The following is a 57671-nucleotide window of genomic DNA, read 5'->3' on the forward strand; positions in this document are numbered from 1 at the left end:
TCTGCCTCAGCGCCTCCAGCTTGAATTCGAGCGTGTATCTCGCCCTCGGCTTCTTTGCCATTCCAGTTCTCTCCTTGCCAAATTACACCTCAGCAAGGAATCCGTTTTTCGGGGGCAAGGTCAGTATGCACCGCATACAGCTTGCCGTTGCGGTACAGCCCGATGGGTATGGCGCCGCCACCGGCGACGGGCAACCAGATGATCTCCGTCGTACCCTTCCCCGCTGAAGAACCGTTGTCATACTCGCCCAGGAGCGCCCAGCGCGGAATCTCTCCGTCGCCATAGATGAACGCCTGCCCAAGGCTCGCCTTGCCGGCCCCCGGGTTGCTCAACATCCAACCGAAGTTCTTGCGCAGCCAGTTCACAAACGCGTTGCCCAGCTCGCTTTCCTTGGGCAGGGTCTGCAGCGCCTGCGGCTCGCTCTTGAACACCCGCTGCCCCCACCCGTTGTGCAGGTAGCGCACGGCCGCGGCTTCGCCGTCCTTCACGATCTCGACCCGCGCGAGGCGGTTGTCGTCACCATAGACGAAGTGGCGCAGGCCGTCGCTCGTCATGGCACCGTTCGCATCGACCTCGTAAGCGACGTTCGTCACGCTGGTGCGCACCGCCTGGCCCGCTTGCATGCGCGTGAGCGTCTGCGAGAAGCCCAGCAGCCGGTTGCTGCCCGCGTCCACCTTCAGCGCGACCTGCACACCCTGCGCCATGCCGGGCTGCTCGAAGCTGCCCTCGAGGTCCACGTCGCTGCCTTGCATCTCCAGCGCCTGCAGCCGGTTGGAGTTGGCGTCGTAGCTGTAGACACTTTTCGCGCCTTCGCGCTCCAAGCGAATGAGCCGGTTGCGGTTGTCGTAAGCGGCTGTCCATGACACCGGCACGCGATAGACCTCGCTGACCGTCGCCGTGCCGGACACGACCGTGCGCGACGCCCACAGGTCTTGGGTGATGCCGACGATCCTCGACGCCGCGTCGTAGGTGTACCGCGCGAACTCGGTAGACGTCATCCTGCCACTTGTGTCGAAGCTGCGCGATGCCGCATCGCCATTGCTCCACGTCCACGCCTTCGGCTGCCCCAGCGGCGTGTGAGCAACGCTGCTCACGAACGGCGCCCATGGCTTGTTCCTGCCCGGCTCCAGGACGTCGACGCCGGTGACGCGCCCAGCGACGCGCCGGTAAGTTACCTTCAGGCCGCTTGGATAGATGATGCCGGTGAGGTCCCCCAGCGTGTAGCCGTAGTTCACGGCGAATGCGCTGGGGTTCGCCGGGTTGTCGTTGATGCGCCAGGTGGCGCTGAGCACGCGGCCGTGCAGGTCGCGTGTGTACGAGATGCTGCCGGAGCTGTCTTCCAGCCGGTCGACCTGGCCGCCCGGGTCGTAACTGAAGTTCGTCGTGCTGCCCGCATCGTGACGAATGCGCGTTGGGCGGCCCAGCGCATCGCGCTCGATGCGCGTGACCTGCGCCTTTGCATCGCGTGCCTCGATCACGCGGCCATTCGCGTCGCGCTTGAACGTGACGGTGCCGGTGTCCGGGCTGCTCTGGCTGGTGACCTCGCCGAAGGCGTTGCGCGTGTAGCGCGTTGCGACGCCTTTGGGGTCCGTCACCTGCACCAACTGGTCGAGCGGGCTCCATGACTGCGCGGCTGTGCTGTTGTCGGCGAACGTGATGGCGGTGGGGCGGCCCAGCGCATCGAGCGTCATACGCGTGCCTTGGTTCAGCGGGTCGGTCTGGCCGATGAGCCGGCCGTTGGCGTCGTACAAGAACTGCGTGGCCGGCCCGGATGGCACGCCCTGCGCGAGCGTTGCCGTAGTCGTGATCGAGGCCAGCACCGCGCAGCAGACGGCGCGCACCGGCATTCCTTGTGGTCGCATGAAGTTTCGCTCCCTCGTTGAGTGGAGCGAAATCTAGGGCGGGGCGCGACGAAAGTGTCCTAGCCTTTAGTCTGGGTGTTGGCCGTATCCAACTGCTGCGACGCCGTCTCCTCCCACTCGTCGATGTGCCGCACGAGGTCGTCGATCGCAATCACTTCGCACCGGTTGTCCTCGCGCCGGAACACCACCGCGGACCAGCCGCTCATGCCAACGGGCCGCAGGTGATGCCGCCCGCGCCGCAAGCGCTGGCCCGACATCGCGCGGATCACTACACGCTCGTACAGTGACCGGCCGACGCGCGCCTGCGGCAGGTCCTCGTCCCAAGCACAGAGGTGGCCGACGTCCTCGTACTCCGGCGGGCGTTCGTCGAGATCGAGGAACGACGCGCTGCGGCCGCCCATCACCGCACCGATGAGGCGGAAGGTGAACGGATCGCTGATGCGGCGGATCGGCCGCAGGAACTGCCGCACGATGCGCCCCGCGATCCCGCGCAGGCTGCTGGCCCCATGCTGCTGCGTGTGCCACATCGGCTCATCGATGTCGCACGTGAACGGGCTTTCCGGGTAGCAGCTGAAGCGCGCGAGCCAGCCCTTGCGCGACGTGTGCGGCATCGGCTGGAACGCGCTGATCACCGGGATGTCGTGCTTCGCCAGCTCCGCGAGGTCGTAACTCGGCCACTTCATCACGTCGCGCACGATGCCGACGATCAACGCGGCGGTCGCGACCATCAGCGAGGGGCTCGGCGTGAAATCGGAAGTGATTTCGATGCGGTCGATGCGCGGGCGCACGCCCACACCCGTGGATTCACGGTTCGTCGCCAGCAGCATCACCGGCGCGGGCAGGATGTACGTGAGCAGCAACGCCAGCTGCTCGATCGTGCGGCCGTTGGCGGGCTCACCGGGCGGCAGCTCGAACGACACGTTGTAGTGCGTGCTGAATCCCACGAGGCGCGTCTCGTGGTTGTTGGCCCCATCCCACGCATCGAGGTTGTCGCGGATGACCTGGACCGCTTCCCACAGCGACCGGCCAGCGCGCGCCGCGCAGCCTCGCTCGATCTCGACTACCGGCGTGGCGACCTCGATCACGCCGGTGTCGAAGTAGACGGCGCATCCGGTGGGCAGCTGGTACGAGCGGCCCTCGCGGTGCACGAGCTCGTCGCGGATGAAGTCGCGCGGGCTGTGGAAGTGGTCCTCCGGCCGCGTCGGCTGGCCGTCGAGCACGAGTGAGAACTCCGCTTCCAAACCCATCGCCGCGAGGCGCAGCTTGCCGGGCGCGGAGGGTCGGTCGAGCTTCTTGCCGTCCGCCATGTCAGCCACCCCTCACCGGGTCGAACACCGTGTAGCCGATGTCCAGGTGCAAGTGGTCGTCGGCCTGGCCGTCTTCCACGCCATAGGGACGCACCCACACGCCGGGGATGACCTTGCGCGCGATGACCGCGTACTTCTCGACCGCATCGCGGTTGTCGAGGTAGGTGTCGCCGATGCGGAAGATGTTGGCCGCCGTCCCCCAGCAGTGACGCGACGCGTGGCGGCTGAGCGCATGCCCCGGCGAGCGGTAGCCACCGTTGGCCGCGACATGCACGTACGTGCCCACCTCCAGCCGGAACAACTCGAGCGCCGCGGCGAGCAGCACCACCGCGCAAGGAACGAACTTCGGAAACGATTGCATGGCCGCCGCTTCGCGCACGTCCACCTCGATCAGTTCGCACAGCCGGAAGTGCGGCGTGAGCTGCGTCTCCTGAGCCTGGCGCCACGAGTCCACACGCAGGAAAGACGCCGGCAAGACGTGCGCAGCGCCCGTGCGGTCCTGCAGCGCCTGCCCCGGCCGCAGCACCTGCCGCACCTCCGGCGGCAGTTCACCCGCGAGCACCACGGGCAGCGGCATCGTGCTCATGCGGTGCCCCCCGTCATGTACTCGTACATCGCCCGCGAGATGCGCGCGATGGTCTCCTGGCGATGGCCCGTCACGTCCGGCGCCCACTCGGTCAGGATGACCACAACGTAGGCATCGCGCCCATCGAGGTACACGATGCCCGCGTCGTGGGCGATGGTGGAGATCTCGCCCGTCTTGTTCGCAACACGTGCGTCCTCCGGCAGGCCCGCGGGGATGCCGCTGCGGAAGCGCTGCTTGTGCAGGATGTCGAGCATCGCGGCGGACGCCTCGGGCGAGATCGCCTTGCCCTCTTCGATGAGGCGCATCGCCGCGCAGAGCCCCGAAGCCGTTACGCGGTTGTTGAGCCCGGCCTCCCACGCTGCCTCGTCCTCGACGCCGCGCAGCAGTTCGATGCCGCTGACGTTCAATCTCGCGAGGCACGCGCGTGCGTTGTCGACGCCGACGAGGTCGAGCAGCAGGTTGGTGGCCAGGTTGCTGCTGGTCACGATCATGTGCTCGGCCAGCTCGTGCAGCGTGAGCGTGCGCCCGGTCGCGGCGTGCACGGCCGCGTTCGCGTCACGGTCCTCGCCCACGCGGAACGGCACCCCGCCCACCACGCTGTGGAAACGGTTGCGCACGTGCACGCGCGACGTGGGCTGGAAGCGCCCCTGCTCGATGGCGTCGTACACGCCCAGCAGCACGGGCACCTTGATCGTGCTCGCGGCGTGGAACCAGCGGTCGGCGTTGAGCGACCACGTGGTGTGGTGCTCGAAGTCGTAGGCGGCCACCGCGACTGCGGCCGCGCCCGCGTCTTCGCCGATGGAGAGGACGGTATCGCGGAGCGTTGCCTCCGCCGGGGGGTGGGTCACCACTCGAGTGTGGTGGGCTGGATGCGGGAAGGCTGTAGGACTTGCCGGATTCAGCCGGTCGGAGCGGTCAGTTCATCCGTCGCGCGCAACTGGCTCATCCGCAGCGAGGTACAACTCGACTCGGCTGGTGGTCCAGGTCGCGACGCCTGTGCCGAAGAAGTCCGCATCTTCGGTCCACACCGGGCAATCGAGGGCCAAGGCACAGGCCAGTACCGGCCAATCTTCGGGGTCACGATCGGCGATGCGCGCGAGTGCGGCCTGTTCCATCGTCCCGTAGACCTCGATGTCGATGGGCGCAACCACAGCCTCGAGTGCCTCCAACACGGCGAGGACGTGCTCCCCGTTGACGCCGCGCCTTTCGAGCAGTGGGGGCAAGTGTTCACGAGCCTCTTCGAAAGCGGTGGCCGGGGCAAAGAAGCTCACCTCACCGGCATATTCCAGGAGCAATGCGCGCACGCGTTGACCGAGCACCGCGCGGACCAGGATATTGGCGTCGAGGACGAGTGCCCGGCGGTGCATTCAGGTTGTCGATCCTCGTCCTCACCGGCCCTTTGGCCGGGCAGGCGCCTTGCGCCTGCGCGCGCTCTTGAACTCGGCGGCGACCTCCTCCACGTCCACTTTCCTTTCCGCAAGCAACTGGTCGAGCCCGGCCGATACCTTCCTCAACGCAGCCAGGTCCGCCTCGGCCTGGCCGTGCGCGGGGATGAAGAAGCCGACGGTCTGCCCATGGCGAGTGATGGCGACCGGCGTTTCCGCGGCAATGAACTCCGCCAGCCCGGCCCTGAACTCGCGAATGCCCACCTTGGTGGTTTCCATGGCTTACTCCTCATGGACCTGTTCGACACCCGGCCATTGTGCATCATTGTGTACACAATTTCAAGGTCAACAGTCGTGGCCGCCCCGGCTCGTCGCAACCGACGATGCGCCCCTTGCCCCCGCCCGGGAAGATGGGCACCGTACCCCACGAGCCGGAAACGTTTACCCATGGACTTCGACATCCCCCGCGAGCTGCAGGACACGATCGCCACGATGGACGCCTTCATCGCGGCCGAGATCAAGCCGCTGGAAGACGCCAACCCGCAGTTCTTCGACCACCGGCGCGAACGCGCCCGCACCAACTGGGCCGAAGGCGGCATCCCCACGCGGGAGTGGGAAGCGCTGCTGCACGAGATGCGCCGGCGCGCCGACCGCGCGGGCTTCTACCGCATCGGCCTGCCGAAGCGGCTGGGCGGCAAGGACGCAAGCAACCTCGCCCAGGCCGTGCTGCGCGAACACCTCGCGGCCAAGGGCGTGGGCCTGCACGCCGACCTGCAAAGCGAAACTTCCGTCGTAGGCAGCATCTCGATGGCCGAGGTGTTCGACCGCTACGCGAACGAGGCGCAGAAGGCCGAGTACCTCGAAGGCATCATCACCGGGGAAAAACGCGTGGCCTTCGGTTTGACCGAGCCCGACCACGGCAGCGACGCCACGTGGATGGAAACCACCGCCGTGCGCCAGGGCGACGTCTGGGTGATCAACGGCGCCAAGCGCTTCAACAGCGGCGTGCACACCGCGCACTCCGACCTCGTCATCGCGCGCACCTCCGGCAAGGCCGGCGACGCGACCGGCCTCACCGGCTTCATCGTGCCGATGGACACACCGGGCGTGAAGATCGAGTACTACCACTGGACCTTCAACATGCCCAGCGACCACGCGGAGGTCACGTTCAAGGACGTGCGCGTGCCGCACTCGGCCATCCTCGCCGAAGAGGGCAAGGGCCTGATGCTGGCGCAGCACGTCGTGCACAAGAACCGCATCCGGCAAGCCGCGCAAAGCGCGGGCGCCGCGCGCTACTGCGTGCAGGAGTCGGTGCAGTACGCCCGCGAGCGCAAGACCTTCGGCAAGCCCATCGCGCAGCACCAGGCCATCCAGTTCCCGCTGGCCGAGATGCACGCGGAAGTCGAGATCGTGCGCAACTACGTGTTCAAGACCGCGTGGGAGATGGACCGCACGCCGCACGAGAAGATGAGCGACCAGGTCGGCATCGCCAACTTCCGCGCGAACCGCCTCGCCTGCAAGGCCGCGGACCTGGCGATGCAGGTGCACGGCGGCATCGGCTACACGCGCGGCAAGGCCTTCGAGCACATCTACCGCCACCATCGCCGCTATCGCATCACCGAAGGCTCGGACGAAGTGCAGATCCGCAAGGTGGCGGGTTTCCTCTTCGGTTTTGCCGGGCCGAACAAGATCAAGAAAACGAAGGAGACTGCATGATCACTCGCCGCCATCTCACCGCCGCTGTGCTCGCGGCTGCCACCGCCTTCGGTGCCCACGCCGCCGATGCCTTCCCCATCCCGGGCAAGACCATCACGCTCGTACTGCCCTCGGCCAGCGGCTCCGCCGGCGACCAGGTGCTGCGCATGCTCGCCGACAAGCTGAAGGACGAGTGGAAGGTGCCGATCATCGTGGACTCCAAGCCGGGCGCAGGTGGCGCGATCGGTTCCGCGCACGTCGCCAAGTCGGCGCCGGACGGGCACACGATGCTGCTGGGTTTCAGCGCGCTGGTGCAGGCGCCGGCCTTCGGCGTGAAAACGCCTTACGACCCGCTCACGGACTTCATCCCGATCGCTCGCTTGAACGACGTGCCGCTGGTGCTGCTCACGGGTGACATGAGCATCACGAGCCTTTCGGACTTCGTGACGAAGGCCAAGGCCAACCCAGCGCAGTTCAACTTCGGCAGCTATGGCGCGGCCACCACCGGCCACGTGTACTCCAGCCTGATCAACATGAAGCATGGGCTGGACCTCGCGCACGTGCCGTTCCGCGGCACGCCGCCGCTGACCAACGCGCTGCTTGGCGGCCACGTGAAAAGTGGCGTGAGCAACCTCGACAGCCTGCCGCACGTCAAGGCGGGCAAGCTGCGCGTGCTGGCGATCACGGGCACGAAGCGTTCGGCCCTGCTGCCCGATGTGCCGACGTTCAGCGAGCTGGGGTACGACATCACCGCGGGTGGGCGCTACTGGCTGCTGCTGCCTGCGGGGGTGGCGCCGCAGACCGTGGACAAGGTCCGTGACGCGGTGCTGCGCGTGATCAGGATGCCGGATGTGCGGCAGAAGATGCAGGAGATCGGGTTGGAGCCCGCTTCTGGGGAGCGGGAGGATGTCGCGGGGGACATGCGCAAGGAGATTGACTACTGGAAGCGGGTGGTGCAGGTTACTGGCATCAAGGCTGCGGAGTAGCTCTTTCCTTTGTAGGGCGTCGTCGGGTCGATTGGCGGCCGAAGACATATGCGTGGGCAGGTACTCGACGTGAAGGAACGATCCTCACGTTCGCCCGCCACCCGACGTCTCCCGATTCGGCCCTGTCCGTCCAGACGAGCCCAAATCGGCTGTCCGATTTAGCTCCCTCTCTTTCCCGGAGGGGAAGGGAGGGCGGGGGGAGGGATGGGGAGAGCAACGCACATATGAATGGCGAAACCGAGACTACGCTTACGGACGCCCCAAACCAAACCACGCGACCCCATCGCGCACCTCGCGCACAGCTTCACCCCGAGCAATCAGGTAATTGAGACACGCCACCGTCTCCCCGGTGGCCATCCCCAACAAACTCGCGTTGTCCGGCGCAATCGGACGCCGAAACAGCGCCCCAAACACATCCACCACCCGCTTCGGCTCAACGAGCACCACGCGCAGCTTGTCCAGCGCTTCGTGCTGGCTCTCTTCCAACTGCGCCAGCCGCGCATGCAACCCGCGAAAGCACTCGTTGTGCGACGGCAGCACCAGCACGTCGTCACCGATGCGCGAACGCAGCTTCGCGATCGACGCGAGCCAGTCAGCCATCGGGTTCGCATCCGGCTCCATCGGCTGCACGGACACGTTCGACGAAATCCGCGGCAGCACCTGGTCACCCGAGATCAGCAGCCCGCGGTCGGCGCAATACAGGCACGCATGCTCCGGTGAATGCCCGGTGCCGGTAACCACTTCCCAATCGCTCGCGCCGATGCGGATGCGCTCGCCATCGACGATGCGGTGATAACTGTCGGGCATCGGCTGGATGTTGCGGCCGAACTTGCCGAAGCGCTCCTTGTAAGCCGCCATCGCCGCGTCGTCCCAGCCCGCGGCGCGGTAGAAGCGCAACGCATCGCGCGGCGGCTCGCGGCCAGTGTCCGACGCGGCGACGCGGCACTGCAGGTACTCCAGCCGCGTCATCCACAGCGGCACATCGAAGCGCCGCGTGAACCAGCCGGCCATGCCGACGTGGTCCGGGTGCATGTGCGTGACGATCACGCGCTTGAGCGGTCGGTTGAAGGGCGGCTCGCGCAGCAATTGCTCCCACGCGTCGATGCTCGCCTGCGAGCCGACACCGGTGTCGACGAGCGTCCAGCCGTCCCCGTCTTCGAGCGCCCACACGTTGATGAGCGCGAGCGGGCCCGGCAACGCGAGCCGCACCCACCACACGCCCGGTGCGACGGGCGTGAACCCACCGTTGGCCGGCGCGGGGATCGGGAACGAGAGTGCTTCAGCCACGCGCCGAGAGCGCGTCGCGCTTGATCTTGCGGGCCAGCGACCACTTGTGCACTTCGCTCGGGCCGTCGTAGATGCGGAAGGCCCGCGTCTCGCGGAACACCTGTTCGACGATGGAGTCGCGCGCGACGCCGGAGCCGCCCATTACCTGCACGCAGCGGTCGGCGATGCGGAACAGCGCTTCGGACACAGCCACCTTCGCCATCGAGCTTTCGGTGCCGCCGGCCGAGCCGCTGTCGAGCACGCTCGCGCACCAATCGATCATCAGCGTGCACTGCTGCAGCTCGATGGCGTTCTCGGCGAGCATGAAGCCGACGCCCTCGTGGTCGATGAGCAGCTTGCCGAAGGACTTGCGCGTGGTGGCGTAGGCCGTGGCGATCTCCTGCGCGCGCGTGGCGGAGCCGAGCCAGCGCATGCAGTGCGACAGGCGCGCGGGCGCAAGGCGCACTTGCGCGTAGCGGAAACCCTCGTCCGCCTCGCCGAGCACGTGCTCGTCCGAGAGCACCAGGTCCTCGATCAGCACCTGCGCGTGCCCACCGGGCATGGAGCTGTCGATGGTGTCGACGATGCGCTCGATGCGCACGGCCGGGTTCGGCAGGTCCACGAGGAACATCGTGGCCTTGCCCTCGCCGGCACCACCGGTGCGTGCCATCACGATGCCCGCCTTCGCGCCCTGGGCGCCGGTGATGAACATCTTGCGGCCGTTGACGCGCCACTGCGAGCCTTCGCGCACGGCGGTGGTCTGCAGCATGGAGGGATCGGAGCCCGCGCCCTGCTCGCTCGCAGGCTCGGTCATGAAGAACGCGGAGCGCGCCTCGCCGCGGACCAGCGGCGCGAGAAAGCGGTCCTTCTGCCAGGGCGTGCCGATCTTGCCGAGCAGGAACATGTTGCCTTCGTCGGGCGCCATGGTGTTCACTGCAACCGGACCCAAGGGAGACAGGCCGCTCGCGCGCAACACCACCGCGGTCTCGCGCTGCGTCAGGTGGCTGCCGTCGGGCAGGATGTGCGGCGTGAGCACGCCGGCCGCACGCGCTTTCGCGCGCATCTCGTGCATCAGCTCGTCGGATGGGCCGTGCGCGCCGCAGCGCGGGTCGCGCTCGTAAGCGATGACGACGTCGCGCACGAAGGCTTCGACGCGCTGCGTCAGCTCGCGGCTGCGCTCGGAGGGGTAGAAGGGTGTCATGGCGTTTCCGTTTCGGTGACGGGCAACCCGGCCAGCCGGCACGCCATGCGCGCGCGCCGCGCCACATGCGGCTTGCGCGAGAGCGCGGCCGACGAGCCGATACCGTCCAGCGCCCTTTTGTACGCGCCCTGCGCGTTGGCGGCAAGCTTGAACAGGTTGACGGCCATGTAGAAGTCCCAGTGGGGAACGTTGTCGATGCCGCGCGCCGCGCAGTAGCGGCGCACCTGCTCCTGTTCGCTGGGGATGCCCAGGGCGCGCCAATCGGCGCCTTCGAGCCCGATCGGCCCTTCGCGCAGGTGGTACACGAGGCACGCGTACGCCACATCGCAGAAAGGATCGCCCAGCGTGCTCAACTCCCAGTCGAGCACGGCGACGACGCGCGGCTCGGTGGGGTGCACGATGAGGTTGCCGAGGCGGAAGTCACCGTGCATCACGCACGCGGGCTGCGCGGGCGGCAGGTTGGCGAGCAGCCACTCGGCGAGCTGCTCCATCTCCGGCACGTCGTCGGTCTGCGAGGCCCGGTACTGGCGCAGCCAGCGGTCGACGAAGCGCGGCAGGAAGTCGTTGGGCTTGCCGTAGTCGGCCAGGCCCACCGCCGCCGGGTCCACGCCGTGCAGGCGCGCGAGCGTGTCCATCAACTGGCCATAGACGGTGCGGCGTTCGGACGGTGAGCAGCCGGGCATCGACGGGTCGCCGAAGATGCGGCCGGGCACGTGGTCCATCACGAAGAAGGACTGGCCCAGCACCTCGGGGTCCTCGCAGAGGAAGTGCGTGCGCGGCACCGGCACGCCCGTGCCCTGCAGCGCGGTGATGACGCGGAACTCGCGATCCACCTGGTGCGCGGACGGCAGCAGCTTGCCCGCGGGGCGTTTGCGCATCACGAAGTCGCGTCGCGTTCCGTCGGCCATGCGCGCGTCGAGTGCGTAGGTCGGGTTGGAGAAGCCGCCCGGGAACTGGCGCACCTTCAGCTCGCCGGCATAACCGGGCAAGTGAGCGGCGAGGTAGCGGTCCAGCGAAGCTTCGTCGATGCGGTTGTGGGCCAGGACTTCGATGGTTTCGTTGAGCATGGTTTTACTTGCGCCAGAAGACGACGCGGTGCTGCAGCAGCCGCACGAGCAGGCCCGCGCCGGTGCCCATCGCGCACAGCACGACGATGGCGGCGAACATCATCGAGACGTCGAGCTCCTGCGAGCGCGCCTTGATGACGTAGCCCAGGCCCTCGGTGGCGGCGATGAACTCCGACACCACGACGCCGATCAGGCTGAACACGACGGCGACCTGCAGCGCACCGAAGAGGTACGGCGCCGCGGCCGGGACACGCACGTTGAACAGCGTGTGCATCCGCGACGCGGAGCAGGCACGGAACAGGTCGAGGTGCGCGCGGTCGGGCGAGCGCAGGCCCGCGACGGCCGCGAGGAAAGCGGGGAAGAAGGCGAGCATGCCGGCCGTGAACACCTTCGGCGCCATGCCGAAGCCGAGGTAGGCCACCACCAGCGGCGCGAGCGCCACCTTCGGGATGGACTGCATGGCAGTGACGACGGGCAGCAGGAACATCTCCAGCACCGGCACGAGCACCACCAGCGCACCCGCCGCCACGCCAAGCAGGACACCCACCGTCAGTCCCACGAGTGCCGCGCGGCCCGTGGCGACGATGTGCGGGTGCAGCGTGCCCTGGACGACGCCCGCATCGAGCGCGCCGAGCACGTCGCTCGGCGACGGCAGCACGGACTTGTCGAAGCCGCCCGGCCGCGTGACCCACCACCACACGAACGTGAGCATGGCGATGGTGACGAGTGAAGCGAGCAATGTCTTGAGCGCGTCCTTCATGCCGTCGCCTCCACCATCGATTCGTCGCGCTGCCAGAACACCAACCGCCGGCGCAGGGCGCGAAGCCCCGCGCTCGCTGCGAGGCCGATGACAGCCAGCGTGATGACCGCACCGAACACGGTTGCCATGTCCAGCGTCGTCGACGCCGTCTGGATGCGCACGCCGAGGCCGCGTTCGCCTGCGACCAGCTCCATGACGACGGATGCGAGCAGCGCGAACACCACCGAGACTTCGAGCCCCACGAAGACCTGTGGAGCAGCCGAGGGCAGCCGCACCGAGGCCAGGATGCGCAACGGCCCGGCGCCGCTCGCGCGGTAGAGGTCCACCAGGCCTGGGTCGACCGAGCGGAAGCCGATGAAGCTGTTCACGAAGACCGGGTAGATGCACGCGAGCGCGACGAGCGCCACGCTGCTGCGCATGCCGAAGCCGATCCAGATGTAGATGAGAGGCGCGAGCGCCACTTTCGGGATGGACTGGAAGGCCATCACCGGCACGACCAGCAGCCGCTCGACGGGGCGCCACAGCGCCATCGCCGCGGCGAGGATGAATGCGATGCTCGCGCCGATGGCGTAGCCGATGGCCGCGGCGGATACCGTCGCCCAGGCGTCGAGCAGGATGTCGCCGGATCGCACGCCAGCCCAGAGCCCCTGCAGCGTCACGACGGGGTCGGGCAGCAGCATGGCGGGCGCGCCGAAGACACGCGTCGCCAGCAGCCACACGGCCAGCACGATTCCCACGGTGATGAAGGGCGCGACGCTGCGCAGCGACTTCATCCCAGGTCCATCCGCGCGAACACTTCGCGCAACTCGTTCGACAACTCGGCGAAACGCGGGCTCGCCATCGTCTGGATCGAGCGCGGCCGCGGCAGGTCGATCTCCAGCGTCTGCACCACACGGCCGGGCCGCGGCGACAGCACCACGACGCGATCCGACAGGAAAACCGCCTCGGGAATCGAGTGCGTGATGAACAGCACCGACTTGCCCGTGGTGGACCAGATGCGCTGCAGCTCCACCATCATCGACTCGCGCGTCATGGCGTCCAGCGCAGCGAAGGGCTCGTCCATCAGCAGCAGCGAGGGGTCGTGCACGAGGGCGCGCACGATGCCCACGCGCTGCTGCATGCCGCCGGAGAGTTCGTGGGGGTAGTGGCCGGCAAACTGGTCCAGCTTCACCATCTTCAGCAGGTCCAGGGCGCGTTCACGCGCGGCGCGCACGTCGCCGCCCATCGCGCGCACCGGCACGAGCACGTTGTCCAGCACCGTCTTCCAGGGCAGCAGCGTCGGCTGCTGGAACACGATGCCCACTTCGCGCCGCGGCCCATCGATCGGCTGGCCCGCCAGCGCGATGTTGCCGCTCGTGGGCTTCAGCAGCCCCGACGCCAGCTTGAGCAGCGTGGACTTGCCGCAGCCCGATGGGCCGAGCACCGACACGAACGCGCCCGGCGCGACATCGAACGAAAGCTGCTGCAGCGCCTGCACCGGGCCGCGGCTGGACGCGTAGACGACGTCCAGGCCCCCGATCGAGAGCGCCGCTTCCGCGCGCTTCATCTCACTTCGCCTGCCGCTGCACGACCAGCCGGTCGAACTTGTTGAACTCCGGCACGAACTGGTTGGTGACGATGTCGGTTGCCGGCACGGCGGCGCCCGCGGGCACCGTGCCGCCTTCCTCCAGCACCTTCACATACGTGTCCACCACCTTCGGGTCGAACGCGCCCCAGTTCGGGTCGCGCTTGAGCGCGTAGTCGATGGCGCTGTAGTTGGCCTCCAGCACGGCGACCGCGCCCTTCACCCACTCGGCTTCCTTCTCGGCCGTCGGCTTGCTCGTGGGGTCGAACGCCCAATAGGCTCGCACGCACTTCTCGCGCGCCGCGGCGCAAGCCACCGACGACTTCGCCATCGCGCGGCCCATGCCGGCCACGAGCTGCGGCTTGTCCTTGATGGTGTCGACGTGCGCCATCATCCCGGACGAGAAGATCGGACGCAGGTTGTCGGTGTGGGAGATGCGGCGGATCGGCACGCCGCCCAGCACCATGCGCGCGTCCTCGCTGAACCAGAGGTTGAGCGCGTCGACCTTGCCTTCGGTGAGCTGCTTCCACGCGGCGGGGCCGCTGCCCACCGGCACCAGCGTCACGTCGCCGGGGATGCTCAGGCCCAGCTGCTTGAACTGCGCGCGCGTCATCGAGATGTTGCCCGCCGCCATGCTCACGACACCGACCTTCTTGCCCTTGAGGTCGGCCAGCGTCTTGACGGGGCTGTCCGGCTTGACCACGTAGTCGTACGTGGTGGACGCGAGGTAGTTGTAGACGTAGCGCACCGGCAGCGGCGACTTCTTGGCGACGTTGGCGATCAGCAGCGACGACTCGCCGAGGCCGAAGGGCACGGACTTGTTCGCCACCTGCGGCACGACCACCGCGGTGCCGCCGGTGAAGCCGGTGAGCTGCAGGTCGATGCCTTCGGCGGCGAAGTAGCCCAGCTCCTTGCCGTAGAGCAGGTCCGCGTATTGCGAGCCGACGGTGGTGGGGATCGCCAGCACGACCTTCTCGAGGGCGTGGGCGGGTACTTGAACTTGCAGGCCGAGCAGCAGCAGCGCTGCCGCGAGGAATCGATTCATGTCTGTCTCCTTAGCGAGTGGAAAGCTGCGCGGCTGCGAGGTGCGCCGACAGCTCGTTCTTGGCGATGGCGTTGCGGTGCACTTCGTCCGGGCCGTCCGCGATGCGCAGCGTGCGCGCGCTCGCGAGGAAGCGGGCGAACGGGAAGTCCTGCGACAGCCCGCCACCGCCATGCGCCTGGATGGCCCAGTCGATGACCTGCTGGGCCATGCCGGGCGCCACCACCTTGATCATGGCGATGTCGTTCTTCGCGACTTTGTTGCCATGGTTGTCCATCATCCACGCGGCGCGCAGCGTGAGCAGGCGCGCCATGTCGATGCGGCAGCGCGCTTCGGCGATGCGCTCCTGCGTCACCGTCTGCGCCGACAGCGGCTTGCCGAAGGCGACGCGGTTGACCACGCGCTTGCACATCAGGTCGAGGCAGCGCTCCGCAAGGCCGATCAGGCGCATGCAGTGGTGGATGCGGCCCGGGCCGAGGCGCCCTTGCGCGATCTCGAAGCCGCGGCCCTCGCCGAGCAGGATGTTCGACACGGGCACGCGCACGTTCTCGAAGATGATCTCCATGTGGCCGTGCGGCGCGTCGGAAAAGCCAAGCACCTTCAGGTGGCGCTTGACCGTGACGCCGGGGGTGTCGGCGGGCACCATCACCATACTCTGCTGCGAGTGCTTCGGGCCATTGAAGTCTGTCTTGCCCATCACGATGTAGACGGCGCAGCGCGGGTCGCCCGCGCCGGAGATCCACCACTTGCGGCCGTTGATGACGTATTCGTCGCCCACGCGCTCGATGCGCGTGGTGATGTTGGTCGCGTCGCTGGAGGCCACTTCCGGCTCTGTCATCGCGAAGGCGGAGCGGATCGTGCCGTCCAGCAGCGGCTCCAGCCAGCGCTTCTTCTGTTCGGCGGTGCCGTAAAGGGCCAGCGTCTCCATGTTGCCCGTGTCGGGCGCGGAGCAGTTGAACACCTCGCTGCAGCCGGAGACCTTGCCCATCTCCTCGGCCAGCGGCGCGTATTCCAGGTTGGTGAGGCCCGCGCCCTTCACGCCGGACTTCTCGCTCGTGTGCAGCGGCAGGAACAGGTTCCACAGCCCCGCTTCGCGCGCCTTGGGCTTGAGCTCCAGCACGATCTTCGGCGGCGTCCAGTCGTCGTCGTGGAAGAAGTGCGGCTCGTTCGGGTAGATGTGGCGGTCCATGAACGTGCGCACTCGCTCGCGCAGTTCCAGCGTCTTGGGGGAATGGTTGAAATCCATCGGGCCAGTCTAGGAAGCTCGGGCCCGCCGCGAATCGTCGCAACCGACGATGATGCGCACCGCCCGGCGGGCGAGCATGCGGGCATGAAGATGAGCGAACCTGCGCAACGCGAGCCCCTGGTGGTCGCAAGCTTTTCCGGTTACTTCGGCGACCGCGCCACGGCGCTGGACGAGGCCATGGCCGGCGACCCCATCCATGTGCTGATTGGCGACTACCTCGCCGAGATCACGCTGGCCGGTATTTCCGCACGCTTCCGCAAGGACCCGACGCAGGGCTACGCCGACTACTTCGTCAAGCAGGTGCAGCCGCACCTGGGCGGCATCGCGGCTCGCGGGATCAAGCTCGTCACCAATGCGGGCGGCCTCAATCCACGCGGGCTGGCGAACGTGCTGCGCGGGCTGATCGCGGACGCGGGCCTCTCGCTGAAGGTGGCCTGCGTCGAAGGCGACAACGTGCTCGACCGGCTCGACCTGCTGCAGGCGGCCGGCCACCCGCTCACCCATCTCGACACCGGCGAGCCGCTCTCCGCATGGGGCCGCACGCCGATCGGCGCCAATGCCTATCTCGGCGCGTGGGGCATCGCCGCCGCCCTGCGCGAAGGCGCGGACATCGTGCTGTGCGGGCGTGTCACCGACTCGTCGCTCATCCTTGGGCCGTCGGCGTGGTGGCACGGTTGGCAGCTGGACGATTGGGATCGCCTTGCGGGCGGCGTGGTCGCGGGCCACATCCTCGAATGCGGGCCGCATGCGACGGGCGGCAACTTCAGCGGGTTCGCCTCGCTGCCCGGCATCACGTTCCCGGGCTTCGTCGTCGGCGAGATCGCGGCGGACGGCAGCAGCGTCATCACCAAGCATGCGCGCGACGGCGGGGCGGTGACCACCGACACCGTCACCGCGCAGCTCGTGTACGAGATCCAGGGCCCGAAGTATCTCAACCCCGACGTGACGGTGGACCTCTCTGCCATCCGCTGCGAACAGGTTGCGCCCAACCGCGTGCGCGTGAGCGGCGCGCGCGGCGAGCCGCCGCCGGACACTTCGAAAGTGGCGATGTTCGCGCCCGAAGGCTGGCAGATCGTGTCGTGGGCCTTCGTCACCGGCATCGACATCGAGCGCAAGCTGGCGCTGCTGCGCGCGCAGCTGCACCTGCTGCTGGCCGGCACGGTGGACCAGCTCGAAATCACCGCCTACGGCACGCCGGCGGCGCAGCCCGAATCGCAAGCCGAAGCGACCGTGCCGGTACGCATCGCCGCATTCGCAAGCGAGCGCGACCAGCTGACCGAGGAGCAGTTCTTCCTCAAGCTCAATAGCCTGTACCTGTGGAGCGTGCCGGGCTTCTACACGGACTCGGGCGCCGAGCGCGCGCTCAAGCCGCAGCGGCGCATCGAGTACTGGCCCGCGGTGCTGCACGTCTCGCAGCTTGCGCACACCGTCACGCTGGAGGATGGGCGCACGCTGGAGATTCCGCCGAATCCGCACGCCGTACCCGGCGGTGTTCAGCCGACGCACCCCGAGCCGCAGCCTGTCGCACGTACGACGTCACGCGCCACGCAGCGCGCCCCGCTCGGCCGTGTCGCCTACGCCCGCTCGGGCGACAAGGGCGGCAACAGCAACATCGGCCTCTGGGCGCAGCACGAGAAGGCGTGGCCGTGGCTGCGGCAGGCGCTTTCGACGGACATGCTGCGCCGCCTGCTGCCGCAGGCCGAGGGCCTGGAGATCGTGCGGCACGAGTTCCCGCACATCCGCGCCGTGCACTTCATCGTGCGCGGGTTGCTGGGGCGCGGCGGCAGCACCAACCTGCAGGCCGACCAGGTGGGCAAGGCGGTGGGAGAGTTCGTGCTCGCGCGGCAGGTGGAGATTCCGGTGGAACTGCTGGTGGACGAGTACCGGGGCTCGCCGGCTAGCCCGGCCGCCCGAACAGCTTCTCCCGCAACGTCCCCTCCGAATACCGCGTCTTGTACGCGCCCCGCGACTGCAGTTCCGGCACCACGTGTGCAATGAAGTCGTCGACGCACTCGGGCACCACGGTGCGCGACAGGTTGTAGCCGTCGACGCCGCACTGCTCGCTCCAGTCGACCAGCATCTGCGCGATGGTGGCGCCTGAGCCGATCCACGGTTTCTGGCGGCTGCCCAGCACGAACTGGTCCAGCAGCTTGCGGCGCGTCCACTGCGGGCCGGCCGCGCGCGTCATGGCTTCCACGTTGGAGACGATCGCCTGGCTGGCCGTGACGATCGGCTCGTCGATGTCGTACTTCGAAAAATCGATGCCCAGCGACGCGGCCGCGTGCACCAGCGCGCCGTCGCTGCTGGCGTGCCGCTTGTAGTCTTCGAACTTGTCGCGGGCCTCCGCATCGGTGCGGCCCGTGACGATGGTGGCGCCGAGGAACACGCGGATGGCGTCGCGCGAGCGCCCCTGGGCCTCGGCCTCGCTGCGCAGGCTGTCCACCTGCTGCTTCACCGCGGGCTGCGCCTGCCCGTTGAGGAACACGCATTCGGCGTGCGTCGCGGCAAAGCGGGTCCCGCGAGCGGAAGCACCGGCCTGGTAGAGCACCGGCGTGCGTTGCGACGAAGGCTCGCACAGGTGCATCGCGTCCACGGTGTACTGCTTGCCCTTGTGGTGGACCACGTGCACCTTCGCCGGGTCGGCGTAGGTGCCGGTGCGCCTGTCCGCGACGACCGCGCCGTCCTCCCAGCTGCCCTCCCACAGCGCCCGCACGAGCGCCATGTATTCGTCCGCCATGTCGTAGCGGTCGTCGTGCGCCATCTGGCCCGCGAACCCCGCCGCCCGCGCCGCGCTGTCGAGGTAACCCGTCACGATGTTCCAGCCGATGCGCCCGCCGGTGAGGTGGTCCAGCGTGGACATGCGCCGCGCGAAGGTGAAGGGCTGCTCGTACGTGAGGTTGGCCGTGACGCCGAAACCGAGGTGACGCGTGACGGTGGCCATCGCCGGGATCAGCAGCGTGGGGTCGTTCACGGGGACCTGCACGGCGTGCCGCACCGCGGGGTCGGGGCTGCCGCCCAGGACGTCGTATACCCCCAGCACGTCGGCCAGGAAAATGCCGTCGAACAGGCCCGCTTCCAGGCGGCGCGCGTAGTCCGTCCAGTAGTCCAGCTGCGTGTAGCGCGTGGACTGGTCGCGCGGATGCGTCCACAGGCCCTGCTGGATGTGGCCCACGCAGTTCATGTCGAACGCGTTGATGCGGATTTCTTTCATCAGGGGTCCGATCTTAGTCGCGGACCCGTCCGGCCTTGGCCCCGGCGGGCGGCACAATCGCGGCACCGAAAAACGACGAGGGGAACCCGTGGCAAGACCCTGGCGGTATGGCCTGCTCGCACTGGCGGCAGGCGGCCTGGCGCACGCGCAGCAGCCACCCGAAGCCGGCGGCGATAGCCTGCAACTCGAGCCGGTGGACGTCACCGCGCGCCGCGCGCTGCAGGACCGCTTCTTCGCGCCCGGCTCGATGGTGGTGCTGGACCGGCGCGACATCGAGAACCTGGGCGCGTTCTCCGTGGCGGACGTGCTCAAGCAGTTGCCCGGCGTGGTGGTCAACACCGGGGCCGACGGCAGCGTGGAGATCCGCATGCGCGGCATGGAGCGCAGCGCCACGCAGCTGCTGGTGGACGGCCAGCGGCAGGCCACCGGCCGCAGCCAGCTGGCGCTGGACCAGTTGCCGCCGGAGATGGTGGAGCGCATCGAGGTCGTGCGCTCGCCGTCGGCAGAGTTCTCGGGCGCCACCGGCGGCACGATCAATATCGTGCTGCGGCAGGCCACGGTGCGGCGCGAAACCTCGATTCGCCTGACCGACAACACGGTGTGGGGCCGGCACCGCGGGCAACTCTTCTTCTCCCGCACCGGGCCCGTCACCGAGCCCAAACCGGCCACGGCCGGCCAGCCGGCGGACGACCCGTGGGCCTACTTCCTCGCCGCCAACGCCACCGGCGTGCTCCTGGGCTCCAACGGCCACAGCCGCGTGGACGCGCCCCTCTACGCCACCGACAGCGAAAGCATCGCCCGCTACCACCGCCACGAGTACTCCATCACCCCGCGCCTGACGGGCAAGCTGGCGCGCGACGACACGCTCACGCTGCGCGGCTTCCTCAGCCGCGCGAGCTTCGGCGGCGCCGTCGACACCGGCACCACGTCATTCGTTGGCGGCGTGGCTACGCCGTCGGCCAGCCGCGACACGCAGCAGCAGCTGCGCCACTTCGGCACGCTCGCGGCGGACTGGACCCACCGCTTCGAGGGCAGCAAGCTGGAAACCACCCTGGCGGCGAACCGGCTGCGCGAGACCGTCGACCGCGCGGGCAGCGTCGTGGCCGGGCCGGGCATCGGGGGCAGTTCTTTCTTCGTCGATCGCCGGCACGAGAACGTCGCCGACCTCAAGACCAAGCTCTCCACCACCGGCTCGCCGCTGCTGCGCATGGGCGGCGCGGAGATCGAGCGTCGCAGCCTGGGCATCGACACCGACAGCAGCGCCACCGGCCCGTTCGCGGCCGAAGCGACCCTGCAGCGGCGCATCCTGTGGGTGCAGGACGAGTGGGCGTGGGGCGAGCGCGGCACGGTCACCGCCGGCCTGCGCGGCGAATCCATCGACATCACCACGCGCGGGCCCACGCTGGGCACGGTGCATCGCCACATCCCCGTCGTGCAGCCGTCGGTGCACCTGCGCCAGCCGTGGGGCACGCAATGGCAGTGGCGCGCGAACCTCGCACGCACCACGCGCAACCCGCGCGTGTGGGACCTCGTCGACCGCACGACACCGAGCAACGGCCTGAACTCGCTGGTGAACCCGGACACCGCGGGCAACCCGGGGCTGCGCCCCGAAAAATCCTGGGCGCTGGACACCGGCGTCGAGCGGCGCCTGGGCACCGACGGGCAGGCCGGCGGCAACCTCTTCGTGCGGCGCGTGCAGGACGCCATCGGGCCGCTTGTCACGCAGACGGGCGGCCGCTGGCTCGAACAGCGCAGCAACGTGGGCGACGCCACCGTGTGGGGCCTCGAGTTCGACGCGCGCACGAACCTGGGCGTGCTCGGCCTGCCGCGCGAATGGACGCTCAACGCCAACTTCAGCCTGCTGCAGTCGCGCATGACCAGCGGGCCCAACACCGGTCAGCGCATTCCCGGCCAGCCGCGGTACACGGCCAGCCTCAATGTCGCCAGGCCGATCCGCCGCACGGGTGGCCTGTTCGGTGGCTTCACGCTGAACGTGAACGGCACGGCCGACCTCATGACGGCACCGGGGCGCACCGGCCGCAACGCGGCCCGCACGGCGCTGGACCTGCACGTGGGTGGCGTGGTGCGCGGGCTCGGCTACTGGCGCATCGGCCTGCAGAACATCACCGATGCACCCTACCGCCGCGTGCGCCGCTATGACGACCCGACGGCGGGGACAACCACCAGCCAGGGGGAGCTGTACCTCACACCGCGGGCGTACCTGACGGTGGGGACGCAGTTCTAGCCTCTGCGGCCTGCACGCTAAGCGTCGAACCCGACGAACACGGTCGCTTCTTCAAGACTCTTGCGTTCGGAAACCACCGCATTGGCGGGAAAGGTCTCGTCGGGCCATCCGAGCGCGATGCTCTTCATGATGACCTGGTTGTCGGCGATGCCGGCGTGTTCGCGCACCACCGGGGACTGCATGATGCCCTGGCTGTTGATCACGCAGCCCAGGCCGCGTGACCATGCCGCATTGACGAGCGCCGTGGCCACGGCGCCGCAGTCGAAAGGCGTGTCGTCGCTGCCATCGAGCACCCGGTCGTAGGTGATGATGATGCAGACCGGCGCATCGAACTGGCGAAAGCCGCGCATGACCCAGTCCTGGCGCATCGGCTGGTCGTCCCGTGCGATGCCCATGGCCGCGAACAGCTGCTTGGCGACGCCGATCTGGCGCTCGCGATGCTGGCCCGCGAAGGGCTGGCCCGTCCGGAATTCCCGCGACTGCGGGACCCCGGCGGCCATTCGCTCCGTGTTGCCCCTGCGAATGCGGTCGAGCGGCTCCCCCGTGACGACGTAGAAGTTCCAGGGCTGCGTGTTCATCGACGACGGCGCCCGCATCGCGAGCCCGATGACTTCCTCGATCAGCGCGCGGGGAACCGGATCCGCCTTGTAGCCGCGAATGCTGCGGCGTCCAAGGATGACGTCGTCGAACTCCATGCTGTTTCCTGGGGATGCGTTTTTGCGGAAGCCGGATCATAGGGGCAGGGTCCGCGTCTTCGCTGTCGCCTGCGCTCGCGCCCGGGTGAGGGCTACATTTCGAAGGCTCGCGCCTCGGGCCTGTGAGGGTCCAACCTCGGTGCACTGAAAAGGCATATGCTTTGTGCTCGCTATTTCGAAAGCAGCAAGTGAACGACAGATCCATACTTGAGCACATTTCGCAGCTTGTCGAAGAAGAGCACCATCTGCGTGCTGACGCCGGCAAGGCAGACCACGACGCGGAAAGGCTGCGGCGACTTGAGGTGGAACTCGACCAATGCTGGGACCTGCTGCGCCAGCGGCGCGCGAAACGCGAGTTTGGCGGCGACCCCAACGAAGCCGCGCCACGGGACCCCGGGACGGTCGAAGGCTATAGCGGTTAGGTCTGCTCCTGGCCGGAAGCGGACCTCACAAGGATGTGCGCACCTGCAGCCAATCCCAGCGCTGTTTGTACGATGCGGCTTTCCGTGCGAAGAGCGACATGTGCGGAGTCAGGGGGTTCGGCGCCAACTGCCCTGCGTACATGATCTCCAACCCGTTGGGGGCGTAAACCTCGTAGCCGGGCCCGCTTGGACGGATGCCCACGCAAGTCGCCGGAACGAGGAAACGATCGATGCCGTCCGCGGCACTTGCCAGCGCGTCGTATGGAAATCCGAAATGTTCCTCGTACCAAAGGTGCACGCGCGCCTGGTTTTTCACTTCGACCGTCGCGTCCAAGCCGCCCATGACCGCATTGACCCGCTGCTGGACGCGCGCTTCGCTTTCCGCTGACAGATCCCGATCATCGAAGTAGAAGATGTCGTAGTCCTTGATGCCTGCCTCGGGCGCTCGACCACAGCGCAGGTTCCACGCCGTCTGAAACAGGCATCCAGCCACCAACCAGCCGTCGGTCAGTTCGAAAGATGACCAGTTCGCCAGGATGGCGCGATTGATCCTGTTCGAAAGAACGTCACGAATGAACTGTTCTCGGGTTGCGGCAGACATGCTTCAAGCATATGCGACGACCGCTTTCGACCCAGACCAGCCCTCCCCTGCTCGCGCAACGCCAACACAGACGCCACCGCCTCCGAAAACGACCGCACCACAAATTCCACCGACCCGCGCACCATCATTTCATCCACAAGCCCTTCCCGATAAGGCGGCTTCACCGTCAATACCATCGTGTACGGATACGCATCGCGCATCTTGGGCGACGCGGATTGCCAAGCCTCGTGGTTCTCTTGCAGCGGATACGCAACCACCACCGTGGACATAAGCGCGGTCCGCCCACCGCGGCAAGCCCGTGCAGAATCGAACCGCTTCGCGACAAGCCCCCTAAAGGAAGAACGCCTCGATTTCCGCAGCCACGCGCGACGGCCTCGTGATCGTGGGCACGTGGCCCACGCCATCGAGCTTCACCAGGCGCGAGCCCGCGATGCGGGAATGCATGAATTCGGAGTCCGGCACAGGCCGGATGACATCCTCCGCCCCATGAATGAGAAGGGTCGGCAAACGGACCTTGTCCAGTTCGCCGCTCAGGTCGACGCCGGCCAGCCCTTCGAGCAGTTCCACCGCGTGCCGCGCGCCGGACCGCATCACGATCTTGTGGGCCCAGGCTCGTTCCGCGGCGCAGTCCGCTTCAGGAATGCAGGCGTTCACGAACATCTGCATCGTTCCCGCAAAGTCCGCCTTGCACCCCTCCGCGAGCTTCCTCGCGCCTGTCGACAGCGCCCCTTCGTAGCGCGCCCCGACGAGCACCAGGCCACTGAAGCGCTCCGGCGCGCGCCGTGCGGCCTGCAGCACCGTCAGGCCCCCGGCCGACTCGCCGGCAAGCACACAGCGCTCCACTTCGAGGGCATCGAGAACCCTGAACAGGTCGTCCACCAGCATCTCGGGGCCGATCGGGCCGCCTCGGTGCTGCGTCGCGCCGGTTCCGCGATGGTCATAGGTGATGCACCGCCACCGCTTGCTCAGCTTCTCGAAGGGTTGCACCCACAGCTCGCCACTGCCGACCCAGCCGCCGTGCGCGACGATCGTGTAGCCGCCGGTGGGGCCGCACTCGGAGACGAACAGGTCCGCATCGGCCGTCTTGAGGAACATGGCGTTCTCCCGCGCCGCTAGCTGCGCTCGACAACCGCGTCGCTGATCCAGATCACGGGCTGCGCATCCGTGTAGTTGGGAATGTCGCCCATGATTTCCTGCACGTGCGGGTTCAACGCGGCTTGCAGGCTCTCGACCGAATCCGAATAGATGCTGCAGGCCGCCGCGAAGGGCAGCGGCGCCCCCGGCGCACCCGCGGCCAGCCCCTTGTCGACCGTGTAGTAGCGGCATGCCGACCCCAGCCGCTTTGCCACCAGCGGCATGTGCTTGTCGCGATAGTAGTCGTGGTCGAAACGCATGCCGGGCTGGAACGGGTACATCACGTTGAACTTGATCATGGGAAAGCTCCTTCTGGGGATACGCCATTGAAGCGCAGTGGCCGGCGGCCGTCGCAGGGACTGCAGTCCCGTTTCGCCTGCGGTGCGGCCTGCAGCGCCGGGACAAGTGTCCCGGGGCGCGCGGCGTCACCTGCCGAGGCCGGCGTTTCTCGCCATCACGATGGCCTGCGAACGGTTCTCGACGCCCAGCTTGTCGAACAACGCGGACACCGTGTTGCGCACCGTCTTCTCCGCAAGGCCGAGATGGGCAGCGATCTGGGCGTTGTCCAAGCCACTGGCCAGCAGGTCGAGCATCTCCCGCTGACGGGCGGATAGCTGCGGGAACCCTTGTGCCGGTTGAGGTGCCGCCACGAACTGCTCGATCAGCTCCACGGCCCGGTCGAAGGCCGGCTCGCCCTCCATCGGATAGTGGTTGTCGGTTTCGAGCGGCTCGAACACCGCGCCTTCGATCTCGCGGGCGAGGTACAAGCCCTCGTCGAACGGAACGCGCGCGTCCCCGCGGCAGTGCATGACCAGCGTGGGGCAGCGTATCGCGGCCAGCGCGGACGACGCGTCCACTCGCGACAGCGACAGCATCATGCGGGCCGCGTGGTCGGGCGCGCACGAGACCTTCTGCAAGTCATTGAATGCGCAAACCTGTTCCGCCGTTCCACTGGGAATGAACTGCATCGTCATCATCTGCCGGAATGCGGCGTTCTGCTGCCCCCACCCGGTACGCATGAGTTCGGCGGTTGCCTCCACGACGGACTGCTTCTCGGGGCTGCGGACCAGCGTTCCACGGGCATAGGCACTCATCAGGACCAGGTGCGTGACGCGCTCCGGGTGGCGCGCCGCATACGTGATCGCCGCAGCCCCGCCCTGCGATGCACCGAACAGCGCGAACTGCTGCAGCCCGCAGGCGTCGACGACCGCTTCGAGATCGGACACCAGTTCGTCGAGCCCGAAGGAGGTGATCTCCCGTTGCGAGAGGCCACTGCCGCGCGAGTCGTAGCGAACCAGCCGATGCCGCTGCGACAGCCGCTCGAGCCAGGGGAGGAGCACCGGCGTGCGCCAGTCCCAGTCGACATGCGTCATCCAGTGGGCGGCGCGCACGAGCGGCGGGCCGGCGCCGCTTTCGGCATAGGCGATCTTCACGCCGTCACCGGTCGTGGCGAACCGGATCTGTTGACGAAAGCGGGTCATGCGTAGTGCCCTGACGTAAGGCGAGACGTCGCGCTGGCTGCGTCCGGCATGGGTGTGTTATCGCCTCACGCCACGGTGGCGCGAGCGCGGGTATTCCCTAGCGGTCGCAGTCATGCCTTGCGCCGCGCCCCCGTGACCCGCGGCCACCCCACGCGGATCACCTCCGTCAGCCAATCCAGTCCGGCGTCCCTGCTCGACCGGCCGTGCCGCACGAGCAGCATCGTCGACAGGTCCATCTCGAAGGGCAGCGGCATGTGCCGCAAGCCGAAGGTCGCCGCGTACCTTTCGGCCAAAGGCCGCGGCACCGTCGCGATCAAGTCGCCCTGCCCCACGATCGACAACGCCGACAGGAACATCGGCACGCTGCCCATGATCGTGCGGCGGTGTCCCAGCCGCGCCAGCGCCTGGTCCACCGGCCCATACGGCTCGCCGTGGAAGGACACCAGCAGATGCGGCAGCGCGAGGTACTTGTCCATCGTCAGATCGCCGCGCTTGAGCTGCGGGTGATGGCGCCGCACCACCGCGTGGTACACGTCGCGTGAGAGCACGGTGGCATCGACACCTGGCCGCACCGCATCGAAGCGCCCGACCACCAGGTCCGCGCCGTCCGCATCGAGCATGTCCAGCGCTTCCGTCCCCGTGGCAAAACGAACCGAGAAGTTCGCGTGCGGCGCTTCGCGCTGGAAGGCCGACTGCAGCAGCGGGCCCAGGATGGCCGCCACGTAGTCGTTGGTTGCAATCCGGAAAAGCCGCTGCGACCGGCCCGGCTCGAAGCGCCCGCCCGCATCGACCGTCTCGGCCGCCAGCGCCAGCAGCGAGTCGATGCGGGGCCCGAGCAGCAGCGCCGCCTGCGTGGGCCGCAGGCCGTCGCTGCGCCGCAGGAACAGCGGCTCGCCGAAGACCTCGCGCAGGCGCGCAAGGGCGTGGCTCACCGCCGACTGCGACAGCCCCAGCCGCTCGGCCACCACCGTGGTGCGGCGGTGCACCAGCAGCTGCTGGAACACCAGCAGCAGGTTGAAGTCCAGCCGCCTGATCTTAGAAATATCGATATCGGTCATGCGCTGAATTCAGTTGCGCTGCACGCGGGGGCGCGCCGATCATGGGCCCACGGCATTTCAACACTGGAAGGTCCCCGATGCGGCGCACTGCTCCCCTCCCCGATGTTCAACGGCACTTCAAGCGGCGCGACGTGCTGCGCCTCGGCGGCGCGGCCGGTGTGGCGGCCGCCCTCGGCCCTGCCGCATGGGCCCAGGACGCCTACCCCACGCGCCCCATCCGCATTGTCGTCACCTTTCCGGCAGGGGGCGGCCCGGACATCGCGGCGCGCGTGATCGGCGCAAAGATGGCGGCGAACATCGGCCAGGGCGTCATCATCGAGAACCGGGCGGGCGCCACCGGCATCATCGGCGCCGAACACGTGGCGAGGTCGGCGCCCGACGGCTATACGGTCGTAGTCGCGACGCCGGCGCCCCTCACCATTGCGACAGGGTCGGGGCGCAAGCTCAATTACACGCTGGCCGACTTCGCCGCCGTGACGCAGGGCGTGTTGCAGACGCCGCTGCTGGTGGTGGCGCCGGACGGCCCGTACAAGACCGTCGCCGACATCATCGCAGCCGCCAAGGCCCGGCCGGGCGCATTGACTTTCGGCTCGGCCGGCATCGGCAACTCGCAGCACCTCGCGGGCGAGCTGTTCAACCAGATGGCGGGCATCCAGACGCTGCACGTCCCTTTTCCGGGCACGGCGCAGGGGCTGCTGGCCGTGATGAACAGGCAGATCGACTTCTACTTCTCGGACCCGTCGGCCATGCCGCACGTGAAGGGCGGCAAGCTGCGCGCGGCGGCGGTCAGCACGCTGAAGCGCTCACCCAACCTGCCCGACGTGCCCACCGTCGCCGAAGCGGGTGTGCCGGGCTACGAATACAGCAACTGGTACGGCTTCTGCGTGCCCGCGAAGACCCCGCCCGCCGTGATCGCCTACCTGAACCGGGAGATCGCGAAGGCGATGGCCGACCCGAGCGTGAAGGAAACGCTGACCGGCGCCGGCATGGACCCCTCGCCCTCGACGCCCGACGAACTGGCCGCGTACATGAAGCGCGACCAGGAGAAGTGGGCCAAGGTCATTCGCACGGCCAACATCAAGTTCGAGTAAGGACCGGCGATGACCTTCACCATCCTGGGCCGGTGCGCGCGCACCGGCAAGGCGGGGTTCTGCCAGGCGACCAGCACGCCCGCGGTGGGCTGGCGTTGCACGGACATCGTCCCGGGCCGCGGCCTCGTGACCGTGCAGGCGCACGGCGACTACCGGCAGCTTCAGCGTGCGATCGCTTTGGTCGAGCGCGGGCTGTCGCCGCCGGACGTGCTGGCCGAACTCGCGAAGGAAGACCCGTACTTCGACTACCGGCAGCTCGCCGTGCTCGACATGCAGGGCCGCATCGCCGTGAAGACCGGCCCGAAGGCGCGGCCCTGGGCGGGCGAGATCGTCGGCACGGACCACGTCGTCACGGGCAACGTGCTCGTCGGCGAGCAGGTGCTGCGCGCGATGACCCATGCGTTCATGGGCAGCAGTGGCGAGGAACTCGAAGAGCGCCTCATGCGCGCCGTGGAGGCCGGCCGCGACGCCGGCGGCCAGGAGGAAGGCCAGACCTCGTGCGCGCTGGTCGTGTACGCGAGCGAAAGCTTCCCGATCGTGAACCTGCGTGTGGACGTGGCGGCCGAGCCGATCGGCGAGATGCGCACGATCTTCGACTGGTTCAAGCCCCTGATCCCGTACTACGTGGCGCGCACGCTCGACCCGACTTCCGTCGTGCCGAAGAAGGCCTTCCTGGAAAAGCAGGGCCTGCCGGTCAACCCCTACCGCTGAATTTTTCGGAGACAAGAGACCATGACCTTCTGCATCATCGCCCGCGACAAGGCTACCGGCCTGCTCGGGCTCGCGCAAGCGACCAACCCGCTCTCCGTGGGCGGCCGTTGCCCCTTCATCCGCGCCAACGTCGGCGCGGTCAGCACGCAGGCCTACACCGACCCCGGGCTCGGCCCGCTCGCCATCGAGCTGCTGACGCTGGGGCATTCGCCGCAGAAGGTGATCAAGGAACTGGGCGAGAGCGACCCGCATTTCGAATGGCGGCAGATCGGAATCGTGGACCGCCACGGCCGCGCCGCGGTGCACACCGGCAAGCAATGCAAGGTGCACAGCGGGGCCATCGTGGGCGACGGCTACCTGGTGATGGGCAACTACCTGCTCACCGACCAGGTGGTGCCGAAGATGGACGAGGCCTGGCGCAACAGCGAAGGCAAGCTGTTCGAGGAGCGCCTGCTCGCGGCTGCAGTGGCGGCGCGCGACGCGGGCGGCGACCTGGGCGGCCATCGGTCGTCGTGCATGTTGGTCTACGACACCGAGGCCTATGCGCGCACCGACCTGCGCATCGACTTCGTGCCCAAGCGCGAGGGCGAGCGCGACGCGGTCGATGCGCTGGGCGAGATCCTGGACCGGTGGAAGCCGATGATCGGCTACTACAAGGTGCGGCCGCACAACCCGAGCATGCCCGGGTGGTCGGACTGGCTGGCGGAACAGGGGACGCCGTTCAGGGATTGAGGTGGCCGAAGGTCGATCGGCCCGGCGCGCTCCCGCTAGCGCGGGCTGCAAAGGTACATCGACCGCACGATCATGCTCTGCACCGTCTCGTCGCGCTGGTTCAGCACCGTGCGGCGGAAGGTGACGATGCCGCGCGTGCCGCTGCTGGTGAGCTTGAGTTCGTCCACCGTCGCCACCGCGCGGATCGTGTCGCCGTGCTTCACCGGCGCATGCGCGCGCCACTCGTCCACGCCCATCATCGCCACGATGGTGCCGTCGTTCAGCCCCAGCTGGCACAGCAGCCCGGCCGCTATGGAGAACACCAGCGGCCCGTGCGCGATGATCTCGCCATAGGGCTGCGTCTTGCAGAACTCGAAGTCCACGTGCGGCGCGTTGAAGTCGCCCGAGAGGCACGCGAAGTTGATGATGTCGGTCTGCGTGATCGTGCGGCGCGGCGACTCGAAACGTTCCCCGAGCTTGAACTCGTCGAAGTAACGGCCGCGCGGGCGGGCCTGGGTGGTGGTCGTCATCTCGTTCTCCTTGTTCGTCATCCGACGGGCTCCGGCCGCACCCGGATGCCGGCGCGCTCGCGGTCCCACGTATCGGGCGTGACGCCTTCCTTGCGCAGCGGGTACTTCTGCACCTTGTGCGTCTCGGTGCGCGGCAGCGCATCCACCACACGCACGTAACGCGGCACCATGAAGTGCGCCATGCGCGGCGCGACGAAGGCGATGAGGTCCTGCGGCTGCAGGCTGCTGCCGGGCCGCAACGCAACGACCGCCATGACGTCGTCCTCGCCGAACTCGCTGGGCACGCCGACGACGGCGGCCTCCAGCACGGCGGGGTGCGCCAGGATCTCGCGCTCGACTTCGGCCGACGACACGTTCTCGCCGCGGCGGCGCAGCGCGTCCTTCTTGCGGTCGATGAAGAAGTAGTCGCCCTGCGCGTCGCGGCGGAACAGCTCGCCGGTGTGGAACCAGCCGTTGCGCCACGTGGCGGCAGTGGCTTCGGGGTCGCGGTGGTAGCCGTGCGACATGGCCCACGGCGAGTCGGTGCGCAATACCAGTTCGCCGACACTGCCTTCGGGCACGTCGAAGTCGTGGTCGTCCACCAGGCGCGCCTGCACGCCGGGGCGCGGCTTGCCGCACACGCCCGCGGCCTTGGGGTCGCGCGCGGAAACGAGCGGGTTGCTGGTCTCGCTGGAGTTGTAGCTCGTGTAGACGGCCACGCCGAAGCGCTTCGCGAAAGCCTCGCCGTCGGCCGGGTACGGCACCAGCGACACGCTGCGCAGCGAGTGGTCGCGTTCGCCGGGCTCCACGGGCGCCTTCATCAGGAAGCCCGTCATCGCACCCAGCAGCGTGAGCGTGGTGGCGCGCGTCTCGCGCACCGTCTGCCAGAACGTCGCCGTCTTGAAGGAGGCCACGAGCGAGAGCGAGCCACCTTTGAGCAGCATGCCCAGCACGTTGAGCAGGCCGCCGGCATGGAAAAGCGGCAGCGTGACGAGGCGGTGGTCGTCGCCGGTGACCATGTCGCGGCCGGCCGTCGCCATCGTCGCCAAGTGCATGTTCGACGTCAGCACGCCCTTGGAATTGCCGGTCGTGCCAGAGGTGTAGACGATGCAGTGCAGGTCCCAGGGGCGCACGCGGGGCAGTTCGCCGGGTGGCACCGGCTCGCCGCGCATGGCGTCTTCACCGCGCCACTGCAAGTTGTCGCCTGCGGCTGCGCCGATGACGACGACGTCCCGCAGGGAAGCTGGCGCGGCTTCGGCGACCAGCCCCGCGAGGTCCGCGTGCACGACAGCCAGCCGCGGCTCGGCATTGCGAAAGGCGTGCGCCAGGACGGCGCCGCGCCAACCGGTGTTGAACGGCACCAGCACGGCCCCCAGCAGTGCGAGGCCGAACCAGGCCCGCACCATCGCAGGCCCGTTGGGCAGCCACACCGCGACGAGCTCGCCCTGGCGAACGCCGAGCGCGCGCAGGCCGCCCGCACAAACAAGGCCTTCCTCGAGCGCCTGCGCGTAGGTCCAGGCCGTGCCGTCGTCGAACCGGATGAACACCTTGTCCGGCTGCAGCCCCGCCTGCTTGCGCAGCGCGGCGCCCAGCACGAAGTCCTCGTCGGCCGGGCACGCCGTCGAGCAGCGCTCGCGGGGTCCAGTCGGGGCAGCAGCTGTCATCCCCGCAAAGCTAAGCGAGGCCGGGCCGCGGCGAATCGTCGGTTGCGACGATGCCGCCCCCCGCCCCGGCCCGCACCATGCGGACCAGACCGGAAAGAACCAGGAGACCGCGCCGCATGCCTGCCCCCCGCGCCCAGCCGCCCCGGCGGGAAGACTTCGTCAACCGCGACCTGCTGGAGAAGTGGGCCGCGCAGACGCCCGGGCGCACCTTCGCGGTGTTCGAGGACCTGACCGAGTGGTCGTACGCCCGCACCCTGCAGGAGGTGCGCGGCACCGCCGCCGCACTGCAGGACCTGGGCGTGAAGCAGGGCGACCACGTGCTGGTGTGGCTGCCCAACGGCGCCGACTTCCTGCGCTGCTGGCTGGCCATCAACTACATCGGCGCGGTCTGCGTGTGCGTCAACACCGCCTACCGCGCCGCCACGCTCGAACATGTGCTGCGCAACGCGGGCGGCAGCCTGATGGTCACGCTCGACGTGCTGGCCGACCGCCTGGCCGAAGTGGACCGCGCGACCCTGAAGCAGGTGGTGCTGGCCGACGCGTCCGCGCGCGAGCTGCCCGGCCTGCGGTGCCACGGCGCCGCCGCGCTGCACTCGACGCGGCAGCCCGACCCGCCGCCCCGGCCGATCGAGCCGTGGGACCCGCAGCTCATCATCTACACCTCCGGCACCACGGGCCCGGCCAAGGCGGTGGTGTCGACGTACATCCACCTGCACACCATGGGCCTGCTCACGGTGAGCGACCGGGACGGCAACCTGTACGCCGGCCCCAACGACCGCATCGTCACCAGCCTGCCGATGTTCCACGCCGGGGGCCTGATCCCGGCGCTGTCGATGCTCAAGCTCGGCGGTTCGACGGCGATCTTCACTGGCTTCGACACCAAGACGTTCTGGCAGAAGATCAAGGCCACGGGCTGCACCATCTCCAGCATCCTGGGCGTGATGGTGTCGTTCCTGCTCAAGCAGCCGGTCGAGCCCGGCGAGCGCGACACGCCGCTCAGGCGCGTGAAAGTCGTGCCGCTCACGGCCGAGGCCGAGCAGTTCGCCGAGCGCTTCGGCGTCACCATCCACAGCCACTTCAACATGAGCGAAGTGCCAGTGCCGCTGGTGTGCGAGACCAACTGCCGCGTCGTCGGCAGCTGCGGCAAGCCGCGCAAGGGCATGGACGTGCGCCTCGTCGACGAGAACGACATCGAGGTCGCCGACGGCGAAGTGGGCGAGCTCATCGTGCGCGCCGATGACCCGTGGGTGATCTGCCACGCGTACCACGGCGACCCCGCGGCCACCGCCCGCGCGTGGCGCAACGGCTGGTTCCACACCGGCGACGGTTTCCGCCGCGACGCCGAGGGCAACTGGTTCTTCGTCGACCGCCTGAAGGACGCGATCCGCCGGCGCGGCGAGAACATCTCGTCGTTCGAGGTCGAGAGCGCCGTGATCCTCTACCCCGGCGTGCGCGAAGCCGCGGCGGTGGCGGTGGCGAGCGAGCACTCCGAGAACGAAGTGCTCGTCGCCGTCGGCCGCAAGCCGGGCCACGACATCGAGCCCGCGCAGCTCATCGAGTTCCTGCGGCCGCGCCTGCCCTACTACGCCGTCCCGCGCTACGTGCGCGTGCTGGACGACCTGCCCAAGGCCCCCACGCAGAAGGTGCAGAAGTTCCAGCTGCGCGCCGACGGCGTCACGCCCGACACCTGGGACCGCGAAGCCGCGGGCATCCAGGTGCGGCGCGACACGCTGACCCGCCCCGACCCCGCCCCAAGAATGGAGACACCATGACCCTCTCTCGCAGAACCCTGCTGCGCTCCCTCGCCTCCACCGGCGCGCTCGGCGCGGCCGGCGCCGCGCCCCGCGCCTGGGCGCAGGACGCCTTCCCCGCGCGCCCGATCAAGGTGGTGATCCCCTTCCCCGCCGGCAGCGTGGGCGACGTGCTGATGCGCGCGGTGCAGGTACGCACGGCCGACACGCCGTACAACTTCGTCATCGACAACAAGCCCGGCGGCAACACCTTCATCGCGATGGGCATCGTCGCCAACTCGCCGCCCGACGGCTACACGATGGTCGGCAGCACGATCTCCACGGACGTGATCAACCCGATGATCTACAACAAGCTGCCGTACGACCCCAGCGGGCTCGTGCCGCTGTCGCTGCTGGGCTATTCGCCGTACGTGGTCGTGGTGCCCGCCGAATTCCAGGCGAACACGCTCGCCGAGCTGGTCGCGATGGCCAAGGCCAAGCCGGGCTCGCTGAACTTCGGCTCCGCCGGCATCGGCAACTCCACGCACCTCGTCACCGAGAAGCTGATGCGCGACGCCGGCATCAAGCTGACGCACGTGCCCTTCAACGGCGCGCAGCCGGTGCACCAGGCGCTGATGCGCGGCGACGTGCAGGTGTACTCGGACGTGCTGACCAGCGCGCTGCCGCACGTGCGCTCGGGCAAGTTCAAGCTGCTGGCCATCACCAGCGACAAGCGCCACCCGACGGTGCCCAACGTGCCAACCATGATCGAAAGCGGCTTCCCCGACTTCGTGCTGACCGCCTGGTACGGCCTGCAGGTGCCGCGCCGCACGCCGCAGGACGTGATCGACAAGCTCAGCAAGGTGCTCGACAAGGCGATGACCGACCCCTCCATGCTCGCCGAGTTCGACAAGCGCGGCATGGTGATCTTTCCGCAAAGCGGCCCGAAGGCGCACGCCCAGATGATCGCGCTGGACCGCGAGCGCTGGGGCAGCGTGATCAAGTCGCTGAACCTGAAGCTCGAGTCGTCCTGAAAGCGCGGGCCCGATGAAGTGTTCCGAGGCGATCGCCGAGATCCTCAAGCGCGAAGGCATCTCCACGCTCTTCTGCTACCCGACCACACCAGTGATCGAAGCCGCCGCGCAGGCGGGCATCCGCCCCGTGGTGTGCCGGCAGGAGCGCGTGGGGGTCGACATGGCCAGCGGCTATGCGCGCGTGCAGGACGGGCGGCCGCCCGCGGCCTTCGCCATGCAGTACGGCCCCGGCGTGGAGAACGCCTTCGCCGGCATCGCCAGCGCGTGGTCGGACGCCACGCCCATTCTCTTCTTGCCGCTCGCGCATCCGCGAGCGCATTCGCAGGTCTTCCCGCTCTTCAAGTCGACGCGCACGCTGCCCAGCGTGGCGAAATCGGTCGAGGAGATCATGCTGCCGCAGCACACGCCGGCGGCGATGCGGCGGGCGTTCAGCAACCTCAAGAACGGGCGCGCGGGCCCGGCGGTCGTTGAAATCCCGCTGGACGTGCTGAACAAGGACATCGAGCAGGACACGCTCGACTATGCGCCGGTGCACACCGCGCGCAGCGCCGCCGATTGGGACGACGTGGAGCGCGCGGCGGACCTGCTGCTCGCCGCGCGTTGCCCCGTGATCCAGGCCGGGCAAGGCGTGCTCTATGCCCGCGCGACGCCGGAGCTGGTGGAGCTCGCCGAGCTGCTGCAGGCGCCCGTGTACACCACGGTCGACGGCAAGAGCGCCTTTCCGGAGCATCACCCGCTCGCGCTCGGCACGGCAGGCCTCGTCTTCACGGGCGAGGGACAGCACTTCTTCCAGAACGCCGACCTCGTGTTCGGCGTCGCCACCAGCCTCACGCACCATCCCATCGTGCAACCGCCGCTGCCCGAGGGCCGGCGCATCATCCACCTGACCAACGAACCGCGCGACCTGAACAAGAGCTACTTCGCGGAGCTGGGCCTGCTCGGTGACGCGAAGCTCGTGCTGCGCCAGCTGGTGACGGCCGTGTCCGACCGGCTGAAAGGCGAGCCGCGTCGCAACGATGTCGCCGCGCAGGTCGAACGCCTGCGCACGCAATGGCTCGCCCAATGGCGCGCCGCGCTGACCAGCGACGAGACGCCGATCTCGCCATATCGCGTCATTCACGAGTTCTCGCGCGCCATCGCCGCCGACGACGCCATCGTCACGCACGACTCCGGCAGCCCGCGCGACCAGATGCTGCCCTTCTACCGCGCGGGCGGGCCGCGCAGCTACCTGGGCTGGGGCAAGTCGCACCAGCTGGGCACGGGCCTGGGCCTCACCATCGGCGCCAAGCTCGCCGCGCCGGACAAGTTCTGCGTCAACTTCATGGGCGACGCCGCCTTCGGCATGACCGGCCTCGACTTCGAGACCGCCGTGCGCAACGAGATCCCCATCTGCACCGTGGTGCTGAACAACGCCACCATGGCGATCGAGACGCGCACGATGGCGCGCTCGCACGAGCTTTACGGCACGCGCGCCATCGGCGGCAACTACGCCGCCATCGCGCGGGAGCTGGGCGGCTGGAGCCTGCGCATCGACCACCCGGCGCAAGTCGGGGATGCCTTCCGCCAGGCGCGCCGCATGACGCAGGAAGGCCAAGCCTGCCTGCTCGAATTCATCACCTCCGCCGAAACGGCGTTCTCGCATCGCTTCGGCGCGGCCGAACATGGCGCACCCGTCGCCGCCTGAAAGACAACATGACCTCTCCCCGCACGATCAAGATCGGTGGCGCCTGCGGCTTCACCGGCGACTCGCCCCATGCCACGCCGCAACTGCTGCAGGTGCCGGGGCTGGACTACCTGATCTACGACTACCTCGCCGAGATGAGCATGGGCATCTTCGCGCGCTCGCGCTCGAAGGGCGTGGGTCGCGAAGGCTGGTCCACCGATTTCATCGAGCAGATGATGAAGCCCAACCTGCGCACGCTCGCCGAGAAGGGCGTGAAGGTGGTGGCCAATGCCGGCGGCGTCGACCCCGTGGGCTGCGCCAATTCGCTGCGCGCCCTCATCGCCGAACAAGGCTTGTCGCTGAAAGTGGCCGCCGTGCACGGCGACGACCTCGTCGGCCGCATCGACGAATTCCGCGCGCCGGAGATGTTCAGCGGCCGCGCGATGCCGCAGCGCATCACGGGCGCGAACGCCTACCTCGGCGCCGCGCCGATTGTGCGCGCACTGGCGATGGGTGCCGACATCGTCGTCACCGGGCGCGTGGCCGACAGCGCGCTGGCGCTCGGCCCGCTGGTCCACGAGTTCGGCTGGGCCATGGACGACTTCGAGCGCATGGCGCAGGGCACGGTGGCCGGCCACCTGATCGAGTGCGGCGCGCAAGTGACGGGCGGCACGTACACCGACTGGTTCGAGAGCGGCGACTGGTCTCGCATCGGCTACCCCGTGGCCGAGGTGGACGCGGACGGCCGCATCGTCATCACCAAGCCTGCCGGCACCGGCGGCGTGGTGAACACCGGCACCGTCTCCGAACAGCTGATGTACGAGGTGGACGACCCGGCCAACTACCACGTGGCCGACGTCATCGTCGACTTCACCGGCGTCACGGTTCACCAGCTCGGCCCCGACCGCGTCGAAGTGCGCGGCGTGCAGGGCCGCCGGCCCACCGACACCTACAAGGTGTGCGCCACCTACCAGGGTGCCTACCGCTGCATGGTGCTCGCGCCGGTGATCGGCGTGGACGCGCCCGCGAAAGCCGAGCGGCAGGCGCGCGCACTCATCGACCGCAACGAGCGCGCCATCGTCGAAGCCGGCCACGCGCCGTTCTCGCTGCGCAGCGTCGAGCTGCTCGGCACCGAGGCCTCGTACGGCGCCAACGCACGCGCGCTACCCACGCGCGAAGTCGTCGCGAAGATCGTCGTCGACCACAAGGACCGCAAGGCGCTCGAAGTGTTCCGTGCCGACGCGCTGTCGCCCATCACGTCGATGTCGCCCGGCTCCACGGGCTGGCACTTCGGCCGGCCCTCGATCTACGCCGTGATGCACGTGTTCTCGCTGCTCGCGCCCAAGTCGCGCATTCCGGCGCTGGTGGAGCTCGACGGCCACACCGAAACGATCACCGGGTGGATCGGCGGCGGCACGGGCGAGCCCGCGCGCGCCCGCATCGAAGGCACCGTGCCCGCGCCCGACGCGAGCGGGCCGATGCGCCGCGTGCGCCTCATCGACATCGCGATCGCCCGCAGCGGCGACAAGGGCGACCGCTTCATGGCGGCGATCATCGCGCGCAAGCCGGCCTACCTGCCGTGGATCCGCGCGGCCCTCACGCCCGAGCGGCTGGGGCAGCACATGGGCCACGTCTTCGACGGCGCCGAAGGCACGGTGACGCGCTACGACGTGCCTGGCCTGAACGCGATCAACCTGCTGTTCGACGGCGCACTGGCGGGCGGGCAACTGGCTTCGCCTCGCCTCGACGCACTCGCCAAGGGCATGGGCCAGCAGTTGCTGGAGCTGGAGCTCGACGTGCCCGAGAGCCTGGACGTGGTGCCCTACGAGCAGCGCGCGGCGGGGCGCCCATGATGCGCATGAGCGATACCGAGCGGCGCGCCCTGCAGTCGCCCTTCCGCAAAGTGCTGGTCGCCAACCGCGGCGAGATCGCAGTGCGCATCGCGCGCGCCGCGGCCGAGCTGGGCATCGCGAGCGTCGGCATCCACTCGACCAACGACGCCGGTTCGGTGCACTGGCGCCGCTGCGACGAGGCGGTTGCTTTGCCCGGCACGGGCGCGGCGGCCTACCTCGACATGGATGCGGTGATCGGCGCCGCGCGCGCAAGCGGCTGCGACGCGGTGCATCCCGGCTACGGCTTCCTCAGCGAGAACGCAGCGTTCGCGCGGCGTTGCGCCGAGGCGGGCCTCGCCTTCATCGGACCGCGACCCGAGGTGCTGGACCTGCTGGGCGACAAGGCGCAGGCCCGGCGGCTTGCGGCCGAGTGCAACATTCCCGTGGCCCGCGGTATCTCGCGGGCCGTGACGCTTGACGAGGCTCGCGAGTTCCTCGCGTCGCTGGGCAGCGGCGCGATCATGCTCAAGGCCCTCGCCGGCGGCGGTGGCCGCGGCATGCGCGTCGTCGAGTCGCCCGACGCACTACCCGAGGCTTTCGCTTCGGCGCAGGCCGAGGCCCGTGCGGCTTTCGGCAACGACGCGCTCTATGTCGAAGAACTGGTCACCCAAGCGCGGCACGTGGAAGTGCAGGTGCTCGGTGACACCGCGGGCGAAGTCGCCCACCTGCACGAGCGCGAATGCACGCTGCAGCGCCGCCAGCAGAAGCTGGTGGAGTTCGCGCCTTCGCCTTTCCTCGACGCAACCATGCGCGCCGCGCTGGCGGATGCGGCGTGCGTGCTGGCGCGCGCGGCCGGCGTGCACACGCTGTGCACCATGGAGTTCCTGGTCGCCCCGGACGGCCGCTTCGTCTTCATGGAAGCGAATCCGCGCCTGCAGGTGGAGCACACCGTCACCGAAGCGGTGACCGGCATCGACCTCGTGCAGGCCCAGTTCCTGCTCGCCGCGGGCCGCACGCTGGAGGTGCTGGGCTTGCAGCAACAAGACATCCCCGCGCCGCGCGGGCTGGCCGTGCAGTTGCGCGTCAACATGGAGCGCATCGATGCGCAGGGCCATGCGCTGCCCGCCAGTGGCACGCTGCGCGCCTTCGACGCACCCGGCGGCGCCGGCGTGCGCATCGACACCTTCGCGCGCGCGGGCTGGACGCCCTCGACCCGCTTCGATTCGCTGCTTGCGAAACTCGTCGTTCATGTGCCCGGCACGCGCGTCGAAGACCTGCTGCTGCGCGCCGGCCGTGCGCTCGCCGAATTCGAAATCGAAGGCGTGTCGACGAACATCGGTTTCCTGCAGGCCCTGCTCGCCGACGCGGACGTGGTCGCGGGGCGCGTGGACACGCGCTTCGTCGAGCGCCACGGCGCGCGCCTCGCCGCGGCCGCGCAGGGCCAGCCTCGCCTGCACGGCGCCGCCCGCGAAGAGCCGGCCACGTCCGGCAACGCCGATGCGCTCGCAGCCGACGATGCCGCCGATGCGGCGGCCGGCGAAGCCGACGCGTTCGCACCGGAGGGCGTGCAGGTCGTCGCCGCGCCGCTGGGCGGCGTCGTCGCGCGCCTCGCGGTGGCCGCGGGCGACACGGTGCGCGCCGGCCAGACCCTCGCGGTGGTCGAGGCCATGAAGATGGAACACGCAGTGACCGCGCCCTGCGCCGGGCAGGTGCTGTCGCTCCACGCCGCCCTGGGCGAGGCCGTGGTCGAGGGCCGCCCGCTGGTGTGGCTCGAGCCCGGCGACGCCGGCGATGCAGCGCACGAAGACGCCGGCATCCAGCACGACCCGGTTGCCGCCCAACGCCTGCAGGAGCTGCGCGACCGCAAGGCCGCCCTGCTCGACGCCGCGCGTCCCGACGCCGTCGCCCGCCAGCGCGGGCGCGGCGCGCTCACCGCGCGCGAGCGCATCGCGCGCCTGTGCGACGCGGGCAGCTTCGTGGAGATGGGCGCGCTGCTGGCACCGGAGAGCGGCGCTGCGGCACCCGCCGACGGCGTCGTGGTCGGCTCGGCGCGGATCGCGGGCCGCCCGGTCATGGTGGCGGCGCAGGACTTCAGCGTCTTCGGCGGCAGCTCCGGGCTCATGGGCCGCAACAAGATCGCTCGTGCGCTGCAGCGCGCGCGCATCAACGGCATGCCGATGGTGATGCTGTTCGACGGCGGCGGCCACCGCATCCAGGACGGGCAGAACTCGCGCCACTTCGCCTCGTCCACCAACATGTTCCAGGAGTTCTCGTACCTGTCCGGCTGGGTGCCGGTGGTCAGCGCCGTGCTCGGCGCCGGCTTCGCGGCCAACACCAACTACTGCGCCATGTCCGACTTCGTCGTGATGGTGCGCGGGCAGGCCGAGATGGGCCTGGCCGGCCCGGCCCTCGTGAAGGCCGGCACCGGGGAGACCATCTCCGGCCAGGACCTCGGCGGCGCGGCGGAACAGGTGGACCGCAACGGCCTGGCCGACCTCGCCGTGGACACCGAGGACGAGGCGTTCGCCGCGGTGCGCGGCTTCCTGTCGTACCTGCCCTCCAATGCGCGGGCCGCACGCGCGGACGTGCAGGCCGTGCAGGAACCCGCAGGCGACGAGCTGTCGCAACTCGTGCCCGCGAACACGCGCGTGGCCTACGACATGCGGCAGGTCGTCGCGCGCATCGCCGACGTCGGCTCGGTCTTCGAGATCAAGCCCACCTACGGCGCCAACATGGTCACCGCGTTCGCGCGGCTGGACGGGCGGGCCGTTGGCTTCATCGGCAACCAGCCGCTGGTGATGGGCGGCATGATCGACAGCGCCGCGGCCGAGAAGACGGCCCGCTTCATTGCCTTGTGCGACGCGTACGGGCTGCCGCTGGTCTACCTGGTGGACGTGCCGGGCATGTCCATCGGCTCGCGCGCGGAGCGCACCACGCTCGGCCGGCGCAGCGCCAAGATGCTCTTCGAACTCGGCCACGCCACCGTGCCGCGGGCCTCGGTGGTGCTGCGCAAGGGCTATGGCCTCGGCTACGTCGCCATGTGCGGCGGCCGCGGGTTCGAGCCCGACACCTGCCTGGCCTGGCCGACCGCCGAAATCTGCGCGATGTCGATCGAAGGCTCGGTGGACGTCGCCTACCGCAAGCAGTTCGCGACCGCGCCGGACCCTGCCGCGAAGCGGCGCGAGATCATCGACGGCATTCGAGCTCGCGTGAGCGCCGTGCAGGCCGCCGAGGGCTTCGGCATCGACGACGTCATCGAGCCCGGCGAAACCCGTGCGCGGCTGATCGACGTGTTCGCGCAGGCGCCTGCGAGGCGGCAGCCGGCCATGCCGCCGAAATTCCGCTCGATCCCGCCGATCTGAAGACCACCATGAAGAACGATGCACTTCCCGCGCTCAAGGCGCTCGATGCGCCCGATGCGCTCGACCCTTCCGGCTTCGAGCGCCTGCTCGCAACTCGCGCGAGCTGCCGCGGCTTCCTGCCCACACCGCTGCCGCGCCCGCTGATCGAGCGCATCCTGGCCGCGACGCAGCGCACTGCGTCGTGGAACAACACGCAGCCGTGGCAGGTGATCGTCACCGACGCGCCGGCCACCGAGTCGCTGCGGCAGGCGCTGCAGTCGCAGCAGCCGGAACCCGCGGGGTTCGAGATTCCCCCGCCCGCGGAGTACCGCGGTGTCTACCTCGAGCGCCGGCGCGCCTGCGGCTGGGGCCTTTATGCGGCAGTGGGCGTCGCCAAGGGCGACCGCGAAGCCTCGCAGCGGCAGGCGAACGAGAATTTCCGCATGTTCGGCGCCCCGCACCTGGCGCTGCTCACGAGCGACAAGGCGTTGGGCACCTACGGCGTGCTCGACTGCGGCGGCTGGGTCAACAACTTCCTGCTCGCGGCGGCGTCGCACGGCGTCGCCACGATCGCGCAGGCCGCGCTCGCGCAGCGCTCGGCGTTCCTGCGGCGCTGGTTCGGCATCCCCGAGGACCGGACGATCGTCTGCGGCATTTCGTTCGGCTACGCCGACACCGCGCATCCCGCGAATTCTTTCCGCACACCGCGAGCGCCGCTCGCCGAAGTCGTGCGCTGGGTCGATCAATGAGCGACAAGGAAACGCCGCTGCGCGGGCTGCGCATCGCCGACTTCTCGCACTTCATCGCGGGCCCGTTCGCCACGATGATCCTGGCCGACATGGGCGCGGAGGTGATCAAGATCGAAAGCGCGGGCACGGGCGACAACTTCCGCCACTACCCGCCCCACATCGGCGGCGAGAGCGTTCCGTACCTCTGGGTCAACCGCAACAAGAAGAGCGTGGCGCTGGACCTGAAGACGCCCGAGGGGCGCGCCGTGGCGCTGGACATCGTGGCGAAGTCCGACGTGGTGGTGGAGAACTTCTCCACCGGCGTGATGGAGCGGCTGGGGCTGGACTGGGCCACGCTCTCGCACGACAACCCGCGCCTGATCTACGCGTCGGTGTCGTCCTATGGGCGGCGCGGCCCGTATGCCAATCGCATCGGCTTCGACCCCGTGGTGCAGGCGGAGAGCGGGTTCATCTCGATGAATGGCGACCCGGCGCAGGAGCCCGGGTATCGTGCGGGCCCTTCGGTCATGGACATCGCGACGGCGATGATGACCGCGAATGCCATCCAGGGCGCGTGGATCGCGCGCCTGCGCACCGGGCGCGGGCAGCTCGTCGAGACGACGATGATCGAGACGGCCATCAACATGCTGGGCAATTTCTCGCTGTCGTACCTGGCCACCGGGGTGAGCCCCACGCGCTTCGGCAACACGCAGGCCACGGCTTCGCCGGTGGGTGCGTTCGAAACCGCGACCGGCCCGATCTATCTTGCTTGCGCCAACGACCGCACGTTCCAGCGCCTTGCGCGAGACGTGCTGCTGGATCCCGCGCTTGCCGACGATCCCGCGTACGCGACAAGCGCCGGCCGCCGCGAGAACCAGCAGCGGCTTCTCTCCGACATCCGCGCGCGGCTGAAGCAGCAGGACCGTGACACCTCGCTTGCGCGAATGCACGAGGCCGGTGTTCCGTGCGGCGCGATCCGCACAGTGGGCGAGGCGATGGACGCGCCGGAGATCAAGGAACTGGGGTTGGTGAGCAGCATTGCGCATCCGACGCTGGGGACGATTCCGAACGTGGGGTTGCCGATGCACTTTTCCGAGACGCCGCTGGCCGAGCCGGTGGCGGCGCCGCTGCTGGGGGCCGACACGGATGCCGTCCTGCGGGACGTGCTGGGTTACGCGCCCGAGCGCATCTCGGGGCTGCGGGAAGAAGGCGTGTTCGGCTGAATCGCCGCGAACGCGCGAGTCTGCGCCTCGACATGCGCGGCCATGCAGTCCGCAAGGTCGTCGCCGAGACCGAGGGCCAACCCGAGCTTGGCAACGGAAAGCCCCGAAGGGGCGAGCGCGGCCAGTTCCTCGGCCACCGCCTGCGCGCGCTGCTCCAGCGCATCCCGCTCGCACGGTTCGGCAATGAGACCGAGCGCATAAGCCCGCGACGCATCGATGTTGCGGCCGAACAGCGACATCTCGGCGGCCAGGTGCTTGCCGATCAGACGCGGCATGAGGTACGCGCCACCCGCAAGCCCCCGATGCACCTCCGGAAACCCGAACTTCGCACCGTGCACCGCAATCACGTGGTCGCTGCACAGGGCCAGCGCCGCGCCACCGCCCAACGCATCGCCCTGCACGAGCGCCACGATGGGTTTCGGGTGGCGAACCATCTCGACATAAAGCGCGAGGATGTTCTGCATGGCCGCGCGGAAGTCCTCGACGCCGAAGCGGCGGAACTCCTTGACGTCGGCACCCGCGCTGAACGCGCGGCCTTGCGCGCGCACGAACACACCATGGCGAGCGTCATCGGCCGCCGCCTCGCGCAACGCCGCGCGCAACTGCGCCACCGTCTCGCCGGACAACGGGTTCAGCCCGTTCTCCGAGACGAGGCACAGCTCGGCGAACACGCGCCCACCGGCGCGGCGCTCGCTGCGTTCGACCTGCGTGCCCAAGCTCAGCCCCGGCCCTTGCGCAGCAAGCGCCCCGGCATCGCGTCACCGGCAACCAGCGCGTCGCGTCCTTGCTCGCGCACAACCACACCATTGACGATCACCGCATCCACGCCGATCGCATCGGACACCAGCCGCGGCTCTCCCGCGGGAAGGTCGTTCACGCGGCGCAGCGGGCCGGCCGCGACGGTATCCGGGTCGAACACCACCACGTCCGCCGAGCGGCCCACCGCCAGCAGGCCGCGGTCGGTGATGCCGAAAACCTCGGCCGGCCGCGTCGTCAGCATGCGCACGGCCTGCTCCAGCGACAGCACCTTCTTCTCGCGCACCCAGCGGCCCAGCAGGTGCGTCGCCTGGCAGGCATCGCACAGCTGGCTCGCGTGCGCGCCGGCGTCGGACAGGCCCAGCACCATGGCGGGGTTGGTGAGCAGCTCCTGCACCTGGTCTTCGTCGTGGTTGGCCAGCGGAATGCGAAAGCGCGCCTGCAGCTCGGTCGCCAGCGCCATGTCGAGCACCAGGTCGACGGGATGGACGTTGCGCTCGCGCGCCACGTCCACCACCATGCGCTCTTCCAGCGCCGGTTCGGCCGCGAACTCGACGATGGCCATCTGCTCGAACGAATGGCGCAGGCCCGGCCACGCGGTGTCCCAGCGGTCGCGGAACTGCTGGCGGAACATGGGGTCGCGATAGATCGCGAGCTTGCCCCGGAAGTCGGCCGCGGCCACGGGCTTGAAGAAGGACATGCCCTCCAGCACGCCGGGCTCGCGGAACTGGAACTCGAAGTTGAGCGGGCGCGGCGTCACCTGCGGCGCGACGCGCAGCCCGCGCCCGGCCATCTCCACCGTCTTCGCGAGCTGGTCGTGATGCGTCGACTTGCCGAAGGCCGAGCCCGCGAGCAGGGCCGACCAGCTGATGGGAACACCCGACTCCACGGCCAGCTGCTCGATCTGCTCGAGCATGAGGCCGGATCCCAGCGTCGTCTGCAGCATGCCGTGGCCGGCGTCGCGCATCGTCGACACGAGTTCGCGCACTTCGTCGAAGGCCGCGGCGCGGCTGGCGACCTGGCGGCCCTGGAAGCCGAGGTGGCCCTGGAACTTGGAGGTGGCGAGCCCCAGCGCACCCGCGTCGAGCGCCTCCTGCAGGATGCGGCGCATCGCGGCGCGTTCCTCGTCGGTGGCTTCGCGCTCGGTCGCCTCCTCGCCCATCACGTACAGGCGCAGCGGCGTGTGGCCCAGCAACGCCGCCACGTTGATCGCCGTGCCGCGCTTTTCCACCACGTCGAGGTATTCGGGGAAGGTCTCGAAGCCCCAGTCGCCCAGGCCTTCGCGCAGCGCGGCGCCGCTCATGCCCTCGACCTTTTCCAGGGTCTGCACGATCAGCGGGCGATGGTCGCGGCGGACCGGCGCGATGCCGAAGCCGCAATTGCCCATCACCACCGTGGTCACGCCGTGCCACGGGGAGATCGACAGCAGCTTGTCCCACAGGACCTGCGCGTCGTAGTGCGTGTGCACGTCGACGAAGCCGGGGCACACCACGCGGCCGGTCGCGTCGATCTCGCGCGCGGCGCTGCCGGGTGCGTCGCCCAGGGCGACGATGCGCCCGTCCTTGATCGCAACGTCGGCGCGGCGGCCGGGCGTGCCGGTGCCGTCCACGAGCAGCCCGCCCGTGATCTTCAGGTCATAGTCGAATGGCACGCGTAGCTCCTTGTTGACGAGGAGCATGATCCGGGGCCGCTGCGGCGCCTGAATCGTCCGAACGGACGAATTTACCGGCGCCAGGCGCGCAGGAAGTCCTCGTCCGCTTCGCGGCTGGCCTGCGGCTGCCCCGCCGGCGTGCGGGAGAAACGCGGTGCCGGGGCGGGCTGGACCACGCCGTCCACGGTGACGAAACCACCGCGAGCCCGATGCTGCGGATGCGCAGGCGCCTCGTCCCAGTCGAGCACGGGCGTGAGGCAGGCGTCGCGCCCCTCGGCGAGGGCGCACCACTCGTCCCGGCTGCGCTGCAGGAAGACCTGCGCCAACTGCGCCTTGAAGGCGGGCCAGCGCGCGCGGTCCCATTGCGCCGTGCGCATCTCGCCCTCAATGGCGCACAAGTCCATCAATTGCGCGTAGAACTGCGGCTCGTTCGCGGCCACGGCGACGTACCGGCCGTCCGCGCAGCGATAGGCGTTGTAGAAGTGCGCGCCACCGTCGAGGTGGTTCTCTCCGCGCCCGCCGCTCCAGCGGCCGCTCGCCCGCATGCCGTAGAAGAGCGACGCGAGCAGCGTCGAGCCTTCGCTCATCGCGGCGTCGACCACCTGCCCGCGGCCGGACACGTTGCGTTCCTGCAGCGCGGCAAGCAGGCCCACGGCGAGCAGCATCGCCCCGCCGCCGTAGTCGCCCACCAGGTTCAGCGGGGGCACCGGCGGCTCGCCCGGGCGCCCGATGGCGTGCAGCGCGCCGCTCAGGCCGAGATAGTTGATGTCATGGCCCGCCACCTGGGCCAGCGGCCCGTCCTGCCCCCATCCCGTCATGCGGCCGTACACGAGGCGCGGGTTGCGCTGCATGCACTCGCTCGGGCCCAGCCCGAGGCGCTCCATCACGCCGGGGCGGAAACCCTCGATCAGGATGTCGGCGCTGCCGGCGAGTTCCAGCGCGGTGGCCCGGCCCTCGTCCGAACGAAGGTCGAGCGCGATGCGGTGCCGCCCGCGCCCGGGCACGTCGAAGCGGCTCGCTTCGGCGCCGATGCGCGTGACCTGCAGCACCTGCGCGCCCAGGTCGGCCAGCAGCATCGCGCAAAAAGGCGCGGGGCCGATGCCACCGGCCTCCAGCACGCGGATTCCCGCCAACGGTCCATTCATCCGCGCCACTATAGGGGGCGCGCTGAGTGTCTCAACCGTCCGAATCGACGATATCCCTAGAATGGGTTCGCGCAGAGCCAGCGCATTGCATGACTTCTACCGCAGTCCCTCCCACCCGCACGCCGCTGCTGCGCAGCCGCGTGATGGCGCAGTCGAGCAAGTTCAACCTGCCCGGCACCAACGCCGCATTGGTGCGCCGCGCGGCGATCGCCGAACGCGTCGAGCGCGCCGCCGCCGCCAAGCTCATCCTCGTGCGCGCCCCGGCCGGCTTCGGCAAGACGACCGCGCTGCGCCAGATCCACGAGCAGCTGAGCGCGGCCGGCGTCGCCACGGCGTGGATCACCGTCGACGCCGCCGACAACGACGTGCCGCGTTTCCTCAGCTGCCTGGCCGAGGCGGTGGCCCGCTTGCAGATCGAGGACGCGGCCGCCACCAGCGCCGACGCCGAAGCCGTGGCCCTGCTCGAGCGTGAAGGCCCGCCCTTCGCCCTCTTCCTCGACGAATTCGAAACCCTGCAGTCGGCCGCCGTGATCGGCCTCGTGCGCGAAGTGATCGAGCGGCTGCCGCGCAACGGGCGCGTGGTGATCGGTTCGCGCAGCCTGCCCGACGTGGGCCTGGGCCGCCTGCGCGTGCGTGGGCAGCTCGTGGAGATCGGCGCCGACGTGCTGCGCTTCAGCGCCGCGGAGACCGCCGAATTCCTGCGCCTGCGCGGCCTGCCCGCGTTGCCGCCCGACACGCTGGAGCTGCTGCACGCGCGCACCGAAGGCTGGATCGCGGCGCTGCTGCTCGTGTCGATGGCATTGGGCAGCCATGAAGCGGCCGCGGACTTCATCCAGCGCCTGTCGGGTTCCGGCGGGGCCATCGCGGAGTACCTGGCCGAGGACGTGCTGGGCCGCCAGCCGCCCGAAGTGCGCGAGTTCCTGCAGCGCACGAGCATCCTGCGGCAGCTCAATGCGCCGCTGTGCCAGGCGCTCGTGCCGCGCACCGACTGCGCCGCGATGCTCGAGCGGCTGCATGCGTCGAGCCTGTTCCTGCTGCCGCTCGAGACCGAAAGCGCCGAGCCCAACTATCGCTACCACGCCCTCTTCGCCAATTTCCTGCGCACGCAGCTCGCGCGCGAGCACCCGGAAGACCTGCTGCGGCTGCACTTGTCGGCCTGCGCGTGGTACGAGTCGGTCGGCCGCCCCGTGCCGGCCATCGACCATGCGATCGAAGGCGGCGACTACCCCCATGCGCTGTCGCTGCTGGAGCAGCATGGCCAGCGCTTCGTCGAGCAGGGGCGCATGCGCCTGCTTGCACGCTGGTTCGCGGCGATCCCGCCCGAGCAGTTGAAGCAGCATCCGCGCATGCAGGCGCTGTACGTGTGGGCCGTGCTCTTCACCCAGGGCGCGTCCGAGGGCATGGCGCTGCTGGCCGCGAGCGGCATCGAATCGAGCGAGGACCCGACGATCCGCGCCCACGTCAACGCGCTGCAGCCGCTGCTGCTGGCGATGCTGGACCGCTACGACGAAGCCAACCCCATCGGCCGCGCGGGCCTTGCGCGCCTTCCCACCGCCGTGCCCTTTGCCGACACGGTGCTGATCAACTGCATGGCGCACGTCACTTCCGTGCTCGGCGAGAAGCGCGAAGCGCAGCGCCTGCTCGACGCCGCGCGGCAGACGCAGAGCAGCAGCGTGTTCAACCGCATGTACACCGAGTCGACCGAGGGCTTGCTGGACATCGAGCGAGGCCGCTTCCGGCAGGCGACCGCGCGCTTTCGCATCGCGGTCGATGCCACGACGCGCGAGGCCGACTACAGCCACACCGGTGGCAACGCGTGGGCCGGCGTGCTCTATGCAGCCGCGATGTACGAGGCCAACGAACTGGAAGCATGCGACCGCTTGCTCAACGTCTACCTGCCGCTCGCGCGCGAGGTGGGCCTGCCCGACCACATGATCAGCAGCTATGCGATGCGCTCGCGGCTGCTGTTCTGGCGCGGTGACGTCGACGGCGCGCTGCGCACGCTCACCGAGCTGGAGACGCTGGGCAACCTTCGCAAGCTGCCGCGCGTCGTGGCGACGGCGAAACTCGAACGCGCCCGCATGCTGATGCGCCAGGGCAATGCCTATGGCGCGAAGGAAGAGCTCGACCGCGCGGACGACAAGGCCGTCTGGGAGCGCGTGGCGCGCCAGCGCCTGCCCGCGCACGACGTGCTGGACATCGGCATCGCGCGCCTGCGCTGGGAGATCCTGTTCGGCGACGCCGCCGAGGCGTTGCGCCGCATCGACGCGGACCTGCCCGCCATCGACGCCGAAGCCCGCGTGCGCCGCAGCCGCAAGCTGCGCGTGCTCAAGTCGATGGCTTTGTGGAAGCTCAAGCAGGTCGACGCGTCAGCCGACGTGATGCGCGACATCCTGCTCGAAGGCAGCCGCGAGGGTTTCCTGCGCCTCATCGCCGACGACGGCGTGCACGTCGCCGGGCCGATCCAGGCGGTGCTGGCGCCGCTGAAGGCCGCGCCCGAGAAGTCCGACCCGATCCTGCTCGAATACGTCCAGCGCGTGCTGGAGGCGCTCGGCCCCGATGCGCTCGCCGCCGAACCCGCGCAAGCGGCCGCGGCCACCGACGTGCCGTGGCAGGTGGAGCCGCTCACGCAGAAGGAGATGCAGGTGCTGAAGCTGCTGGCGGAGGGTTACTCCAACAGTGCGATGTCCGAGAAGCTTTTCGTTTCCGACAGCACGGTGCGCACGCACCTGCGCAACATCAACATGAAGCTGGGCGCGCAGAACCGGACGCAGGCGGTGTCGCTGGCGAGGCGCTACGGGTTGATCCGTTAGTGCCTGTCACCCCGGACTCGATCCGGGGTCCATTGCCGCGAGGTACTGGTCCCATATCTGCTGCACGACCTGGGCCTGAAGCCGGTCCTTCGGCGCCTTCTGCGGATCACGTCCACGCTTCGCGGCCAGCTCGCGCTTGAGACGAATGAAATCGAGCGGATGCACGGTGCGCATCGTCGCCATCTCGCCGTTCGCGCTGACGACGAGATGCTCGAACTTCCGCGCGCTCGCAATCTTCTCGCCTTGGTCCACCTGCACGGCCCAGAAGTCGTCTTCGTCGTCGGACATGGGCATCGGATGCGGGTCACCGTCGACGGCGGTGCGGCGTATCACGTCGACCTCGAACCCGTCGTCGTTGACGGCGGTCTGCAATTGATCTCGCATCACGCGGAATGACGGATCTGCTTTCTGGAGCACGCCAATCAGCGAAGCGGTGTCGCCCTTCTTCAGCGTACTGGCGAACGCGAGGCGTTGCCGGGCGTCGAACAGGAGGTCGAGGTCCCGTGTCGCGAGCGCGCCGGGGTCCGCGAGAACGCCAGCAGCCGTTTCGTAGGCGTAGATCGCGTGCGTGCCGACCACCATGAACTTGTCCGCAAGCCCTGCCGCCTCGAGCGCGGCGAGAATCCGCACCACGATGTTCGGCGTGCGGCCGACGCGATACAACCGGTTGAGCTTGCGCTGCTCCTCCAGCCTGCGCTTGATGGCCTTGAGGCGTTCCTGAGCGCGCAGCTTGCGTTGCTGGAAACTCGCGTGCATCGCCTCCGTCTCGGCGCTGCGCGGCCCGAGCGACTTCTGCGTACCGGTTGCAGATTTGCGAAGCAGATAGGTCCGCCCCCCCGCCGACTTCCAGACCATCGACCCCTTGACCTGTTTCGCCTCGCGCGCAGCTTCCGTGAACGCGCGCCACGTGGCCCGCGCGTTCACCAGTTCGCGCAGCTGGTTCTCGTCGAGTTGCAGCAGGTATCGCAGGGCTTTTTCCCAGTAAATCGGCAAAACCGCAATTTACTGGGAAATTCCTTGAAAATCAATGCCTTACAACCGCTACAACCGCTCAACGATCGTCACATTGGCCATCCCGCCACCTTCGCACATCGTCTGCAGCCCGTAGCGGCCGCCACGCTGTTGCAGCGCATACAGCAGCGTCGTCATCAGCTTCGTGCCGGACGCACCGAGCGGATGGCCCAGGGCAATCGCACCGCCATTCACGTTCAGGCGCTCGGCGTCCGCACCCAGCGCCTGCAGCCACGCCAGCGGCACCGGCGCGAAGGCTTCGTTCACTTCGTACAGGTCGATGTCGGCGATGTTCATGCCGGCCTTCTCCAGCGCGCGCTGCGTCGCGGGGATCGGTGCTTCGAGCATGATCACCGGGTCGTGCCCGATCACGCTCATGTGATGGATGCGCGCGAGCGGCTTCACGCCCAGGCGCTTGAGGCCGCGCTCGCTGACCACCATCACGCCGCTCGCGCCGTCGCAGATCTGGCTGGCGCTGGCGGCGCTGATGCGGCCGCCTTCCTGCAGCAGCTTGACGCCGGCGATGCCTTCGAAGCTCGCATCGGCGCGGATGCCTTCGTCGCGCTTGTGCACTTCACCGGTCTCGGCACCGTTCGAATCGCGCACACGCAGCGGCACGATCTCCGCGTCGAAGCGGCCTTCGCTCGCGGCGCGGGCAGCGAGCTGGTGGCTGCGCAGCGCGTAGCGGTCCAGCGTTTCCTTTTTCAGGCCGTACTTCGTCGCGATCATCTCCGCGCCGACGAACTGGCTGAAGTCGCGGTCGCCATACCGCTTGCGGATCTCCGGGCTCATGTAGAAGCCCATGCCGTTCTTCTGCGGCAGCGCCGACGGCGTGAACATCGGCACGCGCGTCATGCTCTCCACGCCGGCCGCGATGACGACGTCCTGCGTGCCCGACATCACGGCCTGCGCCGCGAAGTGCAGCGCCTGCTGCGACGAGCCGCACTGGCGGTCCAGCGAAGTGCCGGGCACCGACTCGGGCAGGCGCGAGGCCAGCACCGCGTTGCGCGCGACGTTGGTGGACTGCTCGCCCACCTGGCTGACGCAGCCCATGATCACGTCCTCGACCAGCGCGGGGTCGCAATCGGCGCGCTCGACCAGTGCGTTGAGCACTTGCGCTGCGAGTTCCACCGGGTGCCAGCCGGAAAGCTTGCCGCCGCGGCGGCCCCCGGCCGTGCGCGCGGCGGCGACGATGTAGGCTTCTTGTGCCATGTGAGTCCTTCCTTGTGTTGGGTTAACGCGGCGCCATGCGGATCGCGCCGTCGAGGCGCACGCATTCACCGTTGAAGTAGCTGTTGGTGATCATCGTCTCGGCGAGGTGCGCGTATTCGTCCGGGTTGCCCAAGCGCTTGGGGAAAGGCACCGATTCGCCCAGGGACTTGAGCACGTTGTCGGGCAGCGCCATCAGCAGCGGCGTCGCGAAGATGCCGGGCAGGATGGTGTTGACGCGGATGCCTTCGCCCATCAGGTCGCGCGCGACCGGCAGCGTCAGGCCCACGATGCCCGCCTTGGAAGCCGAGTACGCTGCCTGGCCCATCTGGCCATCCTCGGCCGCGACGGAAGCGGTGTTGACGATCGCGCCACGCTCGCCGTCCTTCAGCGGGTCCAGCGTCAGCATGCCGGCGGCCGAATGCGCGATGCAGCGGAACGTACCGATGAGGTTGATCTGGATGATCTTCTCGAAGTCGGGCAGCGGGAAGTGCTTGGGCTGGCCGGTTGCCTTGTCGCGGCTGGCCGTCTTGATGCCGTTGCCGGTGCCGGCGCAGTTGACGAGGATGCGCTCCTGCCCGTGCGCGGCGCGCGCCTTCTCGAAGCCGGCCTTCACCTGCTCTTCGCTGGTGACGTCCACCTTGCAGAAGGTGCCGTTGAGCTCGCGTGCCATGGCCTCGCCGGCTTCCGCGTTGAAGTCGAAGATGGCGACGCGCACGCCTTGGGAGGCGAGGCGGCGGGCGGTGGCGGCGCCGAGGCCGGAAGCGCCGCCGGTGACGACCGCGGCAATCGAGGAATCGAGTTTCATGGGCTCGACTGTGCGCCGCAAGCGCCCGCGGGTCACCGTCCAAACCGACGAATCGCGCCGTCTCCGCACGGCCGGAGCAATTTCGTCGTAACCGACGATTCGGCGCATCGCGGCCGCCCGGAACATGCCCCGCACACTCCAGGAGAGGCGCATGCCGTCCCGTTTCGCGAAGATCGCCGCCGCGCTGGCGCTTGCCGCCGTGGCCTGCCTGCAGGCCCACGCGGCCTGGCCCGAGCGGCAGATCACGCTCGTCGTGCCCTTCCCCGCCGGCGGCCTGACGGACGTGGCCGCGCGCCACTTCGCGCAAGGCCTCCAGGAAGAACTGAAGCAGCCCGTGGTCGTGGAAAACCGCGTCGGCGCGGGCGGCATCATCGGCACCGAGTACGTGTCCAAGGCCAAGCCCGACGGCTATACGCTGCTCGTGAACAGCCCCAGCCACGTCATCAACCAGGCGTTCCGCGCGAAGATGCCGTACGACGCCTTGCGCGACTTCACGCCCGTGGCGCAGCTGCTCAATTCGCCGATGGTGCTCGTCGTGCACCCGTCGGTGCCCGCCACCACGCTGACGGAGTACCTCGCGTATGCCGCGCGGCAGAAGGGTGGCGTGTCGTTCGGCTCCACCGGCGCGGGCGGCACGAGCCACCTGGCCGGCGAGATGCTGCGGCTGGTGACGCGCTCGCCGATGACCCACATTCCCTACAAGGGCGCGACCCCGGCGTTCAACGACGTGCTGGGCGGCCAGCTGCCCTCGATCTTCCTCGACGTGGCGACCGTCGCGCAGCAGGTCAACGCCGGCAAGCTGCGCGCCATCGCGGTGTCGGCCGCGACTCGCAGCGAAGCGCTGCCGACGGTGCCCACCGTGGCCGAACAGGGCTACCCGCGCTACGACGTGTCCACCTGGATCGCGCTGTACGGCCCCGCCAACCTGCCCGAGCCGATCGCCAATGCACTCAATGCGGTGGCGCTGCGCACGATGGGCAGCCCGCGCGAGCGCGACTGGCTCCGGCAGAACGGCGCCGCCGCCGGCGCGATGAACGTCCCCGAGTTCCGCCGCTTCGTGCAGGACGAGCTGGAAAAGTGGACACAGTTCAACAAGGAAGCGCGCGTGCAGGTCGACTGAGCATGGCATCCCCCAGGTTGTTGATCGCCAACCGCGGCGAAATCGCGCTGCGCATCGCCCGCGCGGCGCAAGAGCTCCAATTGCCCACCGTCACGGTCCATTCGGCCGACGACGCGAAGTCGCCGCATCGATTCGCCGCCGACCAGTCCGTCGCGCTGCAGCGCGAGGGCGCGGCGGCCTATCTCGACATCGACGCCATCGTGCGGGCGGCGGTGGACACGGGCTGCACGCTCGTGCATCCCGGCTACGGGTTCCTGAGCGAGAACGCCGCGTTCGCCGCGGCTTGCGAACGCGCGGGGCTCACCTTCGTCGGCCCGTCGCCGGAGGTGCTCGAACTCTTCGGCGACAAGGCGCGCGCCCGCGCCTTCGCTCGCGAACAGGGCGTCGCGCTCGCGCGCGGCACCGCGGGCCCGACTTCGCTGGAGGACATGCGCGGCTTCTTCGCCGCCCTGCCGGCCGGCTCCAGCGCGATGGTGAAGGCCGTCGCGGGCGGCGGCGGCCGCGGCATGCGCCGCGTCGAATCGGCCGCCCAGCTCGACGCCGCGTTCGCGCGCTGCAGCTCCGAGGCGGCCAAGGCGTTCGGCCAGTCCGCCTTGTACATCGAACAGTACGTGGCCGGCGCACGCCACATCGAAGTGCAGGTGGTGGGCGACGGGCGCGACTACAGCCATGTCGGCGAGCGCGATTGCAGCGTGCAGCAGCGTCACCAGAAGGTGGTGGAAGTCGCGCCGGCGCCCGCGCTGGGCGAGGACCTGCGCGCGAAGCTGCAGGCCGCGGCGCTGCGCATGGCGCGCGCCTGCCGCCTGCGGGGCCTGTGCACCTTCGAGTTCCTGGTGGCCGGCGAGCTGGAAGGCGGCTTCGTCTTCATGGAAGCCAACCCGCGCCTGCAGGTCGAACACACGGTCACCGAGGAGGTGTACGGCCTGGACCTCGTGCGCGCCCAGATCGCGATCGCGATGGGCGAGACCCTTGCGGCCGTGGGCCTTGCGCAGCCGGACGTCGGCGCGCCGCGCGGGTTCGCGATCCAGTACCGCATCACTCTCGAAGGTGCGGCCGAGGCGGGCACCGTCACCCGCTTCGACGTTCCCACGGGCCGCGGTGTGCGTGTCGAAACGTTCTTGCACGAAGGCGCAACGCCCGGCACTGCATTCGACCCGCTGCTCGCGAAGCTGATCGTGCACAGCCATGCGCCGCAGTTCGCCACCGCCGCCGACAAGGGCGCGCGCGTGCTGCGCGAGTTCCGGCTCGGTGGCATCGCCACGAATCTCGGCCTGCTCGATGCGATCGCCGCGGACGCCTCGTTCCGCGCCGCCGAAACGAGCACGCGCTATCTCGAATCGAATCTCGACCGCTTGGTGCAGGTCGCGCGGCAGCGCACCGCCGAACGCGCGTCGGAGCTCGTGCGCGCAGCCTCGCGCCCAGAAGCGCAGGCGGCCACCGCCGAGGACGACGACCCGTCGGTCGTGCGAGCCCCCACGCGCGGCACCGTCCTTGAGATCGCCATCGCCGAAGGCGCCCGCATGCGCCAGGGCGATGCACTCTGCGTGCTCGAAGCCATGAAGATGGAGCACGTCGTCACTGCGCCGTTCGACGGCGTGGTGGCGGCCGTGCAGGTCGCACCGGGCGAGCTGGTGGACGCCGGCCGCCCGCTGTTCCTCGTCGAGCCCGGCACCGTCGAAGCGGTGGCCGAAACGGGGACCGAGCGCGAACACGCCGGGCCCCGCATGGACCTGCAGGAAGTGCTGGACCTGCGGCGCCTGCGCGAGGACGAAGGCCGCCCCGCGGTCGTCGCGCAGCGCCACGCCAAGGGCATGCGCACCGCGCGCGAGAACATCCACGACCTGTGCGACCCCGGCACTTTCGTGGAGTACGGCGGCGCGGCCGTCGGCGCCCGCCACGGCGTCGCGCCGCTGGACGAGCTGCGCAGGACGAGCCCGGCCGACGGCTTCATCTACGGGCATGCCACGGTCAACGGTGGCCGCTGCTTCGTCGCGTCGTACGACTACAGCGTGCACGCGGGCACCCAGGGCTTCTTCGGCCACAAGAAGCACGACCGCCTGTTCCAGCTGGCCGAGGACGCGCGCCGGCCGGTGGTGATCTTCACCGAAGGCGGCGGCGGCCGGCCCACCGAGCCCAACAACGTGGGCGGCGCCAACCTCGCGACGGCCACCTTCTTCTCGTTCGCGCGCCTGAGCGGGCTCGTGCCGCTGGTGGGCATCGTCGCGGGCCGCTGCTTCGCGGGCAACGCGGCGCTGCTCGGTTGCTGCGACGTCGTGATCGCCACGCGCGACGCCACGGTCGGCATGGGCGGGCCGGTGATGATCGAAGGCGCCGGGCTGGGCGTGTACCCGCCGGAGCAGGTCGGCCCCGCGGCGATGCACGCGAAGACCGGCGTGGTCGACATCCTGGTCGAGGACGAGGCGCAGGCCGTGCGTGCCGCGAAGCAGTACCTCGGCTACTTCCAGGGCCCGGTGGCCGGCTGGAAGGCGGCGGACCCGGCCGTGCTGCGCGGGCTGATCCCCGACCGCCGCACGCGCGCGTACGACATGCGCAAGGTGATCGCCGCATTGGCTGACGAAGAGTCCGTGCTCGAACTGCGCGCGCAGTTCGCGCCGGGCGCGATCACCGCGCTGGTCCGCGTCGAGGGCCGCCCGCTCGGGCTGATCGCCAACAACCCGGCGCACAACGCGGGCGCCGTGTGCGCCGCCGAGGCCGACAAGTTCACGCGCTTCGCGAAGCTGTGCGACGCGCACGGCCTGCCGGTGCTGTCGCTGTGCGACACGCCGGGCATCATGGTCGGCCCCGACGCCGAGCAGACCGCCATCGTGCGCCACAGCTCGCGCATGCTCGTCGCCGCGGCCAACCTCACGGTGCCCTGGTTCACCGTCGTGCTGCGCAAGGCCTACGGGCTCGGCGCGATGGCGATGGGTGGCGGCAGCTTCCACCACGGCTCGTTCTTCGCCGTGGCATGGCCCACCGCGGAGTTCGGCGGCATGGGCCTGGAGGGCCAGGTGCGCCTGGGCCACCGACGCGAGCTCGAGCAGATCGCCGACCCGCAGCAGCGCGCCGAACGCTTCCGCGATCTCGTCGACCGCCTCTACCAGCACGGCAAGGCGACGCGCTACGCGCCCTTCCTCGTCATCGACGAAGTGATCGACCCCGCCGAGACGCGCGGCTGGCTGCTCGCGGGGCTCGACGCCGCGCGGCCGCGGCGCGACCGCTCGCCGCACAAGTACCAGCCCGGCGTGGACCCCTGGTAGGCCCACCCCCATCCCCCGCAGGACCCCCACCACCATGAGCCTCGAAGAATTTCCCGACTACCAGCCGCGGCCGCCCGGCGCGCCCGCCGCGCTCGACGGCGTGCGCGTCGTCGAGTTCGCGCACTTCATCGCCGGCCCGTTCGCCGGCACGCTGCTCGCCAACTTCGGCGCCGACGTCATCAAGGTGGAGGCACCGGGGCGCGGCGACGAGTTCCGCTACTACCCGCCCGCGGCGCCCGCGCTGCAGGACCAGGGCGCACCCTACATCTGGGCCAACCGCAACAAGCGCAGCGTGACGCTGGACCTCAAGACCGAAGCCGGCCTGGCCGTCGCGCGCGACCTGGTGCGCGGCGCCGACGTGGTCATCGAGAACTTCTCGGGCGACGTGATGGCGCGCTTCGGGCTCGACTACGCGTCGTGCAAGGCGCTCAAGCCCGACATCGTCTATTGCTCCGTCTCGGCCTACGGCAAGGACGGCGCGTTCGCCAAGCGGCTCGGCTTCGACACCGTGGCGCAGGCCGAAAGCGGCTTCTTCTCGCTCAACGGCTATGCGGACCGCCCCGGCGTGCGCGCGGGCTCGCCCGTGGTGGACATCACGACGGCCACGATGGCGGCCAACGGAATTCTTGCGGCGCTGTTCCATCGCGCGCGCACGGGCCAGGGCCAGCAACTGCAGATCGCGCTGTACGAAAGCGCGACGCTGCTCACCGGCTACGCACCCATGCAGCACCTGCTGTGCGGCTTCGAGCCGCAGCGCAACGGCAACGACAGCCCCGACACGTCGCCCACCGCGGCCTTCATGGCGTCCGACCGCCTCTTCTACATCAACTGCGGCAACGACCGCATC

General features: G+C 69.2%; 48 protein-coding genes (1 of these 48 running past the window's edge). 19 read left to right on the forward strand and 29 right to left on the reverse strand.

The features are described from left to right. Positions 1-89 precede the first annotated feature (89 nt). The 6 genes from H8R02_RS21310 to H8R02_RS21335 all read right to left on the reverse strand — a co-directional run bounded on the left by H8R02_RS21310 (position 90) and on the right by H8R02_RS21335 (position 5419). Complete coding sequence (locus H8R02_RS21310; protein WP_187083516.1) at positions 90-1862, reverse strand: RHS repeat domain-containing protein; 1773 nt, start codon at positions 1860-1862, stop codon at positions 90-92. Between the two features lie 59 nt (positions 1863-1921). Further along, positions 1922-3169: a hypothetical protein gene (locus H8R02_RS21315; RefSeq protein WP_187083517.1), complete on the reverse strand. Its 1248-nt coding sequence runs from the start codon at positions 3167-3169 to the stop codon at positions 1922-1924. A 1-nt stretch (position 3170) separates the two neighbouring features. Next, positions 3171-3755, reverse strand: coding sequence for a hypothetical protein (locus H8R02_RS21320; protein ID WP_187083518.1), 585 nt, complete (start codon positions 3753-3755; stop codon positions 3171-3173). Further along, on the reverse strand, positions 3752-4603 hold the full coding sequence (locus H8R02_RS21325) for a serine hydrolase (RefSeq protein WP_187083519.1): 852 nt from the start codon (positions 4601-4603) through the stop codon (positions 3752-3754). The genes H8R02_RS21320 and H8R02_RS21325 overlap by 4 nt, the downstream gene beginning before the upstream one ends. 72 nt (positions 4604-4675) lie before the next feature. Next, positions 4676-5122 carry a PIN domain-containing protein gene (locus H8R02_RS21330; RefSeq protein ID WP_187083520.1) on the reverse strand — a complete coding sequence of 149 codons (447 nt, stop codon included), beginning with the start codon at positions 5120-5122 and terminating at the stop codon, positions 4676-4678. Between the two features lie 21 nt (positions 5123-5143). Next, positions 5144-5419: a type II toxin-antitoxin system Phd/YefM family antitoxin gene (locus tag H8R02_RS21335; protein WP_187083521.1), complete on the reverse strand. Its 276-nt coding sequence runs from the start codon at positions 5417-5419 to the stop codon at positions 5144-5146. Between the two features lie 168 nt (positions 5420-5587). On the opposite strand from H8R02_RS21335, the gene H8R02_RS21340 reads away from it, so the two are divergent. Continuing rightward, positions 5588-6856, forward strand: coding sequence for an acyl-CoA dehydrogenase family protein (locus H8R02_RS21340; protein WP_187083522.1), 1269 nt, complete (start codon positions 5588-5590; stop codon positions 6854-6856). Continuing rightward, positions 6853-7821, forward strand: a complete 969-nt coding sequence (locus H8R02_RS21345; protein WP_187083523.1) for a Bug family tripartite tricarboxylate transporter substrate binding protein — start codon at positions 6853-6855, stop codon at positions 7819-7821. Before H8R02_RS21340 ends, H8R02_RS21345 begins: the two co-directional genes overlap by 4 nt. Before the next feature lie 249 nt (positions 7822-8070). Here the strand turns inward: H8R02_RS21345 and H8R02_RS21350 are convergent, their stop codons facing one another. From H8R02_RS21350 to H8R02_RS21385, 8 genes are read right to left on the reverse strand one after another with little or no spacing between them, the layout of a single operon-like run. Then, positions 8071-9108 carry an MBL fold metallo-hydrolase gene (locus H8R02_RS21350; protein WP_187083524.1) on the reverse strand — a complete coding sequence of 346 codons (1038 nt, stop codon included), beginning with the start codon at positions 9106-9108 and terminating at the stop codon, positions 8071-8073. Continuing rightward, complete coding sequence (locus tag H8R02_RS21355; protein ID WP_187083525.1) at positions 9101-10288, reverse strand: acyl-CoA dehydrogenase family protein; 1188 nt, start codon at positions 10286-10288, stop codon at positions 9101-9103. Before H8R02_RS21355 ends, H8R02_RS21350 begins: the two co-directional genes overlap by 8 nt. Next, on the reverse strand, positions 10285-11355 hold the full coding sequence (locus tag H8R02_RS21360) for a phosphotransferase family protein (RefSeq protein WP_187083526.1): 1071 nt from the start codon (positions 11353-11355) through the stop codon (positions 10285-10287). The genes H8R02_RS21355 and H8R02_RS21360 overlap by 4 nt, the downstream gene beginning before the upstream one ends. 4 nt (positions 11356-11359) lie before the next feature. Continuing rightward, positions 11360-12115 carry an ABC transporter permease gene (locus H8R02_RS21365; protein WP_187083527.1) on the reverse strand — a complete coding sequence of 252 codons (756 nt, stop codon included), beginning with the start codon at positions 12113-12115 and terminating at the stop codon, positions 11360-11362. After that, positions 12112-12888 (reverse strand): ABC transporter permease, encoded by a 777-nt coding sequence (locus H8R02_RS21370; protein ID WP_187083528.1) that lies wholly within the window; start codon positions 12886-12888, stop codon positions 12112-12114. Before H8R02_RS21370 ends, H8R02_RS21365 begins: the two co-directional genes overlap by 4 nt. Further along, a complete protein-coding gene (locus tag H8R02_RS21375) occupies positions 12885-13661 on the reverse strand; it encodes an ABC transporter ATP-binding protein (protein ID WP_187083529.1) in 777 nt (258 codons plus the stop codon). The genes H8R02_RS21370 and H8R02_RS21375 overlap by 4 nt, the downstream gene beginning before the upstream one ends. A 1-nt stretch (position 13662) precedes the next feature. Beyond that, positions 13663-14724, reverse strand: coding sequence for an ABC transporter substrate-binding protein (locus H8R02_RS21380; RefSeq protein ID WP_187083530.1), 1062 nt, complete (start codon positions 14722-14724; stop codon positions 13663-13665). Between the two features lie 10 nt (positions 14725-14734). Then, positions 14735-15967 carry an acyl-CoA dehydrogenase family protein gene (locus tag H8R02_RS21385; protein ID WP_187083531.1) on the reverse strand — a complete coding sequence of 411 codons (1233 nt, stop codon included), beginning with the start codon at positions 15965-15967 and terminating at the stop codon, positions 14735-14737. Positions 15968-16051: 84 nt separating this feature from the next. On the opposite strand from H8R02_RS21385, the gene H8R02_RS21390 reads away from it, so the two are divergent. Continuing rightward, the gene (locus tag H8R02_RS21390; protein ID WP_222622594.1) at positions 16052-17965 is read left to right on the forward strand and encodes an acyclic terpene utilization AtuA family protein; all 1914 of its coding nucleotides are present in this window, start codon (positions 16052-16054) and stop codon (positions 17963-17965) included. Here H8R02_RS21390 and H8R02_RS21395 read toward each other — a convergent pair. Beyond that, positions 17865-19181, reverse strand: a complete 1317-nt coding sequence (locus tag H8R02_RS21395; RefSeq protein WP_187083713.1) for an LLM class flavin-dependent oxidoreductase — start codon at positions 19179-19181, stop codon at positions 17865-17867. The two genes, H8R02_RS21390 and H8R02_RS21395, sit on opposite strands and share 101 nt — an antisense overlap. An 85-nt stretch (positions 19182-19266) precedes the next feature. Between H8R02_RS21395 and H8R02_RS21400 the strand changes: the two genes are divergently transcribed. Next, positions 19267-21423 carry a TonB-dependent receptor plug domain-containing protein gene (locus tag H8R02_RS21400; RefSeq protein WP_187083532.1) on the forward strand — a complete coding sequence of 719 codons (2157 nt, stop codon included), beginning with the start codon at positions 19267-19269 and terminating at the stop codon, positions 21421-21423. A gap of 17 nt (positions 21424-21440) precedes the next feature. On the opposite strand, the gene H8R02_RS21405 is transcribed toward H8R02_RS21400, so the two are convergent. After that, positions 21441-22118: a nitroreductase gene (locus tag H8R02_RS21405; RefSeq protein ID WP_187083533.1), complete on the reverse strand. Its 678-nt coding sequence runs from the start codon at positions 22116-22118 to the stop codon at positions 21441-21443. A 188-nt stretch (positions 22119-22306) separates the two neighbouring features. On the opposite strand from H8R02_RS21405, the gene H8R02_RS21410 reads away from it, so the two are divergent. After that, positions 22307-22540, forward strand: a complete 234-nt coding sequence (locus H8R02_RS21410; RefSeq protein WP_187083534.1) for a DUF2630 family protein — start codon at positions 22307-22309, stop codon at positions 22538-22540. Between the two features lie 25 nt (positions 22541-22565). Here the strand turns inward: H8R02_RS21410 and H8R02_RS21415 are convergent, their stop codons facing one another. The 5 genes from H8R02_RS21415 to H8R02_RS21435 form a co-directional block, all read right to left on the reverse strand. After that, the gene (locus H8R02_RS21415; protein WP_187083535.1) at positions 22566-23141 is read right to left on the reverse strand and encodes a nucleotidyltransferase family protein; all 576 of its coding nucleotides are present in this window, start codon (positions 23139-23141) and stop codon (positions 22566-22568) included. A gap of 330 nt (positions 23142-23471) precedes the next feature. After that, positions 23472-24236, reverse strand: coding sequence for an alpha/beta fold hydrolase (locus H8R02_RS21420; protein ID WP_187083536.1), 765 nt, complete (start codon positions 24234-24236; stop codon positions 23472-23474). Positions 24237-24253: 17 nt separating this feature from the next. Continuing rightward, positions 24254-24574, reverse strand: a complete 321-nt coding sequence (locus tag H8R02_RS21425; RefSeq protein WP_187083537.1) for an EthD family reductase — start codon at positions 24572-24574, stop codon at positions 24254-24256. Positions 24575-24700: 126 nt separating this feature from the next. Beyond that, entirely contained in the window at positions 24701-25756 is a 1056-nt protein-coding gene (locus H8R02_RS21430; protein ID WP_187083538.1) for an alpha/beta fold hydrolase, read from the reverse strand. Between the two features lie 110 nt (positions 25757-25866). Then, on the reverse strand, positions 25867-26814 hold the full coding sequence (locus H8R02_RS21435; protein WP_187083539.1) for a LysR family transcriptional regulator: 948 nt from the start codon (positions 26812-26814) through the stop codon (positions 25867-25869). A gap of 77 nt (positions 26815-26891) precedes the next feature. Here H8R02_RS21435 and H8R02_RS21440 point away from each other — a divergent pair, with 77 nt between their 5' ends. The 3 genes from H8R02_RS21440 to H8R02_RS21450 are packed head-to-tail and all read left to right on the forward strand — an operon-like array spanning position 26892 to position 29348. Next, on the forward strand, positions 26892-27905 hold the full coding sequence (locus H8R02_RS21440; RefSeq protein ID WP_187083540.1) for a Bug family tripartite tricarboxylate transporter substrate binding protein: 1014 nt from the start codon (positions 26892-26894) through the stop codon (positions 27903-27905). Between the two features lie 9 nt (positions 27906-27914). Then, positions 27915-28616: a DUF1028 domain-containing protein gene (locus tag H8R02_RS21445; protein WP_187083541.1), complete on the forward strand. Its 702-nt coding sequence runs from the start codon at positions 27915-27917 to the stop codon at positions 28614-28616. Between the two features lie 21 nt (positions 28617-28637). Then, entirely contained in the window at positions 28638-29348 is a 711-nt protein-coding gene (locus tag H8R02_RS21450; RefSeq protein WP_187083542.1) for a DUF1028 domain-containing protein, read from the forward strand. Positions 29349-29383: 35 nt separating this feature from the next. Here the strand turns inward: H8R02_RS21450 and H8R02_RS21455 are convergent, their stop codons facing one another. Both H8R02_RS21455 and H8R02_RS21460 read right to left on the reverse strand, forming a co-directional pair. Next, entirely contained in the window at positions 29384-29857 is a 474-nt protein-coding gene (locus tag H8R02_RS21455) for a MaoC/PaaZ C-terminal domain-containing protein (RefSeq protein WP_187083543.1), read from the reverse strand. Positions 29858-29874: 17 nt separating this feature from the next. Beyond that, entirely contained in the window at positions 29875-31500 is a 1626-nt protein-coding gene (locus H8R02_RS21460) for an AMP-binding protein (protein WP_187083544.1), read from the reverse strand. Positions 31501-31616: 116 nt separating this feature from the next. Here H8R02_RS21460 and H8R02_RS21465 point away from each other — a divergent pair, with 116 nt between their 5' ends. Genes H8R02_RS21465 through H8R02_RS21495 form a run of 7 tightly spaced genes read left to right on the forward strand, consistent with a single transcriptional unit; the run spans position 31617 to position 43051 of the window. After that, entirely contained in the window at positions 31617-33272 is a 1656-nt protein-coding gene (locus H8R02_RS21465) for an AMP-binding protein (RefSeq protein WP_187083545.1), read from the forward strand. Further along, positions 33269-34264 carry a Bug family tripartite tricarboxylate transporter substrate binding protein gene (locus H8R02_RS21470; protein WP_187083546.1) on the forward strand — a complete coding sequence of 332 codons (996 nt, stop codon included), beginning with the start codon at positions 33269-33271 and terminating at the stop codon, positions 34262-34264. The genes H8R02_RS21465 and H8R02_RS21470 overlap by 4 nt, the downstream gene beginning before the upstream one ends. A gap of 13 nt (positions 34265-34277) precedes the next feature. Continuing rightward, a complete protein-coding gene (locus tag H8R02_RS21475) occupies positions 34278-35948 on the forward strand; it encodes a thiamine pyrophosphate-requiring protein (protein WP_187083547.1) in 1671 nt (556 codons plus the stop codon). Positions 35949-35956: 8 nt separating this feature from the next. Next, the gene (locus H8R02_RS21480; protein ID WP_187083548.1) at positions 35957-37780 is read left to right on the forward strand and encodes an acyclic terpene utilization AtuA family protein; all 1824 of its coding nucleotides are present in this window, start codon (positions 35957-35959) and stop codon (positions 37778-37780) included. A gap of 5 nt (positions 37781-37785) precedes the next feature. Beyond that, positions 37786-41121: an acetyl-CoA carboxylase family protein gene (locus tag H8R02_RS21485; RefSeq protein WP_187083549.1), complete on the forward strand. Its 3336-nt coding sequence runs from the start codon at positions 37786-37788 to the stop codon at positions 41119-41121. A gap of 8 nt (positions 41122-41129) precedes the next feature. Beyond that, a complete protein-coding gene (locus H8R02_RS21490) occupies positions 41130-41849 on the forward strand; it encodes a nitroreductase (RefSeq protein WP_187083550.1) in 720 nt (239 codons plus the stop codon). Further along, a complete protein-coding gene (locus H8R02_RS21495) occupies positions 41846-43051 on the forward strand; it encodes a CaiB/BaiF CoA transferase family protein (protein WP_187083551.1) in 1206 nt (401 codons plus the stop codon). The genes H8R02_RS21490 and H8R02_RS21495 overlap by 4 nt, the downstream gene beginning before the upstream one ends. On the opposite strand, the gene H8R02_RS21500 is transcribed toward H8R02_RS21495, so the two are convergent. From H8R02_RS21500 to H8R02_RS21510, 3 genes are all read right to left on the reverse strand, one after another. Further along, positions 43000-43767, reverse strand: coding sequence for an enoyl-CoA hydratase/isomerase family protein (locus H8R02_RS21500; protein ID WP_187083552.1), 768 nt, complete (start codon positions 43765-43767; stop codon positions 43000-43002). The genes H8R02_RS21495 and H8R02_RS21500 overlap by 52 nt on opposite strands. A gap of 2 nt (positions 43768-43769) precedes the next feature. Then, a complete protein-coding gene (locus H8R02_RS21505) occupies positions 43770-45458 on the reverse strand; it encodes an N-acyl-D-amino-acid deacylase family protein (protein WP_187083553.1) in 1689 nt (562 codons plus the stop codon). A gap of 71 nt (positions 45459-45529) precedes the next feature. Beyond that, positions 45530-46603 (reverse strand): CaiB/BaiF CoA transferase family protein, encoded by a 1074-nt coding sequence (locus H8R02_RS21510; protein ID WP_187083554.1) that lies wholly within the window; start codon positions 46601-46603, stop codon positions 45530-45532. A gap of 89 nt (positions 46604-46692) precedes the next feature. On the opposite strand from H8R02_RS21510, the gene H8R02_RS21515 reads away from it, so the two are divergent. Next, a complete protein-coding gene (locus H8R02_RS21515; protein WP_255429483.1) occupies positions 46693-49416 on the forward strand; it encodes a winged helix-turn-helix domain-containing protein in 2724 nt (907 codons plus the stop codon). A 6-nt stretch (positions 49417-49422) separates the two neighbouring features. Here the strand turns inward: H8R02_RS21515 and H8R02_RS21520 are convergent, their stop codons facing one another. Genes H8R02_RS21520 through H8R02_RS21530 form a run of 3 tightly spaced genes read right to left on the reverse strand, consistent with a single transcriptional unit; the run spans position 49423 to position 52444 of the window. Further along, positions 49423-50409, reverse strand: coding sequence for a GSU2403 family nucleotidyltransferase fold protein (locus H8R02_RS21520; RefSeq protein ID WP_187083555.1), 987 nt, complete (start codon positions 50407-50409; stop codon positions 49423-49425). 48 nt (positions 50410-50457) lie between these two features. Further along, complete coding sequence (locus H8R02_RS21525) at positions 50458-51639, reverse strand: acetyl-CoA C-acetyltransferase (RefSeq protein WP_187083556.1); 1182 nt, start codon at positions 51637-51639, stop codon at positions 50458-50460. 22 nt (positions 51640-51661) lie between these two features. After that, a complete protein-coding gene (locus H8R02_RS21530; protein ID WP_187083557.1) occupies positions 51662-52444 on the reverse strand; it encodes an SDR family NAD(P)-dependent oxidoreductase in 783 nt (260 codons plus the stop codon). A 151-nt stretch (positions 52445-52595) separates the two neighbouring features. Here H8R02_RS21530 and H8R02_RS21535 point away from each other — a divergent pair, with 151 nt between their 5' ends. The 3 genes in view from H8R02_RS21535 to H8R02_RS21545 are tightly spaced (at most 34 nt apart) and all read left to right on the forward strand, a layout consistent with a single transcriptional unit that may run on beyond the window. Beyond that, positions 52596-53564, forward strand: coding sequence for a Bug family tripartite tricarboxylate transporter substrate binding protein (locus H8R02_RS21535; protein ID WP_255429484.1), 969 nt, complete (start codon positions 52596-52598; stop codon positions 53562-53564). 2 nt (positions 53565-53566) lie between these two features. Next, positions 53567-56824, forward strand: a complete 3258-nt coding sequence (locus H8R02_RS21540) for an acetyl-CoA carboxylase family protein (RefSeq protein WP_187083559.1) — start codon at positions 53567-53569, stop codon at positions 56822-56824. Between the two features lie 34 nt (positions 56825-56858). Further along, a protein-coding gene (locus H8R02_RS21545) for a CaiB/BaiF CoA transferase family protein (protein ID WP_187083560.1) crosses the window boundary here: on the forward strand, positions 56859-57671 show its 5' portion. 435 nt of this gene lie beyond the right edge of the window; only the first 813 of its 1248 coding nucleotides appear in the window; the start codon lies at positions 56859-56861; its stop codon lies beyond the right edge, outside the window.

The organism is Ramlibacter albus, assembly GCF_014297445.1.
In the GTDB taxonomy this organism is placed as follows: Bacteria; Pseudomonadota; Gammaproteobacteria; order Burkholderiales; family Burkholderiaceae_C; genus Ramlibacter; species Ramlibacter albus.

Excerpts from the sequence above, each read along its gene's own strand:
- H8R02_RS21495 (WP_187083551.1), top strand. The coding sequence starts at position 41,846 with ATGAGCGACAAGGAAACGCCGCTGCGCGGGCTGCGCATCGCCGACTTC.
- H8R02_RS21435 (WP_187083539.1), bottom strand. The coding sequence starts at position 26,814 with ATGACCGATATCGATATTTCTAAGATCAGGCGGCTGGACTTCAACCTG.
- H8R02_RS21345 (WP_187083523.1), top strand. The coding sequence starts at position 6,853 with ATGATCACTCGCCGCCATCTCACCGCCGCTGTGCTCGCGGCTGCCACC.
- H8R02_RS21455 (WP_187083543.1), bottom strand. The coding sequence starts at position 29,857 with ATGACGACCACCACCCAGGCCCGCCCGCGCGGCCGTTACTTCGACGAG.
- H8R02_RS21330 (WP_187083520.1), bottom strand. The coding sequence starts at position 5,122 with ATGCACCGCCGGGCACTCGTCCTCGACGCCAATATCCTGGTCCGCGCG.
- H8R02_RS21315 (WP_187083517.1), bottom strand. The coding sequence starts at position 3,169 with ATGGCGGACGGCAAGAAGCTCGACCGACCCTCCGCGCCCGGCAAGCTG.
- H8R02_RS21375 (WP_187083529.1), bottom strand. The coding sequence starts at position 13,661 with ATGAAGCGCGCGGAAGCGGCGCTCTCGATCGGGGGCCTGGACGTCGTC.
- H8R02_RS21355 (WP_187083525.1), bottom strand. The coding sequence starts at position 10,288 with ATGACACCCTTCTACCCCTCCGAGCGCAGCCGCGAGCTGACGCAGCGC.
- H8R02_RS21420 (WP_187083536.1), bottom strand. The coding sequence starts at position 24,236 with ATGTTCCTCAAGACGGCCGATGCGGACCTGTTCGTCTCCGAGTGCGGC.
- H8R02_RS21480 (WP_187083548.1), top strand. The coding sequence starts at position 35,957 with ATGACCTCTCCCCGCACGATCAAGATCGGTGGCGCCTGCGGCTTCACC.
- H8R02_RS21465 (WP_187083545.1), top strand. The coding sequence starts at position 31,617 with ATGCCTGCCCCCCGCGCCCAGCCGCCCCGGCGGGAAGACTTCGTCAAC.
- H8R02_RS21440 (WP_187083540.1), top strand. The coding sequence starts at position 26,892 with ATGCGGCGCACTGCTCCCCTCCCCGATGTTCAACGGCACTTCAAGCGG.
- H8R02_RS21490 (WP_187083550.1), top strand. The coding sequence starts at position 41,130 with ATGAAGAACGATGCACTTCCCGCGCTCAAGGCGCTCGATGCGCCCGAT.
- H8R02_RS21540 (WP_187083559.1), top strand. The coding sequence starts at position 53,567 with ATGGCATCCCCCAGGTTGTTGATCGCCAACCGCGGCGAAATCGCGCTG.
- H8R02_RS21385 (WP_187083531.1), bottom strand. The coding sequence starts at position 15,967 with ATGGATTTCAACCATTCCCCCAAGACGCTGGAACTGCGCGAGCGAGTG.
- H8R02_RS21415 (WP_187083535.1), bottom strand. The coding sequence starts at position 23,141 with ATGTCTGCCGCAACCCGAGAACAGTTCATTCGTGACGTTCTTTCGAAC.
- H8R02_RS21370 (WP_187083528.1), bottom strand. The coding sequence starts at position 12,888 with ATGAAGTCGCTGCGCAGCGTCGCGCCCTTCATCACCGTGGGAATCGTG.
- H8R02_RS21525 (WP_187083556.1), bottom strand. The coding sequence starts at position 51,639 with ATGGCACAAGAAGCCTACATCGTCGCCGCCGCGCGCACGGCCGGGGGC.
- H8R02_RS21335 (WP_187083521.1), bottom strand. The coding sequence starts at position 5,419 with ATGGAAACCACCAAGGTGGGCATTCGCGAGTTCAGGGCCGGGCTGGCG.
- H8R02_RS21430 (WP_187083538.1), bottom strand. The coding sequence starts at position 25,756 with ATGACCCGCTTTCGTCAACAGATCCGGTTCGCCACGACCGGTGACGGC.
- H8R02_RS21360 (WP_187083526.1), bottom strand. The coding sequence starts at position 11,355 with ATGCTCAACGAAACCATCGAAGTCCTGGCCCACAACCGCATCGACGAA.
- H8R02_RS21470 (WP_187083546.1), top strand. The coding sequence starts at position 33,269 with ATGACCCTCTCTCGCAGAACCCTGCTGCGCTCCCTCGCCTCCACCGGC.
- H8R02_RS21425 (WP_187083537.1), bottom strand. The coding sequence starts at position 24,574 with ATGATCAAGTTCAACGTGATGTACCCGTTCCAGCCCGGCATGCGTTTC.
- H8R02_RS21310 (WP_187083516.1), bottom strand. The coding sequence starts at position 1,862 with ATGCGACCACAAGGAATGCCGGTGCGCGCCGTCTGCTGCGCGGTGCTG.
- H8R02_RS21365 (WP_187083527.1), bottom strand. The coding sequence starts at position 12,115 with ATGAAGGACGCGCTCAAGACATTGCTCGCTTCACTCGTCACCATCGCC.
- H8R02_RS21460 (WP_187083544.1), bottom strand. The coding sequence starts at position 31,500 with ATGACAGCTGCTGCCCCGACTGGACCCCGCGAGCGCTGCTCGACGGCG.
- H8R02_RS21445 (WP_187083541.1), top strand. The coding sequence starts at position 27,915 with ATGACCTTCACCATCCTGGGCCGGTGCGCGCGCACCGGCAAGGCGGGG.
- H8R02_RS21380 (WP_187083530.1), bottom strand. The coding sequence starts at position 14,724 with ATGAATCGATTCCTCGCGGCAGCGCTGCTGCTGCTCGGCCTGCAAGTT.
- H8R02_RS21530 (WP_187083557.1), bottom strand. The coding sequence starts at position 52,444 with ATGAAACTCGATTCCTCGATTGCCGCGGTCGTCACCGGCGGCGCTTCC.
- H8R02_RS21450 (WP_187083542.1), top strand. The coding sequence starts at position 28,638 with ATGACCTTCTGCATCATCGCCCGCGACAAGGCTACCGGCCTGCTCGGG.
- H8R02_RS21390 (WP_222622594.1), top strand. The coding sequence starts at position 16,052 with ATGAAGATGAGCGAACCTGCGCAACGCGAGCCCCTGGTGGTCGCAAGC.
- H8R02_RS21515 (WP_255429483.1), top strand. The coding sequence starts at position 46,693 with ATGACTTCTACCGCAGTCCCTCCCACCCGCACGCCGCTGCTGCGCAGC.
- H8R02_RS21485 (WP_187083549.1), top strand. The coding sequence starts at position 37,786 with ATGAGCGATACCGAGCGGCGCGCCCTGCAGTCGCCCTTCCGCAAAGTG.
- H8R02_RS21405 (WP_187083533.1), bottom strand. The coding sequence starts at position 22,118 with ATGGAGTTCGACGACGTCATCCTTGGACGCCGCAGCATTCGCGGCTAC.
- H8R02_RS21340 (WP_187083522.1), top strand. The coding sequence starts at position 5,588 with ATGGACTTCGACATCCCCCGCGAGCTGCAGGACACGATCGCCACGATG.
- H8R02_RS21510 (WP_187083554.1), bottom strand. The coding sequence starts at position 46,603 with ATGAATGGACCGTTGGCGGGAATCCGCGTGCTGGAGGCCGGTGGCATC.
- H8R02_RS21475 (WP_187083547.1), top strand. The coding sequence starts at position 34,278 with ATGAAGTGTTCCGAGGCGATCGCCGAGATCCTCAAGCGCGAAGGCATC.
- H8R02_RS21320 (WP_187083518.1), bottom strand. The coding sequence starts at position 3,755 with ATGAGCACGATGCCGCTGCCCGTGGTGCTCGCGGGTGAACTGCCGCCG.
- H8R02_RS21535 (WP_255429484.1), top strand. The coding sequence starts at position 52,596 with ATGCCGTCCCGTTTCGCGAAGATCGCCGCCGCGCTGGCGCTTGCCGCC.